Origin of the sequence: Pseudobacteriovorax antillogorgiicola (assembly GCF_900177345.1) — a bacterium.
In the GTDB taxonomy this organism is placed as follows: Bacteria; Bdellovibrionota_B; Oligoflexia; order Oligoflexales; family Oligoflexaceae; genus Pseudobacteriovorax; species Pseudobacteriovorax antillogorgiicola.
In genome coordinates this window covers 230,686-288,356 of record NZ_FWZT01000002.1, presented here as the reverse complement: position 1 = coordinate 288,356, position 57,671 = coordinate 230,686, and the positions used below count along the sequence as shown (strand labels likewise).

The 57,671-nt window shown below is 47.0% G+C and carries 57 protein-coding genes (2 of these 57 only partly in view); 31 read left to right on the top strand and 26 right to left on the bottom strand.

What is annotated here, in order from left to right; genetic code table 11:
• Together purH and B9N89_RS03670 are read left to right on the top strand one after the other, a co-directional pair.
• Positions 1–821: the 3' portion of a bifunctional phosphoribosylaminoimidazolecarboxamide formyltransferase/IMP cyclohydrolase gene (purH, locus tag B9N89_RS03675; RefSeq protein WP_132315244.1), read on the top strand. Its footprint begins 754 nt before the window's first position; the window shows 821 of its 1,575 coding nt (coding positions 755–1,575); its start codon lies off the left edge, out of view; the stop codon is at positions 819–821.
• Between the two features lie 169 nt (positions 822–990).
• Positions 991–1,311 (top strand): hypothetical protein, encoded by a 321-nt coding sequence (locus B9N89_RS03670; protein WP_132315246.1) that lies wholly within the window; start codon positions 991–993, stop codon positions 1,309–1,311.
• A 3-nt stretch (positions 1,312–1,314) separates the two neighbouring features.
• Here the strand turns inward: B9N89_RS03670 and B9N89_RS03665 are convergent, their stop codons facing one another.
• Positions 1,315–2,646: a PhoH family protein gene (locus tag B9N89_RS03665; RefSeq protein ID WP_132315248.1), complete on the bottom strand. Its 1,332-nt coding sequence runs from the start codon at positions 2,644–2,646 to the stop codon at positions 1,315–1,317.
• 343 nt (positions 2,647–2,989) lie between these two features.
• Here B9N89_RS03665 and B9N89_RS03660 point away from each other — a divergent pair, with 343 nt between their 5' ends.
• A complete protein-coding gene (locus tag B9N89_RS03660) occupies positions 2,990–5,239 on the top strand; it encodes a hypothetical protein (protein WP_132315250.1) in 2,250 nt (749 codons plus the stop codon).
• A 29-nt stretch (positions 5,240–5,268) separates the two neighbouring features.
• On the opposite strand, the gene B9N89_RS03655 is transcribed toward B9N89_RS03660, so the two are convergent.
• Complete coding sequence (locus tag B9N89_RS03655) at positions 5,269–6,501, bottom strand: hypothetical protein (protein WP_132315252.1); 1,233 nt, start codon at positions 6,499–6,501, stop codon at positions 5,269–5,271.
• A 91-nt stretch (positions 6,502–6,592) separates the two neighbouring features.
• On the opposite strand from B9N89_RS03655, the gene B9N89_RS03650 reads away from it, so the two are divergent.
• The 11 genes from B9N89_RS03650 (at position 6,593) to B9N89_RS03600 (ending at position 14,084) form a co-directional block, all read left to right on the top strand.
• Entirely contained in the window at positions 6,593–6,877 is a 285-nt protein-coding gene (locus tag B9N89_RS03650; RefSeq protein ID WP_132315254.1) for a hypothetical protein, read from the top strand.
• 150 nt (positions 6,878–7,027) lie between these two features.
• Complete coding sequence (gene infC / locus B9N89_RS03645) at positions 7,028–7,513, top strand: translation initiation factor IF-3 (protein WP_132315256.1); 486 nt, start codon at positions 7,028–7,030, stop codon at positions 7,511–7,513.
• Between the two features lie 317 nt (positions 7,514–7,830).
• Entirely contained in the window at positions 7,831–8,226 is a 396-nt protein-coding gene (locus B9N89_RS03640) for a hypothetical protein (protein ID WP_132315258.1), read from the top strand.
• A 28-nt stretch (positions 8,227–8,254) separates the two neighbouring features.
• A complete protein-coding gene (locus tag B9N89_RS03635; RefSeq protein WP_132315260.1) occupies positions 8,255–8,800 on the top strand; it encodes a hypothetical protein in 546 nt (181 codons plus the stop codon).
• Positions 8,801–8,808: 8 nt separating this feature from the next.
• Positions 8,809–9,759: a ribose-phosphate diphosphokinase gene (locus tag B9N89_RS03630; RefSeq protein ID WP_132315262.1), complete on the top strand. Its 951-nt coding sequence runs from the start codon at positions 8,809–8,811 to the stop codon at positions 9,757–9,759.
• A 185-nt stretch (positions 9,760–9,944) separates the two neighbouring features.
• Positions 9,945–10,727: an SDR family oxidoreductase gene (locus B9N89_RS03625; RefSeq protein ID WP_132315264.1), complete on the top strand. Its 783-nt coding sequence runs from the start codon at positions 9,945–9,947 to the stop codon at positions 10,725–10,727.
• Positions 10,728–10,735: 8 nt separating this feature from the next.
• Complete coding sequence (locus tag B9N89_RS03620; protein WP_132315266.1) at positions 10,736–11,197, top strand: 3-hydroxyacyl-ACP dehydratase FabZ family protein; 462 nt, start codon at positions 10,736–10,738, stop codon at positions 11,195–11,197.
• 1 nt (position 11,198) lies between these two features.
• Positions 11,199–12,476, top strand: a complete 1,278-nt coding sequence (locus B9N89_RS03615) for a beta-ketoacyl-[acyl-carrier-protein] synthase family protein (protein ID WP_132315268.1) — start codon at positions 11,199–11,201, stop codon at positions 12,474–12,476.
• A gap of 2 nt (positions 12,477–12,478) precedes the next feature.
• Entirely contained in the window at positions 12,479–12,727 is a 249-nt protein-coding gene (locus B9N89_RS03610; protein ID WP_132315270.1) for a phosphopantetheine-binding protein, read from the top strand.
• A gap of 87 nt (positions 12,728–12,814) precedes the next feature.
• The gene (locus tag B9N89_RS03605; protein WP_132315272.1) at positions 12,815–13,567 is read left to right on the top strand and encodes a lysophospholipid acyltransferase family protein; all 753 of its coding nucleotides are present in this window, start codon (positions 12,815–12,817) and stop codon (positions 13,565–13,567) included.
• On the top strand, positions 13,551–14,084 hold the full coding sequence (locus B9N89_RS03600) for a 4'-phosphopantetheinyl transferase family protein (RefSeq protein WP_159455124.1): 534 nt from the start codon (positions 13,551–13,553) through the stop codon (positions 14,082–14,084). The genes B9N89_RS03605 and B9N89_RS03600 overlap by 17 nt, the downstream gene beginning before the upstream one ends.
• Here B9N89_RS03600 and B9N89_RS03595 read toward each other — a convergent pair.
• Complete coding sequence (locus tag B9N89_RS03595; protein ID WP_132315276.1) at positions 13,996–14,943, bottom strand: ChaN family lipoprotein; 948 nt, start codon at positions 14,941–14,943, stop codon at positions 13,996–13,998. The genes B9N89_RS03600 and B9N89_RS03595 overlap by 89 nt on opposite strands.
• 167 nt (positions 14,944–15,110) lie before the next feature.
• Between B9N89_RS03595 and B9N89_RS03590 the strand changes: the two genes are divergently transcribed.
• On the top strand, positions 15,111–15,866 hold the full coding sequence (locus B9N89_RS03590) for a DUF481 domain-containing protein (RefSeq protein WP_132315278.1): 756 nt from the start codon (positions 15,111–15,113) through the stop codon (positions 15,864–15,866).
• A gap of 70 nt (positions 15,867–15,936) precedes the next feature.
• Here B9N89_RS03590 and B9N89_RS03585 read toward each other — a convergent pair whose 3' ends face one another.
• Positions 15,937–17,712, bottom strand: coding sequence for a S8 family peptidase (locus tag B9N89_RS03585; protein WP_132315280.1), 1,776 nt, complete (start codon positions 17,710–17,712; stop codon positions 15,937–15,939).
• 237 nt (positions 17,713–17,949) lie between these two features.
• On the opposite strand from B9N89_RS03585, the gene B9N89_RS03580 reads away from it, so the two are divergent.
• From B9N89_RS03580 to B9N89_RS03530, 12 genes are all read left to right on the top strand, one after another.
• Entirely contained in the window at positions 17,950–19,422 is a 1,473-nt protein-coding gene (locus B9N89_RS03580) for a TolC family protein (RefSeq protein WP_143478109.1), read from the top strand.
• An 82-nt stretch (positions 19,423–19,504) separates the two neighbouring features.
• Entirely contained in the window at positions 19,505–21,832 is a 2,328-nt protein-coding gene (locus B9N89_RS03575; protein WP_132315284.1) for a UvrD-helicase domain-containing protein, read from the top strand.
• A complete protein-coding gene (locus B9N89_RS03570) occupies positions 21,804–22,460 on the top strand; it encodes a DUF3047 domain-containing protein (RefSeq protein WP_159455122.1) in 657 nt (218 codons plus the stop codon). The genes B9N89_RS03575 and B9N89_RS03570 overlap by 29 nt, the downstream gene beginning before the upstream one ends.
• 377 nt (positions 22,461–22,837) lie before the next feature.
• Complete coding sequence (locus tag B9N89_RS03565) at positions 22,838–23,593, top strand: DUF3047 domain-containing protein (RefSeq protein ID WP_159455121.1); 756 nt, start codon at positions 22,838–22,840, stop codon at positions 23,591–23,593.
• 200 nt (positions 23,594–23,793) lie between these two features.
• Entirely contained in the window at positions 23,794–24,969 is a 1,176-nt protein-coding gene (locus tag B9N89_RS03560) for a hypothetical protein (RefSeq protein WP_132315290.1), read from the top strand.
• Positions 24,970–25,022: 53 nt separating this feature from the next.
• On the top strand, positions 25,023–25,820 hold the full coding sequence (locus tag B9N89_RS03555) for a DUF2797 domain-containing protein (protein WP_132315292.1): 798 nt from the start codon (positions 25,023–25,025) through the stop codon (positions 25,818–25,820).
• Positions 25,821–25,848: 28 nt separating this feature from the next.
• Complete coding sequence (locus B9N89_RS03550) at positions 25,849–27,420, top strand: 7TM-DISM domain-containing protein (RefSeq protein WP_234996061.1); 1,572 nt, start codon at positions 25,849–25,851, stop codon at positions 27,418–27,420.
• Positions 27,398–27,715 (top strand): hypothetical protein, encoded by a 318-nt coding sequence (locus tag B9N89_RS03545; RefSeq protein WP_132315296.1) that lies wholly within the window; start codon positions 27,398–27,400, stop codon positions 27,713–27,715. The genes B9N89_RS03550 and B9N89_RS03545 overlap by 23 nt, the downstream gene beginning before the upstream one ends.
• On the top strand, positions 27,712–27,846 hold the full coding sequence (locus B9N89_RS32120; RefSeq protein WP_268808663.1) for a hypothetical protein: 135 nt from the start codon (positions 27,712–27,714) through the stop codon (positions 27,844–27,846). The genes B9N89_RS03545 and B9N89_RS32120 overlap by 4 nt, the downstream gene beginning before the upstream one ends.
• Positions 27,847–28,081: 235 nt before the next feature.
• Complete coding sequence (locus B9N89_RS03540) at positions 28,082–28,999, top strand: SGNH/GDSL hydrolase family protein (protein ID WP_132315298.1); 918 nt, start codon at positions 28,082–28,084, stop codon at positions 28,997–28,999.
• 54 nt (positions 29,000–29,053) lie between these two features.
• Positions 29,054–29,698, top strand: a complete 645-nt coding sequence (locus B9N89_RS03535; RefSeq protein ID WP_132315300.1) for a hypothetical protein — start codon at positions 29,054–29,056, stop codon at positions 29,696–29,698.
• A 93-nt stretch (positions 29,699–29,791) separates the two neighbouring features.
• A complete protein-coding gene (locus tag B9N89_RS03530) occupies positions 29,792–29,956 on the top strand; it encodes a DUF1328 domain-containing protein (protein ID WP_132315302.1) in 165 nt (54 codons plus the stop codon).
• A 55-nt stretch (positions 29,957–30,011) separates the two neighbouring features.
• Here the strand turns inward: B9N89_RS03530 and B9N89_RS03525 are convergent, their stop codons facing one another.
• Both B9N89_RS03525 and B9N89_RS03520 read right to left on the bottom strand, forming a co-directional pair.
• The gene (locus B9N89_RS03525; RefSeq protein ID WP_132315304.1) at positions 30,012–30,527 is read right to left on the bottom strand and encodes a response regulator; all 516 of its coding nucleotides are present in this window, start codon (positions 30,525–30,527) and stop codon (positions 30,012–30,014) included.
• A gap of 232 nt (positions 30,528–30,759) precedes the next feature.
• Positions 30,760–32,133: a hypothetical protein gene (locus tag B9N89_RS03520; protein ID WP_132315306.1), complete on the bottom strand. Its 1,374-nt coding sequence runs from the start codon at positions 32,131–32,133 to the stop codon at positions 30,760–30,762.
• Between the two features lie 306 nt (positions 32,134–32,439).
• Here B9N89_RS03520 and fusA point away from each other — a divergent pair, with 306 nt between their 5' ends.
• The gene (fusA, locus tag B9N89_RS03515; protein ID WP_132315308.1) at positions 32,440–34,569 is read left to right on the top strand and encodes an elongation factor G; all 2,130 of its coding nucleotides are present in this window, start codon (positions 32,440–32,442) and stop codon (positions 34,567–34,569) included.
• An 85-nt stretch (positions 34,570–34,654) separates the two neighbouring features.
• Here fusA and B9N89_RS03510 read toward each other — a convergent pair whose 3' ends face one another.
• On the bottom strand, positions 34,655–35,065 hold the full coding sequence (locus tag B9N89_RS03510) for a response regulator (protein WP_132315310.1): 411 nt from the start codon (positions 35,063–35,065) through the stop codon (positions 34,655–34,657).
• Between the two features lie 234 nt (positions 35,066–35,299).
• On the opposite strand from B9N89_RS03510, the gene B9N89_RS03505 reads away from it, so the two are divergent.
• Positions 35,300–35,986, top strand: coding sequence for a helix-turn-helix domain-containing protein (locus B9N89_RS03505; protein WP_132315312.1), 687 nt, complete (start codon positions 35,300–35,302; stop codon positions 35,984–35,986).
• A 96-nt stretch (positions 35,987–36,082) separates the two neighbouring features.
• Positions 36,083–36,262 (top strand): hypothetical protein, encoded by a 180-nt coding sequence (locus B9N89_RS03500; protein ID WP_132315314.1) that lies wholly within the window; start codon positions 36,083–36,085, stop codon positions 36,260–36,262.
• A gap of 62 nt (positions 36,263–36,324) precedes the next feature.
• Here B9N89_RS03500 and B9N89_RS03495 read toward each other — a convergent pair whose 3' ends face one another.
• The 17 genes from B9N89_RS03495 to B9N89_RS03415 all read right to left on the bottom strand — a co-directional run bounded on the left by B9N89_RS03495 (position 36,325) and on the right by B9N89_RS03415 (position 55,084).
• Positions 36,325–36,975, bottom strand: coding sequence for a hypothetical protein (locus B9N89_RS03495; RefSeq protein WP_132315316.1), 651 nt, complete (start codon positions 36,973–36,975; stop codon positions 36,325–36,327).
• A 14-nt stretch (positions 36,976–36,989) separates the two neighbouring features.
• Entirely contained in the window at positions 36,990–38,840 is a 1,851-nt protein-coding gene (locus tag B9N89_RS03490) for a tetratricopeptide repeat protein (protein ID WP_132315318.1), read from the bottom strand.
• A 23-nt stretch (positions 38,841–38,863) separates the two neighbouring features.
• The gene (locus B9N89_RS03485) at positions 38,864–39,271 is read right to left on the bottom strand and encodes a hypothetical protein (protein ID WP_132315320.1); all 408 of its coding nucleotides are present in this window, start codon (positions 39,269–39,271) and stop codon (positions 38,864–38,866) included.
• Positions 39,272–39,322: 51 nt separating this feature from the next.
• On the bottom strand, positions 39,323–40,249 hold the full coding sequence (gene gspN / locus B9N89_RS03480) for a type II secretion system protein GspN (protein WP_159455120.1): 927 nt from the start codon (positions 40,247–40,249) through the stop codon (positions 39,323–39,325).
• A 5-nt stretch (positions 40,250–40,254) separates the two neighbouring features.
• Positions 40,255–40,911 (bottom strand): hypothetical protein, encoded by a 657-nt coding sequence (locus tag B9N89_RS03475; protein WP_132315324.1) that lies wholly within the window; start codon positions 40,909–40,911, stop codon positions 40,255–40,257.
• Complete coding sequence (pilM, locus tag B9N89_RS03470; protein WP_132315326.1) at positions 40,911–42,560, bottom strand: pilus assembly protein PilM; 1,650 nt, start codon at positions 42,558–42,560, stop codon at positions 40,911–40,913. Before pilM ends, B9N89_RS03475 begins: the two co-directional genes overlap by 1 nt.
• A 91-nt stretch (positions 42,561–42,651) precedes the next feature.
• A complete protein-coding gene (locus tag B9N89_RS03465; RefSeq protein WP_132315328.1) occupies positions 42,652–43,872 on the bottom strand; it encodes a type II secretion system minor pseudopilin in 1,221 nt (406 codons plus the stop codon).
• A gap of 10 nt (positions 43,873–43,882) precedes the next feature.
• The gene (locus tag B9N89_RS03460) at positions 43,883–44,647 is read right to left on the bottom strand and encodes a type II secretion system protein GspJ (RefSeq protein ID WP_132315330.1); all 765 of its coding nucleotides are present in this window, start codon (positions 44,645–44,647) and stop codon (positions 43,883–43,885) included.
• A gap of 24 nt (positions 44,648–44,671) precedes the next feature.
• Positions 44,672–45,430: a hypothetical protein gene (locus B9N89_RS03455; protein WP_159455119.1), complete on the bottom strand. Its 759-nt coding sequence runs from the start codon at positions 45,428–45,430 to the stop codon at positions 44,672–44,674.
• 28 nt (positions 45,431–45,458) lie between these two features.
• Complete coding sequence (locus B9N89_RS03450; RefSeq protein ID WP_159455118.1) at positions 45,459–46,250, bottom strand: pilus assembly FimT family protein; 792 nt, start codon at positions 46,248–46,250, stop codon at positions 45,459–45,461.
• Positions 46,251–46,359: 109 nt separating this feature from the next.
• Positions 46,360–46,839 (bottom strand): type II secretion system major pseudopilin GspG, encoded by a 480-nt coding sequence (gspG, locus tag B9N89_RS03445; protein WP_132315336.1) that lies wholly within the window; start codon positions 46,837–46,839, stop codon positions 46,360–46,362.
• 28 nt (positions 46,840–46,867) lie between these two features.
• Positions 46,868–48,106, bottom strand: a complete 1,239-nt coding sequence (locus B9N89_RS03440) for a type II secretion system F family protein (protein WP_132315338.1) — start codon at positions 48,104–48,106, stop codon at positions 46,868–46,870.
• Positions 48,107–48,109: 3 nt separating this feature from the next.
• On the bottom strand, positions 48,110–49,942 hold the full coding sequence (gene gspE, locus B9N89_RS03435; protein ID WP_132315340.1) for a type II secretion system ATPase GspE: 1,833 nt from the start codon (positions 49,940–49,942) through the stop codon (positions 48,110–48,112).
• Positions 49,943–49,954: 12 nt separating this feature from the next.
• Entirely contained in the window at positions 49,955–52,285 is a 2,331-nt protein-coding gene (gene gspD, locus B9N89_RS03430) for a type II secretion system secretin GspD (protein ID WP_159455116.1), read from the bottom strand.
• A gap of 71 nt (positions 52,286–52,356) precedes the next feature.
• Positions 52,357–53,340 (bottom strand): type II secretion system protein N, encoded by a 984-nt coding sequence (locus B9N89_RS03425; RefSeq protein WP_132315344.1) that lies wholly within the window; start codon positions 53,338–53,340, stop codon positions 52,357–52,359.
• Between the two features lie 7 nt (positions 53,341–53,347).
• Positions 53,348–54,295, bottom strand: a complete 948-nt coding sequence (gene gspC, locus B9N89_RS03420; RefSeq protein ID WP_132315346.1) for a type II secretion system protein GspC — start codon at positions 54,293–54,295, stop codon at positions 53,348–53,350.
• A gap of 156 nt (positions 54,296–54,451) precedes the next feature.
• A complete protein-coding gene (locus tag B9N89_RS03415) occupies positions 54,452–55,084 on the bottom strand; it encodes a shikimate kinase (protein WP_132315348.1) in 633 nt (210 codons plus the stop codon).
• Between the two features lie 153 nt (positions 55,085–55,237).
• Between B9N89_RS03415 and B9N89_RS03410 the strand changes: the two genes are divergently transcribed.
• On the top strand, positions 55,238–56,023 hold the full coding sequence (locus tag B9N89_RS03410) for an enoyl-CoA hydratase/isomerase family protein (protein ID WP_159455115.1): 786 nt from the start codon (positions 55,238–55,240) through the stop codon (positions 56,021–56,023).
• Here B9N89_RS03410 and B9N89_RS03405 read toward each other — a convergent pair.
• Positions 56,001–56,798 carry a hypothetical protein gene (locus B9N89_RS03405; protein ID WP_132315352.1) on the bottom strand — a complete coding sequence of 266 codons (798 nt, stop codon included), beginning with the start codon at positions 56,796–56,798 and terminating at the stop codon, positions 56,001–56,003. The genes B9N89_RS03410 and B9N89_RS03405 overlap by 23 nt on opposite strands.
• On the bottom strand, positions 56,791–57,671 hold the 3' portion of the coding sequence (ychF, locus tag B9N89_RS03400) for a redox-regulated ATPase YchF (RefSeq protein ID WP_132315354.1). Its footprint extends 238 nt past the window's final position; only the last 881 of its 1,119 coding nucleotides appear in the window; its start codon lies beyond the right edge, outside the window; its stop codon occupies positions 56,791–56,793. Before ychF ends, B9N89_RS03405 begins: the two co-directional genes overlap by 8 nt.

Here is a 57,671-nt window from a genome sequence, read left to right as displayed (position 1 = left end):
CCTTTAATAATCTTGTTGATGTGGATGCCGCCGTTGCGATGGTTGCCGACCTTCAAGACTACACAGCAGTGACCGTTATCAAACATACTAACCCATGCGGCGCTGCAGCCAGTCGCAGCCTTTCGGTGAAAGAGGTATTTCAAAAGGCCTTTGACGCCGACTCAAAGTCAGCCTTCGGTGGGATCGTTGCTTGCAACCGCGAGATCGATGGCGCAACCGCCGAAGTGATGTCGGGAATTTTCTTAGAATGTATCGCTGCACCATCATTCAGCTCTGCTGCTAAGGAAATTTTTGCCAGGAAGAAAAATCTGAGGCTGCTAGAAGTTCCTCTCCTGAAGCGCCACACCCAAGATAAGGCCCTACAGATAAAATCTGTTCAGGGAGGAATTTTAGTTCAAGATCTCGACCAAGTTTTACCCAGCAACCGTGATGCCTGGACCACAGTAAGCAAAACTTCAGCAGAGGGCCAAGGCGATGATCTAGCCTTCGCCATGACAATCTGTAAGCATGTGAAATCCAACGCAATTGTTTACGTTAAAGACTTGACAACTGTTGCTGTCGGAGCAGGCCAGATGTCGCGAATCGATGCCGCTCAGTTTGCAGCACAAAAAGCTCAGGAAGAAGGCAGAACCTTACAAGGCTCCGTTTTAGCGAGCGATGCATTTTTTCCGTTCCGAGACACCGTTGATTTTGCTGCTAGCCAGGGCGTCAAGGCCATCATCCAGCCTGGAGGATCGAAACGAGACCAAGAATCCATCGATGCTTGCGATGAGCATGATATCGCTATGGTTTTCACGGGAAAACGGCACTTCAAGCACTAAGCGAAGAAACTTACCAAGCCGAAGCTTTGGGCAGCCACGATCGGAGGCCCAAAGCTTTTTTAGAATCTAAGCCCCCAAGAATCGTACGTAAAATACTAATTTATTGATATTCTCAGGACATTGCCGAAGAGGTTTTTAGGTGTGGAAGTAAACCTTAAAGGCTTACGTTATGATAAGACTCATGGCAATTTTAGGCTTCTTAGCCACGGCTCCCACGGGCCCCAAGGCGATGGCCGACGAGTACTTCCCCAATGCATCTGACACGGATCAGCCCATATTTTCCTACGGAATGTCGTGCTCTCGATTGGTAGACCTGACTCAAAGTGAAGTTTACGCAGTCGTTCATCCGAACCACCGCGAAGACTTCGAGGGGTTTTGTGTGCCCGAAGATGTTTATAACTGCTCCGACTACAACGGACTGTTATACCAGCTAGGGACACTTGAGCGGCATGATGGAATTCTATGCCGCTTCATTCCCCGTGACGAATAGGCCCTACAATAACTTAGCAGCCTTCGAGGCGAGTTGACTTCGTTCACCTCGCTTCAAAGTAATATGTCCTGCTATGGCCTCAGTTCGAAACCTTTCAATAACATACGTCAGACCATTGCTTTGTGAATCAATGTAAGGATTATCAATCTGATAAGGATCTCCCGTGAGAACGATCTTAGTGCCTTCTCCCGCTCGTGTGAGAATCGTCTTGATTTCGTGAGGGGTCAAGTTCTGAGCCTCATCCACAACAAAGTACTGGGAGGGCAAGGATCGACCGCGGATATAGGTGAGTGGCTCGATCGCGAGCATCCCCTGATTGATCAGCTCCTCGTAGCTTTTTGACAAACGCTTCGATCGACTGGACGACCCTCCACCAAGGAGAAGCTCAAGATTGTCGAATATAGGTTGCATCCACGGATTCAGCTTTTCATCTAAATCCCCTGGCAAATAGCCAATATCGCGCCCAAGAGGGAAGATTGGACGGGATACCAATAGCTTCTGATACTGGTCTTCATCGGTAGTTTTGGTCAGACCAGCCGCGATAGCCATCAGTGTTTTACCGGTTCCTGCTTCGCCGCTGATAGTGACCAAGCGAATCTTGTCATCAAGCAACACTTCTAAGGCCATGGCTTGTTCCAGATTGCGCGAATAGATGCCCCACACACCTTCGGTACGCGGTTCGATCATCTTCACAACTTTCTGATCACCATCAAAGATACCAAAGACTTTCTGACTTGTATCGGACTCATCCTCAAGAACCACAAACTGGTTCGGATACAAGTTGTACTCATCCAAGCGCACTTCCCGCTGGGCGTAGAAATTATTGATCACCTCGGGCGTGACCGTGATATAAGTAACGCCGGTGTAAAAGTGAGAAATATCGACTTTATCTGCAGCAAAGTCCTCGGCCACTAGCCCAAATGCATCTGCCTTGATTCTAAGGTTGGTGTCTTTTGTAATCACAGACACCCGGCGGCTGTCCCCAAATTGTTTTTGTAATGTGAGTGCTATAGCCAGAATGTGATTATCCGTGCTATCGGCTAGCAGCTCTGGAAGGATTTCCATATTATGACCCAAGTAGACAAAGAGCTGCCCGGAGTCATCGCGATCTTCAAAAATAGAAATTCCAGAAGATAGAGTTCCACGATCACGGAGCTTGTCGAGAATCCTTGAGACTTCACGTGCATTTCTGCCGATATCACTCATGTCCTTTTTAAAGGTATCTACTTCTTCGATCACCGATATAGGAATCACCACATCGTTATCATCAAATTTGTAGATACATAGGGGATTGCTCAAAAGGACATTAGTATCCAGAATGAAGACCTTTTTCATGCCTCATCTACCCCGCATAAAATATAATTTTTTAGATTATTCGTAATTTGTAACATATCTTAACCAAATCCAAAAGCCATGAATGGATGAGTAGTGAAAATATCTCACTTACCTCATGACCTTCTAACCTTATCTTTTTATGAGTTTCATTAATATGAATACCTGACAATTCCAGACTAGGAGGGTAATCTTAACTAAGGTCTGCCCGGAAATAGCTTATTTTGCGCTACATCAAAACAAGGGACGTCACCCGCTTCATGGAAGTGAGTCGCTTTTTCAGGCGCTTGTCTAAGCCATTCCCGGACAGACCCAAACGAAAACCAGAGCCAATGGGAGAATAGTGATGACTGAATCCGCAGAGTTTTTGCAAAATCTCAACCAGGAAACCCGGAGCCTATTCCAAGAACGCCAGGTCATACTTAGCTTTGGAGACTTTCTACAACGCCTCACAGAGCGGCCAAGTGTGTTTATCCGCAATGCTAGCCAGTACCTTTTTGACGTCTTTCAGCATTATGGACCATCGGAAGTGACGACCGACAACCACTACACCCGCTGGAAAATATTTGATATGGGCACGGAGCGAAACATCCCAATTATTGGCTCCGAATCCGTTCAAGACGAGATCCATAAAGTCATCTCGTCCTTCACAAGGCAGGGTTATTCGAACAAACTTATCGTCCTTCACGGCCCAAATGGATCTGCAAAGTCTTCCATTCTCGATTCATTGTCCGATGCTATGAAGTCTTACAGTGAAACTGAAGAAGGTGCTGTTTATCGCTTTAACTGGATCTTTCCCACGGATAAGTCCTTGACTAGCAAGCGCATGGGGACCAGTGGCCCTATTGGGTTCGGCGGCGAGGAGGACAATATCAATCACTCCGAATCTTTCGCTTACCTTGAAGAAGCAAAAATTGCTTCAAAGATTCATTCCGAATTCAAGGAAAATCCGATTTTTCTTATCCCTATGCCACAACGAGAAGCATACCTACGGAAGTGGCTTGCCAAAGAGCAAGAGATTTCTGAAGATCAAGTGGAACTGCCACCACACATTCTCCTACCTGGCTTATCCAAGCGAAACCAGCTTATCATGGAAAATCTCCTTTCCGCTTATGATGGAGATCTAGGCAAAGTCCTTCGCCATGTGCAGGTGGAACGGTTCTTCTTTTCCAAACAGTACCGTGTCGGAGTTGGGACTGTGGAACCTCAGATGTCAATTGATGCTTTGGAAAAACAACTCACTATGGATCGGAATATTGCCAACCTCCCACCAGTATTGCACAATATAAGTTTCCACGAAGTAAGCGGTCCTCTGGTGGAAGCGAATCGTGGCATCCTCGAATTTTCGGATATGCTCAAGCGCCCCATTGAAGCATTCAAGTACCTTCTTTCGACGGTGGAAAAAGGCACTTTGAATTTACCCTCATCAACGGCAAATCTTGATATCATTTTCTTCGCGACAACCAATGAAAAGCACCTCGATGCTTTCAAAACGATACCAGACTTTGCCTCATTCAAATCCCGCTTTGAACTAATCACAGCTCCTTATCTGCTTAAGCCTAGTCAGGAAGTCTTGATTTATACACGAGACTTAGAAGCTATTCGCAAGACCAAGCCCGTTTGCCCACATACCTTAGATTTGCTTTGCCTTTGGGCTGTGATGACAAGGCTCAAGCAGCCAAACCCCGAATACTACGAAAGCAAGTATCGCTCGCTGATATCGAGGCTGGACCCCCGCAGCAAAGTCCGACTCTACGAGAAGAAGGGATTGACAGAAGTGTTCAAACCCCAAGAAGAAACCATGCTGCTTGAACTATTTACTAAGATTCGCGAAGAGTTTGAAAATGTTGTCTCTTACGAAGGCCGATTCGGAGCCTCACCCCGGGAGGTCCGCAGCATCCTTTTCAGAGCGGCTCAAAATAAAAAACACCAAACCCTTACACCGATGACCATCTTCATCGAACTAGAGCGCTTGGTTAAGGACCGAACTGTCTATGAATTTCTACAGTTAGAGCCCCGCGGCAAGTATCACCAGCCTGCCGAGTTCATCAAGTACCTCAAAGAAGATTTCATCAGTCTTTTCGAACAAGAAATTTCTGCCGCCATGACTCTTGTGGATGAGCTTGAGTACACGACCTTGCTCCAAAGGTACATCAGTCATGTGGTAGCCCAGGTGAAGAAAGAGAAAATTTATAACCCCATCACCAAGGCTCATGAGGAGCCATCCGATAAAATAATGAAGGATATCGAGAAGATCATCAAAGTCACTGGAGCTGTTGAGCGCCATAGGGAATCGATCCTCGGTAAGATTGCAGCCTATAAAATCGACAATCCAGCCAAAGATATCGTGGTGGCTGAAATCTTTCACGACTATTTGAAAGCCTTAAAAGATTATTACTTCAAGGAGCGCCAAATCGCAGTGGAAAGCAACTACAAGGTGATGCTTGACCTAGACACCGACAATGCAAAAAACCATAAACCTGATGAAATCGAGCTAGCAAAAACCACATATCAAAACTTAGATGAACGCTTTGGTTATGATCATGTATCAGCCCGAGAAAGCCTTAAATTTCTTCTGTCCCAAAGCAAAAGCTAGAAAAGGGGGCGATCGCCCCTGACAGGTCCTTAAGCTCTTACTAGAATTTTTTGCGCGATCATTTCCAAGATGAACTCCTGGGGGCTCTTCAAGCGACGAAAGCTAGGTGATGACAGAAGCTTCCACGACACGAGCCGTTCATCCTTGAAGGTCTTGAGAACCTCGTATTGATCTGCAGTGATAAAAAGCCGCCAATCGACATTCTTACCTTTGATGCGAGCGATCACATAGTCTTTATCGGGATAAGTTTTTTCCATCTCATCCTGCCGAGGGTTTTCCATAAGCTCGATCTTCTTGTGAAGCTTGAAGACCCCCGCGGGAGCTTTCCAAATCTTGCGGTAAGCTTTTAAAGTAACATCCCAAAGCTCTTCGGGAGCGATCGTTTCACCGTCTTCATCCAAGTCAGTGGGATCGACTTGCTCTTCCAGCTCTTTAGGAACGCTTTTGACCATGGCTCGATCGAACTTACTGGCTTCAAAAATTTCGGTATCGTTTGCAATCTGCCAGAGGAAGTCACGATGGTCGGACACCAGCTTGCCACAAGCCTCGAAAAACTCTAGCTCTTGACCACGCCAATCTCCCCAGAGTACGTCTAAGGCATCCTCATGCCAGCCATGCTCGTCTTTACTAGAGGTTTTGCTAATCTTCTTAGCTAAGCCATTGAGTCTTTTCACATACTGAGCCACATCGAAACCAAGCTGGTCCATGGCCCATTGTGCAATTGCCATCTCTGCCTGTGAGCCCATGGTCTGCACGGCAGTCCAGAAATTTTCACTTTTACCGCCGTGGTCTTTCAAACAAAAGAAAGTGGAGCAAACCGAATTGCGGAACGCATGCACCGTACAAAAACCAGTTTCCTTTTCGAGCATCGGACAAAGTACTTTTTCACTTTTACCAAAGCGATCGTGTTCTAGGTCATCAAGATAATTCACCCATTGCTTCGGCGTTGAGTTCATACCCTCTGGGGTTATCATCCCCTGATCTATAATCGACTTGAGCCGTTCGAGACCTTTCTCAGTTTGTGCCGCTAGGCCGAGCAAGAAGTTTGGAATTCTAGGGTGATAGGTGCAGCAGCGATAGTCGGGTCGATAGCCCTCATACGATGCCTTCGGGCAAGACATACATGTAGCGCGACGCTCTTCCGGGAACTGAAGGCCAAGAAACTCCTTCGGCAGCATGTAGCGCCACACCCCAGGAAAGGTGTGATTACCAAGGAGAAGTGGTTTGCCAATGGGGTCTTCTTCATGAAAAATTTTAGACATGATCACCTATTCACGACATTTGGACATGATAAAAAAAATACTGTAATCTGGTAACGGCTTTTTATCGATTGCGCAATGAAAATGGAGTCCTATGGCAGATAAACTTGACCAAGCCCTCCGCGATATTCAAGCTGAGCTCCCCAGCCCTCGCTTACATCTTAGCAGGGCAGAAAAGGTTGAGCTTATTAAAAAATGGGGCCCCAAAAGAGTTCGTGACATACTGAAGGCAAAAGACACCCTGCCTTACCGGCGCTTGCCATTTATCTTCAATAACGTCGACAGCCAAGATTTGATTGATATTTTAAATAATAATTTCGATGAAGTCTTAAGTGCTTCCGGGAACTTAAAGTGTGATCATCCTAAGGGATTAAAATAGTTAAGGTTAGTTAATCGAGGGAAATATTTAAACTGAAAAGTTAAAAAAATCATAGTTAAGCTTGCGGTCCGTGGGCCGTTGCGGCTATATTTTGGAGAAAATTTCGCTGCTCACAGTGGCGAACGTCAATAGTTTAGGAGAATCATTTTTTTGAAGGTACTAGAACGAGCCGATTTACGATCTATGAGAGACGTCAGATTAGTTGGAGAAGGTTTAAATGACATAGTTCCGGCAATGGACGCATGGCGTAAAGCGGAAGACGAAGGCCTTGACCTTGTGTTAGTGAGCGATCCAGACGCGACTCCTCCTGTGGTTCGCATCCAAGACTTTAAGAAGCTTCAATACGAGAAAAAGAAAAAGCAACGCCAGAACAAGCACAAAGTCGAACTTAAAGAGATCCAACTGAAGGCTAATATCTCCGATCACGACCTCCAGACGAAAGTCAATAACATCGATCGCTTTCTACAACGTGGCGATAAGGTAAAAGTGATTGTCCGTCTAAAGGGTCGCGAGAGAGATAATCCACAGCGTGCTCATGACCTCATTGCTAAGGTGACGGAAACAGTCACGGTAAGCTGCAAAGTGAATAAGCTACCCGGTCCTATTGCGACCGCCATCCTTGAGCCTGCTAAATAACTGCAAATGCCCCTTGCTTCAAAGGGGCTAAATAACTAATATCACTTATTAAAACCCCCTTATTTTTGGTATTTTCTAAAAAAGACGACCTTTCATCTTTGATCTCAAGTCGTTGTAATGTCACTATAGCTTAGTCGGCAAAATGCAAGCATAATGGCCCTAATTCGTCCGTGATACGAGATTACGAGAGCGCACCGAAGTTGAGATAGAACTCGGGTGCATCGCAACACATGGAGTCTTTTTCAATGTGCTTGGTCGCAATCTCGTGATTCTCCAGCAACGGGCAAAATCAATGCACTTTCTAAGGAGGCCACGACATGCAAAACGATGAGAATAAGGCCATCAACGCGATTTGGATGACGGAGTTGAAAGACGCTAATGAAAAGCTGGTACTATATCAGCTTGCCACCAAGCATGACCTAGGAGAACGATACTCCTCCTCATGGAAGAGCTTGGAGCAGTTCATCAGCGACTTCGAAACCAAATGGTGTAGCTTTAAGGAAATCATCGACGGCACTCGCCTCAGTCATGTGAAGGCTGAAAGAACCCTCAATGCTCTGAAATCGCGAAATCTTGTCGAGTCCAAGGAGATTCCTGTTAAACTAAAGAAAAACGACGTTCAGGAAGAGTATCAAACTGTTTATGGAATCACGGCAAAGATTTTCATCGACTTCCAGGATTCGAAGCTGGCTGGTAAAGTCGCATCGGCCTGATGTTCTGCAACGCCTAGCAATCATCCTGTTGCTAGGTCTCCTCATTCCAACTCCTGCCAGGGCATTCTCTAACTTTTTCTCTACTATGATCGGCGGCGGCTTTACCTTCGCGGATAAAAAGGGTCGGGATTTGGAAACCCTGCACAACTACGGAATGCTACGGCTGGCCTTCGATCTGGATCTTGACGTCCCCTTCTTCTGGGCTGTAGACATTGAAAGCTTCCGCATTCAAAGGCGTCAGGATGTACTTCAAGACCACCACCACGGCGAGGGTGGCGGCCTCACTTTGGGGGCAAGACATCGCCCCTATGCCTTTTGGATACAGTATGGTTTAGGGCGGCTCCGCAACTTAAAAAAGCCGGTAGAGAACTTTGAAGACAAAGCCCAGCGCTTCCGTTACCATAGTGCCGCCTTTGGCGTGAGCTATGCAATCTACGAGCGCGAGTACTCCGCCATTGACGTCCAGGCAATGAGCAAGTTGGTGATCACGGAGCGAGGCTGGAAACAAGCCTACGGCTTAAAAAATCTCCGCTTAGCCTCACTTGTGATTTCATTTACCCTACTCGATTTATGAGAACACCTATGAATCCAGATCTACCCATCAAAGTGATAGTGGGAACCTCGAACCCAGGGCTAGGTAAAAAGCTCTGCGAAACTATGAATATCGACCCATGCAAAAGCGAAGTGATTGAATTTAGCGAAGGCAACACCTTCGTTCGAATCCTTGAAAACGTTCGGGGTCGTGATGTCTATATTGTCCAGGGGGTATCCTACCCAGTTGATCGAAACTTTATGGAACTGCTCTTTTGGGTCGACGCTGCCAAGCTCGCATCAGCAGCCCAAGTCACAGCTGTCATACCCTTCTTTAGCTATGCAAAAGCCGATAAGAAAGATGAGCCACGAGTCTCCATTCGAGCCAGAGTCTGTGCCGACGCTCTAGAAGCGGCTGGCGTCGATCGGGTGCTCACCATGGACTTGCATTCGCCACAGATCCAAGGTTTTTTTAAGAGGCCCGTGGACCACATGAACGCTCGCTCGATTATCTGCGAATACATCCAGACTAAAAACCTAGACAACCTAGTGGTAGCTTCCGCAGATGTCGGTTACGGAAAAAATGCCTTTAAATTTTCAGATCGCCTCAAGGTACCCACTGTGATCGGCAACAAGATTCGCGTCGATCACAGTGAAACCGCTCAAGTATGGAATGTGGTGGGGGATGTGAAAGACAAAAATGTACTGATTGTCGATGATATAGTCTTTACTGGCGGATCGTTGATTTCTATGACCGAGGCAGTCAAGGCCATGGGTGCTAAAAAAGTCTATGCAGCAGTCACCCATGGAGTCCTAACTCCCGGTGCTACCAAAAAGATTGATGAAAGCTCCCTGGAAGAGCTTGTGATCACTGACACGGTGGAGTATCGATTCCAAGACTTAAGCCCCAAAGTAAAAGTTTTATCTGTGGCTGGATCTTTTGCAAATGCGATCAAGAGCATTCATGAGTATAAATCGATAAGTAAACTCTTCCCTGAGTAAGTAGGCCTAGCAAGTATTTTGCAAACATTAGTTTTACATAGGCCACTCAAGTACCCATAACTCCGTTTCCCACATTCTTGTTTTGTAAAAGTGTTTTCACAGTCTAGAAAAAATCTAGACTGTGAAGCAATCCCCGTTATATCCCAGAGCCTTGACAATCATCTTTGGACTGAGGGGAAACATAGATGAAACATGATAAATGGACTTTGATTCTCGGTGGATCAAGTGGAATGGGCTTGGCCACTGCAAAGAAACTTGCCAACGATAAAACACCCATTATATTGATCCATCGCGATCGTAAAAGCGCTATGAAGAAGATCCAAGAAGAGTTCGATGCCCTTGCATCGAAGACTTCGTTGATCACCATCAATGCCAATGCCCTAACGGCCGATGGTCGCCAAGGAATTCTCACGAGGATCGCCGATGACATCGGTGATGGTCAGATTCATTGCCTTCTGCACTCGATTGCTCTTGGCAACTTAAGATCTCTGGTACCTTCCGAGGACGAACCACGCCCATTGTCTGATGAAGACTTTGGCCAAACCATCGCCTACATGGGTTATGACATTCTACTATGGGTACAAGATCTCTATTCCCGGGGTATGTTCGCTCCACAAGCCAGCGTTATCGGGCTTAGTTCTGAAGGAAATCAAAAAGCCTGGGCTGGGTACGCAGCAGTATCAGCCGCAAAATGCACGTTAGAGTCGGTATCGCGATCAATCGCCGTGGAGTTTGGTCGGTTTGGAATTCGCAGCAATATTATTCAAGCAGGTATTACCGAAACACCAGCATTGGCATTGATCCCATCCCATCAAGAAATGTTGGAGGATGCACGACAACGGAATCCTCTTGGACGCTTGACTAGACCCGAAGACGTAGCGAATGCAGTCTATTTATTGACAAGGCCGGAAGCTTCTTGGATCAACGGTGCGCTGCTTCATGTTGATGGCGGCGAACATCTTTGCTAGGAGGCCTTATGGAACTACCCAACTCACTACCCGAACTATCAGAAAAAATCCTGAGTCACTTGCCTCAGCAAGAGCCTTTTCGCTTTGTCGATCAATTGACACATATTGATGAAGATGAGATCCACGGTCAGTATCGCTTCAAAAACGACGAATACTTCTATCGTGGCCACTTTCCACATCACCCTGTAACTCCTGGCGTCATTCTCACAGAAGCTATGGCTCAGATTGGTGTTTGCAGTCTATCGATCTACCTGATGCTTCGCAAAGGCAACGATCTGAGCCAAGCCCTGACGACCCTGTTTACGGAATCGAATGTTGAATTTCTTGCAGCTGTAGAACCCGGCGAGTTGATTACTGTGAAGGCTAAAAAAGTCTTTTGGCGTCGCGGTAAGCTGAAGTGCCAATGCGATCTATTTAAAGAGAATGGTCAACTCGCTGCTCAGGGAACCCTAGCCGGAATAGGAGTCTAAGATGGAAGCAAGGCAAGTCGTAGTAACAGGAATGGGTGTGATCACAAGCAACGCCCAAAACACAGTTGAATTTGCTCAGGCTCTGCGTCACGGAACATCAGGCATTCGTCACTTTTCTGAGCTTGAGGAACTCAAGTTTGCCTGCCAGGTGGGAGGACAATGCAATATTCCAGCGGAGCGTCTCCAGGCAGCTATTTCTGAGGCTGATATTAACTCGATGTCACAGGGGATGAAGCTCGCAGCGCTCGCCAGCTTAGAAGCTTTTCAGCAAGCTGGTCTAAGCCCCAAGCCCGAGGACTCTGATGACGTCTACGAGGATACCGGAGCCATGATTGGTACCGGCATTGGAGGGTTGGATGTTTTCGCTGAAGATGTCTACCCAAAGGTCGTCGCAGGCAAAGTGAAGCGCTTAGGCAGTTCCGTAGTTGAACGTATTATGTTTAGTGGTCCTAGCGCGAAAGTCGCAGGCTTACTAGGTTTAGGCAATCAAGTCAGCGCCAATAGTTCGGCCTGCTCCACAGGTACTGAAGCCATCATCATGGGCGCTGAGCGTATTCGCTCTGGTTTGGCTAAAAGAATGCTCGTCGGAGGTGTGGAGGCCGCTCACCCTCAAATCTGGGCTGGCTTCGACAGCATGCGCGTCCTATCGAGAAAGTTTAATGATACTCCAGAACAGGCATCGCGCCCTATGAGCGCTAGCGCCGCAGGCTTTGTTCCAGGCAGTGGTGCTGGGATCTTAGTCATCGAGGATCGAGAGAGTGCTGAGCAGCGTGGTGCAAAAATTTACGGAGAGATACTTGGAACGAGTATCAACTGCGGTGGCATGCGTGCTGGTGGATCAATGACAGCTCCTAGCACAGCGTCGGTGATTCGCTGTATTCGCAGTGCGATGATGGATGCGAACCTAAAGGCCCACGATATCGACTACATTAATGGTCATCTCACGGCGACCATGGCAGATCCATTGGAGCTAGGCAACTGGCAAAAGGCCTTGGAAATCGATCCAGGGCAAATGCCTTGGATCAATAGTACGAAATCTTTGATTGGTCACTGCCTAGGAGCTGCTGGCGCCATTGAATCCGTAGCCACCCTACTCCAACTCAATCAAGGCTTTATTCATGGCTCGATCAACTGCGAGGATATTCACCCAGATATCGCTCCTTTTGCAGAGCGTATTGTTCAATCCACTCAAGATAAAACCATTACGACAGCCGCCAAAGCTAGTTTCGGCTTTGGCGATGTCAACAGCTGTATTATTTTCAAGCATGGGAGATGCTAAACATGGAAAACCAAAAGATCTATGACGACGTTGTTAAAATTATCAGCAAGCACGCTAAGAACCAGGAAGCTCTCGCCAGCCTGAATCAAGACACTCACATCTTAAACGACCTTCAGGTGAACTCCGCTCGCCTTGTCGACATCATTCTTGACTTCGAAGATGCCTTCGACCTAGAGATCGAAGATGACGATGCAGATGAAATCAACACCATTGGCGATGCTGTTCAACTTGTACAAAAGCTTGTTCATTAATTTTCTTACTGCTTAATAGGCCTAGGTGATTCCCCTTCTTAATCTGTCTCTGATTGAGTGATCACCTAGGCTTTCTTTGGAGTTGGCATGGTTTTAATCTCCCCTCTGACTCGCTGGTCTATACGCTTGCAACAGGTTCTCAGTTTCCTCTGCATGATTTGGCTTGCTCCTATCGTAATATTTTACCTCAAGTTTTACCGTAAACATCGCATCCGAGACCTAAATGAATTCAGGAAAGATGTTCGAGACAAGATAAAAGCCGCCGCGAACCGTCCGATTATTATCGCAGCCAATCACCTGACAGCTATTGACTCCTTCATTATCAACTGGGCATTAATGCCGTGGCCTCACTACCTCTGGTACTTTCATCGCTTTCCATGGAACGTCCCCGAGTACGCAAACTTCGGCCATAATCCCTTCCTTCGCCTACTCTGCTATCTGGGGAAGTGCTGCTTTATCAAACGCAATGGCAGCAAACGGCACAAGGCTCGGGTGATGTCTCGGCTTCAATTTCTCGGTATGGAAGGTGAAAGCATCTGTATCTTCCCCGAAGGTGGACGATCACGAACTGGCCGAGTGGATCGGGATGCAGCGACCTACGGCGTTGGTGAGATTTTAGAAGAAATTGGTAATGCCGTAGTATGGTGTATCTACTTGCGCGGAGACTCTCAAGAAAGCTACTCTTGGCTGCCAAAGAAACAAGAGACCTTCACGATTAAACTTAAGGCCTTGGAGCCTCATTCACAGCATCGAGGCAGGCGAGCAGCCCGAGATAAGACTCTGCAGATATTCGATCAACTTACAAAGTTAGAGCAGGATTATTTTGATCATCGGCAATGACATCATCGACTTAACTGAGCCACCTCCTCATCCAAGGTTCTTTCAGAGAATTACTAGTGAGAGAGAAAAGCGATACTTTTCAGATTCAGTTCTGATGTGTCATCAGCTTTGGGCGGCAAAAGAAGCAGCTTTTAAGGCTATCCGACAGCAAAGGACCATTAATTTTATCCCTGCCGCCTTCCAGGTGAACTCAAAGTTGAACAAGATTCGTTTTGAAGATATTGAGCTTGGCTTGCACTACGAGCAAGATCAAAACTTTCTGCATTGCCTTGCCATGCCCGCCTCATGCGCAGGCACCTATCGTATTTCGTCAAGCTCTCCATCCCCAGCAGCGGCCGTCCGCCAAACTCTGATCGACTTATGGAGCGACCTTGGAAACAAACCAATCACAGTCGAGCAGATCCAAAAGAAGAACGGCGTGCCACAGATCATTGCCGGGGGGTCTTCCCGTGGGATTTCCCTAACCCATCATGGCTCTTATGTTGCAGCGGCGATTTTGGCTTTGCCCCCTTCTTAAACGATTTTTCCAGACTCTTTTTAAACTTCATACAGGGGTCCTCGTGATCCACAGCTTCAGTCACTAGGATACGATCAAAATTTGGCTCTTGACCCAATCCTTGCCCTCGCTCCTGCAATTGAATCGAGAGAATGCGAAGCTTGGGGTCGCGATACTTCAAGTAATAGGGGACACCAAAGTCACGACGGCCATGGCCTGCCCCGATAATATAAACAGCAACCTTCCCTGCTTGGCGATGCTCAAAATACCTTTTAGCCATAAAGGCATCTTTATATCGTTGCAATGGCATCATAAAGCCCGCTGATTTCTCGTCCAAGTAACCACAGTGGGCCTTGACAATAGTCCTGAGTAGATCTTGGTGGGCTTGATCAGGTAGCGGAACGGTGAGTCCTACTGATTTTTTTTCATCTTCGTTGAGATAGCCCGGATCCTGCTTCTTATAAAACGCTTTCAACTGATGCCTTGGAATCCCTACTCCATAAACAGGGGGCTTTTCAGCTGCAATCACATCGAATAATGATTGAAAAACGCTATACGAGGGCCAACCACTGGTTTTCCAATTCAGTTTCTCAGGCCAAACTTCGGCTGACTCTTTAACTAGAATCATCTCTTGGGAAGGAAACAGGTGCTCCATATACACCCCCTGCAAGCGACCCTGCCGACTCAGCTCTTTGATAAACTGGGCCTGGATGCGGTGATGCTCAGGGTTGTCATGCTTTTCTCCTAAGATCACAACATCAGTCAAAAGAGCTTCCTTAAGAAGTCTCTCGATATCTTCACCTTGGGAAAGGGAACTGTGCTGGCAGGCGCTCATCAACACCAGAAGAAGAGCAAATATTGGTGCAATAAAATACATCATGACCTCGCTGTTTACATCAAAGGAACGGTACGCTAGTCTATGCCACTTTCAGAGTATTCCATAGGGAGCTACACGGATATAACTTTTTCGGCGCTATTCGAAATGGGATATGAAGATCGTCAGAACATGACAAAACATAAACTTTCGAATTTCAATCAGGATAGACCATGCTACGATTTCTTACTCTATTTTGGGGACTCCTCACCTTAACACCCTGCTATGGAAAAATTGTCGATGTCTCCGTAGAGACAACGAAAAAAACCAGTCAAGGGCTCAACCTTGTCGCTAAGGCCAGCTTTGAATCAACCAGCGGCAACACGGATCGAGAAGCCCAAGAAGGCAGTCTATCAGCTCGTTACGGATGGCAAGATCACGAAGTCCTCGCCATGTACAGTTCGGAATGGGGTGTTCTCGATGGCAAGAAATACGAGGACAATAAATTTTATCACCTTCGCTATCGCTATCACATTCTTCCATGGCTCGACTGGGAACTGTTTGCTCAAACTGATAGCGATGAGTTTCGCGGTTTGTCACAAAGAAGACTTTATGGCACAGGCCCCCGCTTCGGCTATGAAGGCGATATGTACCAAGCCTATTTTGGGCTCCTTTATATGAAAGAGAGTGAGGAATACTTGGATCGGGTTGAGATCGATCGTGATCAAGATAATGATCGCCTTTCAAGCTACCTATCTTTGAAGGCGAAGTGGGACGATAGGCTAACGTTTTTCTCGACAACCTACTATCAGCCACTGATTGAAGATCAGGACGACTATCGCCTAGCATCCAACAATGGCATCAATATAGCTATTTCAGATATGCTGAGCTATGAGGTCACGTTAAAGATTCTTTTCGATTCTAATCCACCATCAGGGATTGAACGCCAGGACCGCACCTTGAAGAACGGCCTTACCTTTCAATTCTAAATTCCGCAATCGCAAAAAAAGGGCGCCCCTAGTGGAGCGCCCTCGTTACTGATTAGCAGTTCTTGAGTCGTTATCGATCAAGTCCTTTAAGTAGTACTTGTTGGGTTCCTAAGCGACGTCCGTAAGAGTCCTTTGCCTCAGCAACCAAATACTTGGTTCCATATAGGACGTAAGTAGACTCAGTGGTAACAACATCACCAGAGTTACCTAGGTTTTCCCGACCAAGGCTTGTGAAACTGCGCGGGAACCACTCATTACCGGTAATCCAGTAAAGGTAGATACGAGCTGTATTTTCAGGCCAGCCAGCGACCTGAATCCGCAACCCACTGGCACTGATCGTCTGGCCATCTTGCAAACCAACAAATCGGAAACCTTCCCCTGGAGTGGGGGCTGGCTCTTCAGGATCACTACCATTGTCATCTCCTGAACCAGGTTCCATTGGGTTTGTCGGTGCCGGAGTACCAGTGTCATCGCTAGGGAAACGCTCTTGAAGGGCTGCAACCAAAGCATTGGCATCCACAAGACCAGCAGTCGCAATTTCACTGCTACCAAAAGTGCCGCGCTTGTTGGCTGTCTTGGCCAAAATCGGCATCAATTCGCTGTGGAATAGATACTCACTACCTTTTGATCGCACTTCAGAAAGCGCTAGGGCGTAGGCACCAACAGCAATCGGCGTCGCCATTGACGTTCCACTCAAGTACTTGTAGCTCGATCCTGGGTAAGTTGAGAGAGTCTGCTCACCAGGAGCCGCGATATCGATCAAATCCCCGTATACGGAAAAGTTTGTCAAGCGATCACGTTGGTTGGTTGCACCGACCGCAATCACGTTGTCATAACTCGCAGGGTAACTGTAAATGTAACCGTTGCGCGTCGAGCTACCGTTACGGAAACCATCGTTACCTGCAGCGGCAAATACGATCACCCCTTGCTCAGCTAAGTTTTCGTAAAGGCTTTTCTTATGGCTAGACTTGGATCGGTACGCGTATGAGTTGCTACCAAGTGAAAGGTTGATAATGTCAGCGCCTTTGGCAGCAGCCCACTGAATGCCCCGATCGATTTCAATGGAGCTACCTGTACCGTTGCTACCCATAACTCGGATAGGCATGATCAAGACATTTTTACAGCTAGCCACCCCTGTGATGCCTTTGCCGTTGTTACCAGTGGCAGCAATCAATCCAGCCACGTGAGTTCCGTGACCATTGCTATCATCCCAGTTGTTATCTGGATTTCGGTACGAACCCTTGCCAACAAAGTTAGCACCAATCACTTGACCATCGCCATCACGATAGAAACGATCCACGAGATCGGGGTGGTTGAACTGAACACCGGAGTCAACGACCGCAACAACAACGGGTTTTCCTTGCTTGGAACTGACATCACAAGCTTCGTTACGTCTGATATTTGTATGATAATATTGACGAGACTTGTACGGATCGTTTTCCGAAAGGCTCGCTTTGAGAACCGCTTCAGCTTCCGCCGTTTGGACTTCATCAAGGCTGAGCATCTGAGTTAGCAGCTGATCCGTTTGCTCTTGACTTAGATTACAGTCGTTAAATTTAATATGAAACGAGTTGTTGAGTGTGATGGGTAGCGCCCTTTCTTGGTGCTCCCAAAGAATCTCTGTAGGACCTTCAAGGCTACAGCCCATACTCGATGCTATCGGTGTAAGAGCAGCTTTCAGCGCTTCTTTTTTATCACCTTCGACAGTATCAATAGACTCTACCATGAAGCTTCCTGAAACAACCTCTTCAGGAATCACCCTTTCATCAATTTTCTCTTCTTGTTGGCAAGCTAAGCCTGAGAGGAGCCCCAGACTAAGGACGAGATACCTTTTTCGCAAATTCATAACAATCTCCACAATTTCCACAGTTATCAACTACCACGCCATATAGGCAGTTGGATCCTAGCCAAAATCTTACAGGGATGACAGTGCTATTTCAAAATGGCATAATTTACGGTCATTTGTGGGCCCATTCTCAGCTTTAGCAGATGCTTGCTTTGTAGTGGAGAGGGAAGCCACTTAACGATAGACTAGTTCCTTAGATTTCTGTTTCATCGTGGTGCGCTCCAGAGGGAATTCTCATTGAAATACCTTATTTTATTCATGTTATTGGTATGGGGCGATTTCGCTCTTTCTGTCACCCTAAGTCTACAAGAGGCTCTCAAACTTGCCCGAGAGCATTCGTCGCTGCCGGAAAAGTACCTGAGCCAGCGACAGGCATTCATCGCCCAAGGCAATCGAGCCAACCAAGCCTTTGATACAAGATTGTCATTCACTTATCAGCAGATTGAAGATGACGGCGAACTTAGCTCTCCTAGCAATGGTGAATCACGCACACGATTCAGCCGTGAGTTCAAAGCATCGAAACTGCTACCAACTGGCACCTATATCGAGCTTGGAACCCAATGGGATCAGCAAAAGGTTCGCTACAGTGTCGATCCCGCAAGTATTAATCCGATCTTTGCACCTACCTACAATCCTGAGCATCAGGTTCTTTATGGAGTCACCATCCGGCAAAGCCTTTGGAAAAATCTATGGAGTCGACTTGTTAAACTACAACAGCAGGTGGGTATCGACCAATCAATCACACCAAGCTATCGCCTAGAGATTGAACAACAATCTCGTCAGGGCTTAGTTGAAAGCTACTACTGGCAGTTGGTTGCTCTCAATCAGCAAAAAAGTGTGGCTGAGAAGCTTGTCAAAGAATCTCGGAAATTTGTCCGAGCGATGAAACGAAGAAAAACGATCGGTCGAGCGGATGAGGTGGACGTCGCATCTGCCGAGGCGGCCTTTGTCAATCATGAAGGTCTGTTACTGAATATCGATATCCATCAAACTCAGATTCAATCTCACCTTGCTCACCTCCTTTATGGAGTCGGACACAGGGGTCAACGAATAAGAGTACCCGCGCGATTACCTTCCAACCCCAGGAATCAACTTCCTTATAGAAGTGCCAGCCAAGCCTTAAAACAGCTTGCTGAGCATCGCCTGGATATAAAAATGGTACGTCGGCTTCAAGATGCCAGTCATGCTAAAATCGATCTTGCTGAAGAATCCCTAAAACCGGAGTTGGACTTATTTGCCTCGTACCATAAGCGTGGAATTGCAGGAGAGGGTGACAAGGCACTTGAGGATGCGGACAACGGTGATATTGCCATCGTTGGCCTAAGCGTAACTTGGAACATCGAAAATAAAGGGGCCGAACAAGATCGCGTGGCCGCAGATTACGAGCGCCGCCAATGGCAAGCGGAAGAACAGGTTATTTACAACGGGGTCGCTCGGGAGCTTGAGGTGGCCTATAAGGCTCTCGCTGGAACAGCTCGGCAACTAAGACTGAAATCCAACCAAATTCAGAGCCTCACGCGACAAAGAAATGCCGAACAGGAAAAGCTAAGCCAGGCACGCAGTGATGATGTGGCTGTGTTCCGCTACCAGATAGAGATCCAGATGGCTGAGCTTGAAAAGATTGACGCTCTCGCAAGTAAGATGACATACCTATCACAGATCCGTACGCTCCTGCATAGTTACCCAATAACTGCACTGGTTTTGAAATAACGGCCAGCTATTGTATTTTACAAGCGGGTCCGGTAGGTTGGCCTGCTTAGTTTTGGTCTAAATTGTCGCAAGGGGCGAAATCGTGGAAGGCTCAGGAAAACTATCAGAAAAAGATCATGCCATTATTGCTGAGGAAGAATCTCTGCTTCAGCAAGTCCAAGATGGGATTAAAACAACGATCGAAAAGCGTAAGATCAACATGAACCTGATCGCCAAGCGACTGGAAGCCTTGCGAGATGAGGCTTCGACTGCGAAAACAGCAGACTTACCAGCTCTTTTCGATCAGATGAATACCCAAAGAGCCCTGATTGAACGAAGCCCCGATGATGCACTACCGGAGCGCTTGTCCCCATACTTTGCCCATATGCAGCTAGAGGAACAGGGTCGCAAGCGAGATGTCTTGCTTGGCCATATTACATTCCTTGATACCGCCAAAGCTCCAGTGATTGATTGGCGTCACGCCCCGGTTTCAAGAATCTTTTTTAACTACCGCGAAGGTGAAGAGTATGAAGAAGAGCTACCCGGCCGCCTCGCTGAAGGTGTCGTAACAGCCCGCCGCATTGTGACTGTAGAGCGGGGTGAGCTTGTTCATATTATTACCCCAGAGCGCAGCTATACCAAGGACGACCAGAACAATTGGATTGTTGACAATCGCCATGCCTTGCCAAGCCTTATGGGCGGTGCGGGAACTGCCAGTCGCAGCACATCGATTGGCACAGGGCAGTCTGGGTCACCAAGCCCAGATATCGCGGCCCTTCTCGATCCAGAACAATATCGCCTCCTCAACTCCGCCGTGGATGATCCTCTCTTGATTCTAGGAGGTGCCGGTTGCGGTAAGACCACGGTCGCCCTTCATCGGATGGCTTACCTAAATTACTTGGATAAAAAACGCTTTGCCCAGAACCGCATGATCGTGATTGTGCCAGAACCAGGACTCGTTCATCTATCCGGCAAACTTCTCCGAAGCCTTCACCTGAATCAAGTCCAGATCACAACCTTCGAACAATGGATATCTCAGCAGGCGCGACAGCTGATCAAGAGCTTGCCCAAGCGGGTTTATAAGTGGACACCGGGCAATGTGATCCGGTTCAAAAGGCATCCAGCAGTACGAGTAGCCTTTGAGGAGCTGGTAAGGCAACAAGTCGATGAGTTGGTGAAGACCTTCGAGAAAAAGCTGCCTGGTAGCGATGCTGCTGCAAAGCTCCTGCAAAAGCGCACGGATCTAGCACTTCTTGAGCGGCTTGAGCTTGCGGAAAAAGAATACATCCAGTCGCTTCCTGGCCAGGATAGCAAGTCCAAGCAGCAACGAATCGCTGTGGTGAAGAAGTTTTTCCAGGAAACTCGCAAGAACTTATTAAACGTCGCCAATGATCGTATCGACCTGTTTTCTAATCGAGAGATGCTTGAATGGATCGTCAAACATTCTGATGGTCAGCTCAGCGAGGGGATGATCGATCAGGTGTTGAGCCACTCCCTTGAACAGTTCAACAAATCGAGCCAGCAGCGATACAGCAACATTGATGCAAGCAAGCTGGAAACCATCGACGGCAAGTCTCTTGCCGAAGAAGATGCCGATGAACTCGCTGGTACTATCGATAGCGAGGATTTTGCGGTTCTTCTTGAGCTGCACTTTTTTAAAGCTGGCCGAGCAAGCACGGGCAAAGGCCGCTTGAAACAATATACCCATATGGTCATTGATGAAGCTCAGGATCTGGCGCCTATGGAGCGCAATGTATTAGGTCGCACCCTGCACCCCGATGCAGCTATCACCATTGCCGGGGACTCCGCCCAGCAAATTGATCCATCAACGTCTTTTGACTCCTGGGAAACCGTACTCGATGAGTTAGGGGTCACCCGGGTTTCAGCAAACCATCTGACAACCACATATCGTTCCAGTGCTCCCATTGCAGCATTCGCCCATAAGGTGCTCGGCCCCATTGCACCACGTACCGCACCAACTGCGATCAAAGACGGAGCTCCAGTATCGTTTTCCAACTTCAAAAACGATGGCCAGATGTCTCTCATGCTCAATGAGGCTCTCACAGATCTTATACTCAACGAACCCCATGCCAGTGTTGCAATTATTGCCAAAGAGATTGAAACAGCGAAAAAGCTCTACGATGTGCTCAGGGATGTGCCAAAAGTTCGGTTTGTTCCCGACGGTGATTTTGAATTCCGCCCAGGGATCGAGATTACCGATGCTAGCCAAGTCAAGGGCCTCGAATTTGATTATGTAATTGTTCCCGATGCTAGCTATAATGTCTATCGCGACAAGCCAGAAGATCGCCGCCTGCTGCATGTAGCCGCGACTCGCGCGATTCACCAGCTTTGGGTGATCTCTCAGGTGAAACCCTCACCAATTATCGAAGGAGATGAATTCCATGATCAACCGGCTTCTGCTCCTGGCTAAGCTAAGCCTCTGTATCTTGCCAGGCTCCGCCCTGGCAAGTACCCCAACTATGACACTCTCCCCAAGTGAATTCGAGCATATTACCTTCGACGATATACCCCCTACAAAGTATCGACTTGAAAAGCCTGATACTTTGGTGGCAGAGGTCAAACAGTCGTCATCGATCTTACTGAAGCCCTTTGCGAAGGTGCAATCCATTCAGAAAGTGCAAGTTCTTTGGCAGAGTTCAGGTCAACTTAAACTTAAAGATACATCTCACGAGAAAAAGAAATCAGGCGATGACGCTCTATTTCGTATCGGCTTGATTCTTTCTGGTGAGGCACCCATGGTGCCTTTTTTCGCTCCAGCATGGGTGAAGAAGTCCCGCGATGTCCTAAAACTAGCTTCCGATCGAATGCTATATCTGGTGGTCGGCTCCCCGTCTGCTCCTGGCAGCCGTTGGGAAAGCCCTTATTCATCTAGCATCGAATCGTTGGTAATGGAGTCTAAGCCCAGTGCCGAAGGCTGGCAAGCTGCCGAGGTAAGTTTCGAAAAACCCCTAAAGGTAGTCGGCCTGTGGCTGTTCGCCGACGGAGATGATACCAAAAGTGAGTTTACAAGTAGATTGAAGGATCTCAAGCTTCACTAGAGACACGAGTTTAGTCAGCGGTGTGAGTGCCTTGTCTTGGTCAGGTGGGTTGTGACTCACTGTAGTTTGGCGTCGTCACCAAGTGGGAGGTACTATCAGGAAGTAACCCTAACCAAGACAAGAAACCCACGAGCTATAATTGATAGCCTATGGGGGAAGCCTGCAAGGCTCTTACCAGAGGTAAGATTTGATAAACAACTAAAATAATTAATAAGTTCCTGCCCAAATCAGGCCCCCGAACGCCCAAGTATTCATTTGTGTCTCAAAACTAAACAATTTTCTTAGATTTGCCACTGTTATGGACTGTTGAGCTTTTCAGCGAGGCCCATAGCTGTCAGAATATAGGTTTAGGAATCATGAGTGTTTTGGGAGTCGCCATGAAGCGTTTTTGCTGGTTCGGTACGTGCGCCATTGCTTTGCTTCTTTTGCAAACCGCCTGTGCAACATATTTTCAACATCAGCGACAGAACGTTCTTAGGCCCCAGAACGAGCCTCAATTTACTCTCATGGATTTTTCACGGCCGATCCGTATGAACCCCATGGAAGCGGGATGGTATCAGTATAAGTTTAATCGTGAGCAAAGGCTTCAGCAGGAAATCACATTCATCCAGCAAGACGGCCGTGCCATGGCTCAGATTGAATCCGAGGCATCCATAGCTCGTTTGTTTCGGGAAGTTGATATTGATATAGGTAAATACCCACTGATAGCCTGGTCATGGAAGATTCAAACCACTTTCGATGGCAACCAACAGCCTGAGACGACCCAAGGTGGAGATGACCATCCCGCGAGAATCATCTTAATCATGGAGTCTGCTACTGGGGATCAGCGGGAACTAGAACTAGTCTGGGGCAATCGACTTCCCATAGCTGAGCTTTTCATGATCGATACCGCAGCTCACTATGTGGTTCGGAGTGGAGTGCAAGTCGGCCAATGGTTTGATGAGCAGATCGATATCTGGCAAATCTATCAACGAGTTTGGCCCGATGATGGCTTAGCCCGAATCACTGATATCGGGATCGCTGGGGACTCCGATCAAAGCCAGCAGAAGACTCTCGCCTTCATTGCTAATTTGCGCATGATTAGACAGCCCATTAGGAGCAATCGGTCGATCTCACGCTACCGATCCCCGTAAATCCATGACGGCAAGGAAGAAAACCTTTGTCAAAATATTGGTCACAGCCCACCCCTTGCAAGCCCTTTTCAATTCTCTAAAGCACTGTAATATCTTCTATTATTAGCAATGTTTCCTGGTCTCCATCTTGCACCTATTGCAGCATCCTCATGACGAGGGCCTATTCTGTTGCCGTTGTTGTTTAGCTGTTGGAGCGGATTATGAAGACCTTACTAGCCCTATTGCTGTTGTCAGCCACACCTTTGGCTGCTGCCGACCTTACGATGTCGGGCCAATTGTCCGAACAACATAAATCACGGACGGTTTCCGCCCAGTCTTTACCAAAAGGGCAATGGACGATCCTTTCGGGGCTAGAATTTTATAAAAGTATAGAACTCCTAAACCATGGAGCATTTGGCCAAGGATCTCGCTTTAACCTTGGCTTGCAACGTGGTATCAAGCCTTATCTTAGTGCCGGTGTAAATTTCAACCTCGTCACAGAGGATGAGGCCAATCAAGATTTGGGATACAGCCTTCCTATCAGCCAAGGGCAAGCCTCATTTGACCTAAAAGTCCGTCTGTTCGATGCCTACGGAGTTCAAGCTGCCGTCGTTCCTTTTATCCAAACTGGACTAGGCCCCAAGCATCATTTTCTAATCAAATCTAAGAGCCAAGTAGGGGCTATTTTTGCAATTCAAGCCGGCCCCGAATGGCTGCAATTAATCGCCAATACTTACGCCCGCTATCGTCCCCTTGATGTTCACAATAATTATCGAGTATCCGGTGATTGGGGAAGCTCCGCCATGTTACGCTCTGACTGGGGTGTTTGGGGACTTTATGCAGAGATCGCCGAACAGAACACCGAAATTCTCGACCTTAATCTTGTGCGTCACGGTTATCAACTACTCGTCGCCCAACAACACACTGTTGGTCTTGATTTTAACCTTGGCGACAGCCAGATCGCTCTATTTGCAAAGCGGGCCATCAAGGATAAGACAATCGGTATTGCTGCACAGACTTTCGGGATGCAATTCTCGATCAAGGTTCAAGATGATCTTCCAGATCCGCTTCCGCTGCAAGACGAGCCAAAGCCACAGGAACCAGGACTATCCCCTGGAGAAAAAATCTACCAGCTAGACCAAATCAGACAAGAGATGGTAGACCGCAATAAGGGTGTCGGTTCTGAAACCGAGCACCTCCAGATTCTTGAAGAGGGTCGCGTTCCATCACCACCGGAGCCTTCTCGGCAAGAGCTTATTCAAGAGGCAGACGAGGAGCTAGAAAAAATGGCTGATGTCGAAAAGCGCATCGAAACGAAGTACGGCCCAATTGCCGAGCCGGAACCAGAACCATTGAACGTCAGCCCCCTACAACCACAGCCTTCCATCAGCCACTAGCATTCTTAATTTCTTCTGTTTCCTACCGGAGGGTTTTCCGGTAGGTTCGATTCATGAAGAGTGAATTGAATCTACAAAAACTAAAAACAGAGTTCCGGGACGGCCAAGAAATCCTTTACTTCATGGCGAACGAGTCCTCATTCATTAACCTTAACGAGTTTCTTGATCAATCTCTAAGCCTTGAGTTTACTGGTCAGATCAATTGTATTCACTGTGATCGCACGACCAAGAAAAGCTTCGGCCAAGGCTTTTGCTTTCCATGCTTTCGTTCACTTGCACGTTGTGACATGTGTCTCGTCCGACCAGAAACCTGCCATTTCCAGCAGGGCACCTGCCGTGAACCAGAATGGGGCATAGAGAACTGCATGCAAGCTCACACCGTCTATCTGGCCAACTCATCAGGGCTTAAAGTAGGCATCACCCGTGGTGAAAACCCCCTCGGCCGCTGGATGGACCAAGGCGCGGTCGCAGCCATTCCCCTAGCGACAGTTAATCGCCGTATTGACGCTGGCAGAGTGGAGGTGGCACTTAAGCAAATCGTTTCTGACAAAACGAATTGGCGAAAAATGCTCAAAGGTGATGTTGATGAGGTCGATCTATGCCAAGAGCGAGAAAAAATGCGCCAGTACATGCCGGACGATGTTACCTATCAATGGAGCAAGGCTCCTGCCGTCAACATCCGCTATCCTATTGTTGAGCATCCCAAAAAGGTGACTTCCTTCAACTTCGACAAAAACCCATTGGTTGAAGGTACTCTGAAAGGGATCAAGGGCCAGTACCTCATATTCGATACGGGAGTTATCAATATTAGAAAATTCGCTGGCTATCGTATTTCTTTCAGACAAAACTAGTGGCTAGAGACTTCTGCCTACTTCAGTGGTGTATTTTAAAAGAGGACCCGCAAACTCTTTCGAGCACGACTTGGCAGGAATCACATCTCACATTCTTGGTCAGATCTTGGTGGTCTTTATACTCTGCCTCCCTCGATCTGCAACCTCTGCAATTAGCGACCTTCCGATCAATCATGCCCATTTTAACGATAAAAATGAGGTTATCCTCGATGGAGCCTGGCAGGTTTTTGAAAATTACAACCTTATTGAGCAAGGTGAGGCAGTCCCAACATTTCTCACTAGAACAGAGCTCGACTGGCAAGCCTTGGGCATTGTCCAAAAGTATCCAAAAGGAACACACATTTCCCTTCGTTACTTCCTCAAAGGGCTTCCATCTAGAAAACACGGTTATGCACTTTTTGCAAGATTTCACCTGCCATCATTGATTAGAATTTACCCTTTAGGGGGGAAAAGGCGCTCCCTACAGGCACGAGTCGGTTTTCCAGCGAGAGACTTTCAATCGGAGGGCTATGGCTATGGCATCAAGATGGTGCCCTTTGTCTCTGAAGGTCCCGATCAAGTTTGGGTGTTCGAAATCTTTCAGAGCAACTATCGCCCTCTTTACGGTGGCTCCCCAGAGTTCAAAGTCCTTCCCGGTGAACTGCTAGAACGAGAACTCACAAGCCCTGTGTTTTCGGATATCATCTGCCTCGGATCACTGCTGATCCTCGGTCTCTATAATTTTATGATTTATGTTAACTTCCGCCGCGACATCACCGCTCTTACCCTAGGCTTAACATGTTTTGCATCAAGCTTAAGAGTTGTTGGTTCTAGTTATTGGCTCAGACAAACCTATCTGTACAAAGAGTCCTGGGAGCAAGTTGCAGGTGTCTTGGAGTACCTATCCATTTTTATAGCTCCACTGTTTTTTGTTCTTTATGTGGCCAACCTTTTTCCGAAAACCTTACCGAAAAACCTCCGAAATGGAATCGTAGGGCTATTTTTACTTGCGTGCACAACCATTCTCATCTACTTCGATCGCCCCTTTCAGTACTTGACTTACTACCAGCTCATCTTGGTTGTTGGCATCATTTTTGGCGTTTTGATCCCACTTGTCAGAGCGTCTCTCCTAAAAATACCAGGAGCTCGGTTTATCCTAATATCTTCGGCCCTACCCCTGTTCACCATCGGCACCGATATTTTGATTAGCCAAGGGGTCCTGAACTGGTCATATCTTACAGGCTATAGCATGACACTATTTTTTCTTCTGCAAAGCCACCTCGTAGGAAGCCGGCTTTCAGAATCATACAATCGGGTGTATGCACTAAACAGCGAGCTAACAGAAGGAAACAATAAGAACCTCGCCCTTATTGGCGAACTAAAAAAGCTGATCTACCCCCATCAAGTCACCATGATTACGGAAAACAAATCACGACTCGAAGAAACGATGCCGACAGGCAAACATCTTGCAGCTTGTATCTCTTTCGATATTCAATCATCGAGCACTCTGGGTCACTCTGAGAATTACCCGTTTTTTGAATCTGTGCTGAAGCGTTGTCACCGAGTTATGATGAGAAACTACGATCCTCATAGTCTCAATGCTCACGCAAGAGATGGGTGATGGCTTCCTTTGTTCAGTGGGCTTTCCTTTTACCTGCGATGGTGACGTTGGTAAGGTTACAATGGATCTTTGCAAACAATTTATTCAGGTATTTAAAGAAGCTGCTGAAGTTCATTTTAAGAATCGCCCGGTTTACTGTGCCGTAGGAGCTGCCTATGGCCAAGTCAATGGCTACTTTCAAAGAACTGGTCTACACAACTACGAGCTGTACGGCGATGCTATCGTCAAAGCCACTCGCTATGAAAGTTTCAAAAGGTACTATTTGAACAAGGGGTACCGAAAACAAATATCTTGATTGCACAACAACAGCTTGTTGAGCTTCTCCCTCAAGACGAGCAAGAAAGCCTCGAACGCTTCTCATTGACTCGTTACAAAGTCCGTGATGATTCTCAGGCTGAGATCGCTTTTTACAAAACCTTCCCCTAGCAAACGGCGTCGTATTATCTCATTAACACCTCATGACACGCCGAATGAACTTTATTAGGCCATATGTGCACCACTGAGTCCCTTAGCCCTACACCACATGTAGGCGGCAACCTTCAATCTTCAACCGACTCCGCTAGAAACCAAGGTTTTTTTCTTGGCACGAGCATTGCTTTGTCTCAGATGTCGCGGAAACATATCGTGTGAAACTCACATCGGTCGAAGAAAGGAAAACGTCATGAATCATATCGTAAAGGGAAGTGTAGTACTTGGACTCACAGCTCTGATGGGAGCGTGTGGAGATTCGAACGATGACGATTCGAATCCACCTCAGGAACAACAAAGCTTTGATCAGAACAAGGAAGTTGTTCTTACTGTATATGGCGATAGTATTTCTACTGGTGTTTTAGCATCTACCGAACTAGGCGAACAACCTGGCCTAGAGCTGTTTGAAAACTTTACTGACGTGATCTCATCAGAAGGCTTCACCCAATTAGACCTCCAAAAATCATTCGCTCGCTCTGATGTGGCAGCATCCACAAGCACGGAAAGCTACGGAATCCCTGCATTGGTCGCGGAACGAGAGGGTTTAAGTTCCAGCGACGTGGGTGTTGTCTCCGCCGCTAAATTTGGAGGGCGGCTCAAGGACGTTGATCAGATGGTTGAAAAGGTTAGTCAGGAATTGGGTGATAAGAAATCTAACTATGTTTTCTTTATGTTGGGAGGCAATGATTTCTGTGCTGACCTCACCCAGGATGAGTTCCGCACCCAGTACTCTGAGAAGCTAAAGCTTGTAAAAAGCAATCACAGTTCTGATAGCCAATACCTTGTAGGCTATGTACCACCAGTCTATAAAATTCTTTCCTATACTTACGAATACGGCCCCGAAATCGGCGGCGTGGACACAGACTTAGCTAGCTGTGAAGATTTCCGTAAAAATACCTGTGAACCGCTATTCCGTGACGATGCTCAAAGCCGAGTCGAGGGATTCAATCAAACTATTGCAGAATTGGTTCCGGAAATTCTAGGAGATAGCGTGACTCTCGCCGAAGGAATACGAACTTGGGGCATTGCAGAGACTGAGCTAGCCTTCGACTGCTTTCATCCCAACAAAAATGGCCAGGAAACTCTCGGCTCGTTTTTTAGAAATCAATAATCTATCTGATTTGAAGATATTTTGATGTTTTATAACTTTGAAAGGATTATTCACATGAAGAATTTAAGAACAACTTTAGGTGCCTCACTTGCGACTGCTCTTGTTATGTCAACACCATCATTAGCAGCAGATTATAGCAACCCATCATCCACAGTAGAGAAAGCCGAACATATGACTCGAACGGCGATCTACGATGTTTTCGATAAGCAGACTGTGGTGCTAAGCTTTACAGATTCTCAATACAGGCTTGGTGAAGATGCAGTGGAGAAGTTACGGGCCCAGCTTGAGGCGACACGTGGTGAGAAAGTGATTAAGCGTATTCACATTGCGACCTGGGCTGATAGTAATGTTCCTCTTTTCAACGAATCTTCAAGTTTCTCAGATGATAGACTCGATCGTCTCGAAGACCTGGCTGACAATCGAGCCGATGCCGTTGAGAACGAAATTACCGCCATCGGAGGCGAGTTCGATATTTCAGTTTATAATATGGCTGAGCGCCCCAACTGGTTTAATAGAACACTAGAAACCGATGATGCTGTTGTGAAGGCAGCTATGAGTGATCGCTCACAAATGGATCAACTTTTTAAAGATGATGAAACCTATCGTCTTGCTAGCTTGGGAAAGATTTTTTCTGAAAAGGGTAACAAAGGTCATGCGGTTGTAGTTCTTGAGACTAGCGATGCTAAGATTAGTCACTAATAATAGAGCTCCAACATGAACTGTTGGAGCTTATCTAGAGGCAAGTGGATTCGATAATCATATCTCATTTAACACCTTGAAAAGGAGATCAACATGTTTTCTTGGGCTTTAGGATTTTTACTACTCGCAATTGTTGCCGGTGTCTTTGGCTTTGGCGGCATTGCCGGAACCGCAGCTGGTTTTGCTAAGATTTTATTTGTCGTAGGCCTTGCCCTATTCGCATTAACAACAGTCGTTCATGCCATCCGAGGTCGCTGATATGCGCACGGTATTTGGCTCAATAGCCGCTTAGTAGATCGCAGATAGCGATGTACTAAGCGCGGTACTTTTCATGGGGCACTTCCTGCTGAAAATGATCTCGCAGATGTTCCAACTGTTCATCGTCGTTGTTGACCCAATCTTTGCTATGTACGTCTTCTGAAGAATGAAAATGACCGAGGGAGCTCTCTAAGATATCATGCCTAATTTCTTCATCACTCAGCTCCCACTTGCTTAAGATTCCCTTGATATTTTTTAACTCTTTCATGTCGTCAGTGAACACTCGGTTGCTGCTACTGATCATCACAACAGGAACTGTCGGGTGATTTTCGTTTAACTCTTCTGCGACCGCAAGCCCTGTGGTTTCAAGTAGATCGTAATCGATCCAAATGGCATCGAAATACTCAAGATCTGGTACATTCTCAATCTCATCGGCGTGAGTAATATACTCTAACTGGACGTCCTGCTTACCGGCAATTGCTTGAACCAGCTTACAAAAGGACTCGTCGTCGTCGAGGACCAGGATTTTCCGGTTTTGTTTGCTTGTTTTCAATTCGACTGATGCTTCCATCGTATCCTCCAAACAGTGTCTTTGCACAGCATCGAGCCGATCGGCTAACGTCTTGATAAAAATCCGCAACCGTGTTGATTACTGAGTAGAAACAGTCACTTGAGAACAGAGGAACCTTTTTATATAGGAGTGCTTGCTGTAATGAAGTTCTTACTTGAGGTGATTTTTAAAGTCGTCAGGCTGGTTTTAGAAAGGTACCACTCATGCCGTTTAGGTAAGGAATCTTGTAAGGTCACTCATCGCCGAGAATATCCTCGAAGCCGTCGGTCTTCAGATCTTCCGGTTCGAGAATTTCTTCTTCCTGCTCATCGATCATATCCTGAAAGAAAGTGACCTCCTCGACGATATCTTCATCGGAAAGCTCTTCCACCACAAGTTCTTGAATTTCGGGTTCTACCCCTTCGGGCATAAGCTGGCCTCGTTTATAGTCATCAATAATTTTCTGATATTCTGCGATGCGATAGCTTGGCACCGGTTGCGTCATCAGCCTGCTTTGGGCCCATGAAATGACTTGAGGGGCAGGATCCACTCGCGCTGCCGCGAGATAAAGATCGTTGGGATCGCCTCGGTAGCGAGCAAGGCTTTCCAAGATGACAAGGCGAGTCGGTGCATCAACAATCCGAATAGCCTGTCGCATTATGTAGAATTCAGCAACTTCGGGATCGGTACTCAAGCGCCGAAAGTAGTTGGTGATCAAGCCAGGCCTTGCGGCGCCTAGGGCTTGTTCCACGGTGTCCACGTCTACTTCAAGCCCAAGCTCAACCAAGGCTCTCAGAGCTTCCATACGGGTCCAAAACTTAGGTTGTTCTAAAGCATCGAACAGCAGGTATTCAGAGCCCCGACGCCTCTCCCGACGAATCTCTTGAACCGTCCCATAGCGCCGGGCAGGATAGCGATGATTTAGCCCAAAGCGCCATCGCTGTTCAAGACTACTATTAATCGACTGGCCTTGGACCCGAGGGATACTGGCTTCATTGGGCAAGGGCCAATAGGGGTTCTTGACATTGACTTGTGCAACCTGCTTACGCGGCTTAGGCTTGGGTTGTCGAACAAGCTTAGGCTTCGGTGGCGTCTGCTGGGCAATGGGATCGGGCGCTTCGAGAGACGCAAAGTCATCACTTTCATTCGACTCCATCCCGACGAACTCTAGAATATTAGTGAAAAAATCGTCTGAGGAGCCCAACGAGTGAATCATGGCCGAAAAACTGACGATCATAATGACAGCCGCACCGACCATCTTCAGCTTGTCCTTCGATGGCCCTCCCCCACCTTTAACCAAACCCGACATATGCGTGGTAGAAAATCCAGTGGACTGGCTTGTGTCTTCGTTACCTGAATAGTCGTTTTGACCCCCTGAACCAATTTTTTGGCTTGTATCCTGCACCACATCCGCAAGAGGATTCGTCTTGTCAAAGATGCTAAGGCCAACACCAATGGATGGAATGTGTTCGTATTGCTGAGGGCTATCAAGGGTTTGATTTGGGTCGCTGAGCGGGGGCGACGATGGTTGGGCTGGGGATACCTCAGTGGGCCCTATGGGTGTCTCGGCCTTTTTACGGTTGTCGTCTAAGCCGACGTCGAGGCTCGAAAGATCGATGGACTTCATAGGTCTCCAGAGAAAGCAGGTTGCTCTTCTTGTCTTTTCGTAATTTTTTCAAAAAAGTTTAGCCCTTAGCATCAGAGTCAAAAGAGCGCACAACTTTCTTGCGCTTAAGGGCGGAAAACCCTTTGTTTAATCCACGTATTTTATGTAATTAGACGTGTTCAGTAGAAGGAGGAAACCGCCTCGATGGTCCCCTCCGTGAGGTGTCGATAAGGAAAATTGTCTTGAATTTTCAAGGCCGTATGTTAGTTAGTTTCCTTTAAAGCGCTTTGTTTTAGTCAATTTCTATCCGTAAAAGGTCCATGAGCAATGAAGCTAGAAAAGCTACAAAAACTTAGAAACATCGGTATTTCCGCTCATATCGATTCAGGGAAAACCACCCTTACAGAACGAATCCTCTACTACGCAGGTCGTATTCACAAAATCGAAGAAGTTCGTGGGGGCGGCGATGGCGCCACTATGGACCATATGGAGTTGGAAAAAGAACGAGGCATCACAATCACCTCAGCTGCAACTTCTGTTGAGTGGAATGATCACCCCATTAACATCATTGACACCCCAGGTCACGTTGACTTCACAGTTGAAGTTGAACGTTCCCTTCGTGTTCTCGATGGTGCTGTACTGGTTCTATGTGGTGTTGCTGGCGTTCAGTCTCAGTCCATCACTGTTGACCGACAAATGAAGCGCTACAAAGTTCCTTGCTTGGCTTTCATCAACAAGCTTGATCGCGCTGGTTCTAACCCACATCGCGTGATTCAACTTCTTCGTGAGAAGCTCAGCCACAACGCAGTTGCGATGCAACTTCCGATCGGCCTTGAAGCTGATCACGACGGTGTTGTTGACCTTATTACTCGTAAAGCAGTTCGTTTCCGTGGCCCTAAGGGTGACGAAATCGTATACGAAGATATCCCAGCTGAAATGGTGGACGACGTTGAGATCTACCGCGCTGACCTTCTCGACAAGATTTCCATGTTCAATGATGAAATGATGGAATTGATGCTTGAAGAGAAAGAAATTCCTGAAGATATGATCCACGACACATTGACTAAGGCAGTTCGTGCTCGTGAAATCACTCCAGTCTTCATGGGATCAGCCTTCAAAAACAAGGGTGTTCAGCTCCTTCTTGACGCTGTTTGTCGTTACCTACCTTCTCCACTTGAGCGTGAGTACGTTGGTATGGATAATGATAAGGGTGGCGAAAAGATCGAAATCAAGCCTGACAAGAGCCTTTTCCCTTGTGCCATGGCATTCAAGATTACTGAAGAAACCTTCGGTCAGCTAACTTATACGCGAATCTATCAGGGCACGATCAAAAAGGGTGACTCGTACTACAACCCACGCCTTGGTAAAAGACAGCGTATCGGCCGTATCGTGCGAATGCACTCCAACGACCGCGAAGACCTTACTGAAGCAACAGCTGGTGACATTATCGCCCTTGTAGGTGTCGACTGTGCATCTGGTGACACCTTCTGTGACGAAGGTCATAACGTAACAATGGAAAGCATGTTCGTTCCTGAGCCTGTTATCGAGCTCGCGATCAAGCCAGCGAAACAAGACGATCTAGTTAAGATGTCTAAGGCTCTCAACCGCTTCATGAAAGAAGATCCTACGTTCCGCGTTTTCGTTGATAAAGAGTCTAACGAAACTCGTATCGCAGGTATGGGTGAGCTTCACCTTGAAATCTACGTCGAGCGTATCCAGCGTGAGTACAAAGCAAACGTTATTGTTGGTCAGCCTAAGGTAAACTACCGTGAGGCCCCAACGATGCCTGCTAACTTTGACTACAAGCACAAGAAGCAGTCTGGTGGTTCAGGACAGTTCGCTCACATCGTTGGTAACCTAGCTCCTCTTCATGACAATGTTGAAGATGCAGCTGCTGATGGTGGCGAAGAAGGATCTTTCGAATTCGAAAACAAGACTGTTGGTGGATCTGTTCCAAAAGAATTCATTCCAGGTGTTGAAAAGGGTCTTAAAGAGTCTTTGGTTAAGGGACCACTTGCTGGTTGCGCTGTAATCAATACTCGTGTTGAGCTTACTGATGGTACTCATCACCCCGTTGACTCCTCTGAAATGGCATTTAAGATCGCTGCTCGTTCTGCCTTCAAACAAGCCTTCTTGGAATCAAAGCCGGTAATTCTTGAGCCGATCATGAAAGTTGAAGTTGAAACTCCAACTGAATTCCAAGGTACAGTTCAAGGTGATCTTTCATCTCGTCGCGGTATCCTTATGGGATCTGATATGCGTGATGACTACACTGTGATCATGGCTGAAGTTCCTCTTTCTGAGATGTTCGGTTACTCAACTGACTTACGTTCATCGACACAAGGTAAAGCTGGCTTCTCCATGGAGTTCGGTAGCTATAAGCCTGTACCTTCTTCCATCCAGCAGCAGCTGATGAAGAAGTACCAAGAAGATCAAGCCAAAGGCAACAAGGGCTAAGATCCTCGTTCTATAAAAGCTTTTAAGGGTCGCGAGAGCGGCCCTTTTTATTTTTGCTTTTATGAAGACTCGACATCAGCTCGATTTACTTCATAAAAGCCTTGGTTATAGAGCAAGCTACCTGCTCTCTCGAAACGTCCCTTTGCAAATAGGTTTTCACAACCTCAACCAAGCGATCAATACATGTTGGCTTTCGAAAAACCATAACACCCCCTATTGTGATGAGGTAGGAGTCTGGATACTGAGTTTGAGCGGTATGAAAGAAAAATTTACAATCATAGCTTTGCTTTTGAACCTTTTGAAAAACTTCCACACCTGATAAACCTGGCATCTGGACATCACAAATCACTAGCGATGGTCTATGTCTTCTGATGAGCTCCAGTCCTAGCAGCGAATCATCTGACCAAGTACAAGAGATTCCTTCAAGATTCATAATGTCGGCAATGATTTTAGCAAGCTCAGTTTCATCATCCAGGACTATAACTTGTATATCCAATCGTTCCCCTTCCTCTGCTCAAGAACCAATGGGATACTGGCTAGAGTCTGCACATAGCAAATATAAACTAATATTAATGTAGTGCTTTCGAATAAGTGACAACACGGTATCGAAACACCGTATACCTCGCAATCTTAGGAGATTAGTATAGGCTGCGAACCTAACTGGTAAGTATCAGGCACTAGGCACTAATTATGCATTGCTAGAGCATGAAATTCTAGCTTGAAGGGTACGATGGATCAGATCTCGACATTGATTCGCTTCTTACGCCACACTAGAAACCTCACTCAAGAAGCCTTATCTGAAACAGTAGGTATAGACTATAGGCACTATCAACGAATTGAGTCTGGAAATGTTTCGATTCGCCTTGAAACCATCGATCGAATCGTTACTGGCCTAAATATGAGTTTGAGCGAGTTCTTCAAAGTTCACGACCACATCGAGCACGTAAAAGAGATTCCACCACCCTCTCATGAAGTTGCCTTAACCCTTCTGGCCCTTTTTTTGCGTGCTCAGAACAAAAATTTACCAAAGCAGTTGTACGATCATGTCCTTGCATATGATGATGCTTTGCGACGGGGACGCCCTCAAGAGCTAAACTTCCTGCCTATCCCCATCTTTAAGACATCAATCGATGGTCGGATTCTTTATCTAAACGAGGCGGCAAAAGAGGTTTACCCCCGGAAATGCAGCGTGATCCGGCCACATTTTCTCGCACAGCAATGCAATAGCTGTAGTTGGAGCTGTGAACCCTACAGGGAAGCCGTTCCTGAGCCCGAAACCATATTTCAAAGCGATATCGCTTGCCTGGAGCCAAAGTGGACTCGCCTGTTTTTTTGGGGACACCGGCAATCACCAGGGAATCACTACTATCTAACCTGCATTTGTGAAGACCTCTCCGCCGCCTCGGAAGACTCCTAGGCAATCATTTCCCAGGTTTTCCCATGAAACTCCCTTAAGTCCCGTGCTGGCGTTACGATAATGATCTTGTAAAGTCTAGTGTAGGAGGATTTAGATATGGCAAGGAATGCCGATCAACAGCCAGGGTCAGGACGCCCCCATCTACGTCTAATACAATCAGATGAATCGCCAAAAAAGACAGGTCATAAGCCTATGTTCAAGAGCAAGCTTGCTGCTGAACTGGATGCCTTTGCCGATGCTTTAGATCTGGAAATTGAGATTATTAAGAATAGCTAGAAATTTGCTCTTTTCAAGTTCTGATGAGATGCAATAGAGTCGAGAGTCTACTTCAGGATTTTTCAACCTAGTTTAGTTTGATGGCCCTTATGTTCCGCAAAATTTTCAAAAATCGAGTTCTGTAACATCGATAGCTCGTGGTTTAACTCACCAAGAGAGGGCTCAATCTTTTGCAGAAGAACTTTTGCAACGACCTTCCAGCTTTGTTGCTCCACCGAGCGTCGAAACATCTCAAATTCATGCTGAAGCTGGGTATTGATCAATTGTATGTTCCGTATTGAAACTCGCTCTCTGACTAGGATTTCCACGTGAGATATCAGATCCAAGATAAGGTCTAGATCTTCCTCTACAGTGCTTACACCAGTTGGCTTTTCCTTGTCACCCTCTGACTGCCAACACTTAACAGCCAAAGGCTTAAGGCTACGTTCCATTACGACACACAGGTTTCTAACAGCATCAATGGTTTGGATCGAGATTTCTTGGACCGAATCGATTTGAATATCAAGTCGACTACTTTTGCTGAGCTTGATAGCGCACAATTTAGACTCTGGTTCATCGAGAAAGTCAATGAGATTACCGTCAAGCTCGATTCGCGTGATCGACTGGGTATCGCGAAGAAGGTGCTTCTCGATCCAAATTATGGCCTCATAAAGGGTCTTGATTGGAATCGGCACCGGAACCTTTTTCTGATTGAGATACACAGTCTTCAACATCGCTGAACTCCCATCTAGCCATTGGAGGGAACTTTTGCTTGCTCCATCTCAGTTTCAGCTTGCTTTAGCAAAGATGCAGCCTTTTGATCTCTTGGATCAATATCAACAATCTTCTTCATGAGCTGAATTACTTCTTCATAGCGGCCTTGCTTGAAGATCACGCCACCTAGAGTATAGATAAAGTTGTAGTCGTTGGGGTGACGCTTTAGATACCGTGTTAGCAAACGTTCTGCATCAGCGAAGTCCTCTGTTTCGTTGGCAAGCTTTACCAAGGAGAAAAGCGCAGCGGTATTTTCTGAATTAATCTCTAAACTCTTGGAAATCCAACGCATCGCTTCTTTTCGCTCTTCCATCCCTTGGAAGGCGAGGCCAAGGCCTAGATTCGCCATCTCGTCATCGGGAGCTAGGCTGATAGCCTTTTGAAAGTGAAGCACAGCAATATCATAGCTATTTTTCATAAGTCCGATGGTACCGAGCCCGATATAAATCTTGGCCGAATAAGGATCTAGCTCGGCAGCCGCAATATAGGAGTTTTTTGAACTTTCAAAATCACCGAGCTTCACAAAGCAGTCTCCGACCAAGCGATAAAGGTTGGCCTTGTGATGGACCGGAATATTCTTCGTTTTGAATATTGCTTCGATGAGGTCAATTGCATCCACATACTGCTTGCTCTTGATCTTCGCCTCAACTTCCAGGACCTGATGATCCAAGCTTGAGGTATCAACCTTGATCTCTGTAGTGATAAAGTCACTGAATATTGCTTTCATATTCATGCGAACTTTATCTTCACTATATTGGTTGTCAACAGCGCGACGATTCTTCTCCACAATGTCGTTTACCAACTGAGGAGCATCTTTAAGCTTTATCAAGGCTTTCATGATACTCATGGGTGAGCCAGGACAAAAGTCTAAGCGATGCTTACCCACTAGACTCTCAACGATCGGGCTGCGAGCAGCGATCAGTGGAATTTTATGAGTCATAGCCGCCAGGATTCTATAAGGATCGCCATCGATTCTATCCCTGGATGCTAGGTTACACATGTAAATGGCATCAGCTGCTTCGTAGATTGCTTTGATCGACTCACGGCTTGGAGCATAGTATGCAACGCAGTAGTCAGTATTAAAGTTAATCGATGCATCTTTGAGATCATGGGCGAATGATCCGATTCCACAGACTGCGATTTTAATCTTGTCTTTCATACCAGGACGATTTTTTACCATCAATCGTGCTGCGGCCATCAAATCGTGGAGCCCCTCTTCCCACTCAACAGGACCTAGGCAGGCTATAATGGTATCGCTTTCTGCAAAACCAAGCTTGTCCCGCGCCTCAGCCCGTGACTTAGGGCTTCTTGTAACAATCTTATCCAGCCAAGGACTCATTTCATAGATCCTGGAATCCTCGACTCCTTCCAACTCTAAAGCGATCCGAGCCGCTTTGGTTTGAATGATAAAACCATCGGCAGCGTTGGAAACTTCCATTCGAATGGTGCGCATCTGATCAATATCATGAGCTGGAAATGGAACGAGGTTATCAACCCACACAAGCATTCTAAACTGGTAGCGCCACTTAGCCTTGAGAACTTGGTAAGCATACAAGCCAATGCGCTCCTTCACGACAACCACATCGTAGTTGCTCAAAACTTTTTCCAAGCCTGGGATGAAGGTAGGATTTTCATCATGGTCCTTCAGTACAATGCAGGTAAGGTCTTGAAAGTAGCTGTTTTGTGTAATGTAAGCTGCAATCGACTCAGATGTTATGATTTGGATATCATAATCCCGAGTCATCAGCCGGAATTGATCGATTTCTTCGACACTGGGCAGGCATCCGATGACCAATGCCAGTTTACTCTTGTCCTGATCCACCATCACTGATTCCCCTTTTATTCGCCCTAGACTTCCCTTTGAAATCTTTGAGTTCTATCATGAATCGACTTGAACTTATTTATTTTGGTTCGTTGATTTTGAAGCTTTGAAAGCTGCTGTCCCAAGGATTCACAGTGGACACTCACTAAGCTTTCAAGGGTTTGGCTCGACTCGCGAATCAAATGCCACAGGCTAGAAAATACATCACCACTGAAATAGCCGGGCTGAGACCGAACGGCCTGGTCATCGAGCACCAATAGGTTATGATAGGCGGCCTTGCGCCAAGTCAGGTGTTCGATAGCCTCATCAAGCTCTCCCTTTTGAAAGGCTTCGATGGCTTTCTCCCCGCGATGAAGATAAACGCGAAGAGTCTTCTCAATCTGTTGAAGAATCTGTTCCACCAAATCAACCCAAACAAAAAGGCCTATCTTCATTGTAAAAGATAGGCCTTTTCTATGTCAATGTGCTCAAGTATTCTGATAGAATTACTGGGTTCTGAAGCTTGGTCGCCCTAGAGTGCCGGAAAGCTTATAGGTAACTGTTCCGTTTTTGCCACCTGCCATATTTAAGAAGAAGTCAAAGTTTTCCTTCAGTTTTCCATCGAGCTTCACATCAACGCCAACATTTAGCCTAGAGTTAGGCAGCGGATTCCTAAATGTTGTGTTGCCATTCAGATCGACAGTGAGTTCCTGAGTATGAAACCCCGATTTTTTATTGATTCGCAGTGCACCCTTTTCCAAACTAGCTTGTACAACAGCCTTTTTAAACTTTTGTTTGGCAACTCCTAAATTCTCATCATTAAGATCGAGCATTCCCTTGTTGATACGCAAATCGACTGTTCCTGAAGAAGCGGTGGGGTCGTCAACTGCCAGATCCAACTCGACGGTGCCTTCAAGGTTACCATCAATACGAAGCTTGTTCAGGGTACCCTTGATCATATCATTCGCTGACTTTGCGTAGCTTTGTATACCGAAGCTAGCGAGTGAACCAATATCAAATTCGTCTGCCTCAAGCTCCACATAGTTGGGAATGAAGTTCTGATCGACAGCTAACTGCAATATTCCCCAGCTGCTGCCGATACTCATTTCCCCGCCTCCCTTGCTCACCAAGTCGGCATCCACGGATACACGGCCAATCAGCAACGCAAACACACTCAAGGAAACATCCACCTCTTCGATTTCTATTCTCTGGGTTCCATCCCGAGAGGTCACCTGAACACCTTCACACTCAAAGCCCAGAGGCAAAGAGGGACCAAACTCCTTAACACGGATCGAGTAGCCTGTTGCCTTGGAAATCTCGACGACGATCGCTTCCTTCAATACTCCATACGGAAACGTCAGGTAGAGAAAGAATACGAAGCTGAAAACGAATAAGAAAATGTAGAGTAAGGGTCTTCCCTTTTTCTCAGTCACTAGGCCTATCTCCCTACCTTATAGCCGATGACTTTGGCCGAAGTTTCAAAATACAAGCGATCTCCGTACCGCGTGCGCACAGTTAAATTATGAATGTTCATATTCTTGCCAGACTTCTCGATCTCGCTCATAAACTTAAGTAGCCTCGGCACAGAAACCTTCGGCAACTTAAATTCCACAGTGATATGCTTGAATTGAGCCGACAAAGGACTTTCTACTGGGATCTCTTCCTCATTTGAGCGAAGGTCTGTGATCGCAATCCCCGCTTGGTTCGCCTTACTTTCAAAGAACGGCTTGGGTCTAAAGCCCCTGCCGCCTCGATTAATGATCTGAACCAACTCTTTGAAACGCTTATCTTCATAATCGTACTTCTGACTCAAGGCTCTCATTTCCTGCAAGGCATCAAAACTATCATCCAAACTGCGTTCCAAAGAACTTACTTGAGCGAAGTAGAAAGCAAAAAATCCGAAAACAAGAACGATAACCCCACCAAAACCACCAACTAGCACAGCGGTTTGATGGGTTGGGGACAGCTTGTAGAAACTGTCCATAATAAAGTCTAGGCGCTCATTATTCGAGCCCAAGAGGCGACGTTTCAACAAATCAACGACACGAGTCACCCCTGAAACGATTTGATCATTTACATTACTTAAAGTGCTCACTAGATCGCCTCATAGTTTGCATGAACGGTAAACTCTATTATTTCGGTAGACCCCGGTTTTCGGCCAGATTGCTTTTCCTCAACGTTGCTCAGAACATTCACTTTATTAAGCGCTTCCAAAATCGAAGACTGGGAGGAGAAATTATCCGTCTCGGCTTTCAGGATGAGTTTACCGCTACCGGGGCTAACCGTTTTAAATTCAAAACTAGTGACATCAATCTTCACATCTTTAGGGATGGCATTGGAGATATCACGTAGCACTCGCAACGCTCCACTTTCGCTGTTTGCCAAGCGGAACTCAGAGATCGCTTGCTGCTTTTCCATGATGCTGTCGTTAAGCTTTCGCTCTGCGTCTTTTCTGAGCTTGGCAAATGTGGTCTTGCTGTTATTAAAACGGCGCTTTTGATCTGGGAATTTAGTGGTAAACTCTTTCTTATACTGTTCCGTGATCTCGTTGATCTGACTCTGATAGAAGTAGTACTTCAAAGCGTAAGAAACAATCAAAACACAGAACAGGGCCACCAAAACCTTGAAGGCCATGGTCGCTCCGCGAAGCATGGACTCGTAGTTCTGCACATAGGCAAACTCACCGCGGCGAAGGTTAATCTGCGAGTGTTTCTTCATATTCGTCACAGCACGCAGACCAATGGCCAAACTCTGCAGCAATGATTCCTGATCGCTCTCTAGCTCAGGATTGACGATAAGATCGGTGTTCGCCAGGTTAAATCGCTCCACAGGCACTTCGAGTTGCTCCGATAAAAACTTATCAAAGTTCTGTAGTTTCGATGTGCCCCCTGAAACGATGATCCGCGACAAAGGATGCTTATCCCAAGTTTTAAAGGCGTAGAATGTTCGTCCAAGCTCCTTGACAATGGCATTGGCTGCAAGTGTCGTTCGTTCAGCAACCATCCGTTCGTGGCCATCAAGCTGATCCCCCATATCACCAGAGTACATCACTCGGCTGACCCGATGCTTGATTCGTTGGGCCTCGTGGAAGTTGGTTTCCAGATCACGAGCCAGGAAGTCAGTGATGTAGCGACCACCCAAGTTGATAGAACGGAACATCTTTAGAACGTTGTTTTGGATAATGCAGACAGACGTCTTCTCGTTGCCAACATCAACCAGAGCATAGCATTCCTCATCTTCCATATTGAGATTGGAGCTAAGATTGTAGAAGGCTAGCGAATCTACGTCGATCAATTTAGGATCGATATTGATACGGCTTAGAAGATCCAGAAAGTTTTTAAGAAACGCCTTTCTGGTCATAACCGCGAGAGCCATTGTTTGACCACCGTGAGCGCCCAGAATTTGGTGATCCAGAACCATATCATCCATGTTAAATGGCACGTGGTCTTCTAGCTCGACAGCAATGCTCGCTTCAATCTTGCGCGGATCTGAGAAATTAAATGGCAAGACCCTCGACGAGATGAATTGCCCTGGCATAGCCGTGATAATGCGGTCTGCTTGGAGGTGATGCTCTTTAAAAAGCTGCTCCATACACACCGGAACGACGGCATCGAGCGGAACCCCTTCAAGATTGGGGATCACGGTCTCGTAAAAATTCGTGATTTCGTAAGACTTAAAGGTATTAACAATTTCGACTGCTTTGATCGAATAGCTACCAATATCAAGTCCAATTACTTTTTGCATGGAGAACCAATCCCCTTCATATACCTAGTGATCCTAAAGTTTTATCTCGACCCTTGGCAGCACCAAGCAAAGCCTGACGAACTCTACGCTATTATAGCATTTTCCAGTAAAGAAACTTATAAGCGCCCCGAAAGCCCTTCTTTTCGTCAAACTCATCTGGCACACCGCGTTGCATAACAACCTCCAGGGTGCGAGCTTGGTCTTCCACCTGACCCGTGACTTTAATGCGATAGACATCAGAACGATAGCCAAATCTTTTGACATCGTCGGTCGAACTTGTACAAAACTGCTGATTCAGGGTCGACTTCAGGGCCTGGGCCCCGGAAACACTACCAAACTCGTCGCGTTTGTTCACATAACGCGCCGAAGTTTCAGCACACTCCTGATTCGCTTTCGGCAGTAAACATCCCAAAAAGGCTCGATCAGCCGTGTTGAAATTGATTCGCCACTTATCTTTAATGGTATCTGTAGGAATAGGATAAACAGTCAAAAAGGGTGAGAATATCTTGTGCATTTCGTCATCCCACCCTGGGATCAACTTCAGTTCCTCAAGGGAGTCAAAACGAGCATTTTTCGGAAACTGATCCCCCCCTCGTTCCGCATAGGGATCGTCTTCGGAACTGTAGAACGCATTTTCATCGGGACGATCGTTGTCGTCGACCCAGTCACGGATCAAAGAAATAATTTCTTGGGGATTTACTTTCTTTCGTTCTAAGTACTCCCTTTCAGCAGGACAGCTCATCAGCTTTCGCAGAAGATCCATGCACTTGTCTCCACGACCGATACCACAGGTGTTGACATTGATCTTTGAAGTCTCGTCATGAACTTCAAGTACAAAGGCACCATCGAATAATTTCAACTGATCCAAAACATCACTGTCGTTGATCGCTGAAAGATCGAAGCTCTCTTGCATGGAACTCACCATCTCCAAGGTTTCACCGCCAATTGGCAAACCATTGAGCATGGCCCACATATCCTCGGGGCCATCTGCTGGGGTGAAATTCTTGCCCTGCACCTCGCGAAGGCTCAGGTCGATGGCTAAGTCTGCTGTAAGCAGCATCTTAGCTAGATTGACACCACTTTTGGCGATGTATTCACCCTTAACATTTAGATGATGGCCTAAAGACAGCTGATTGGATACGGACGAACTTAGCTTCATTTCAGCCAAAAACAGCATGGCCATGGCAGTAACAAACATCGCTATGAGCAGAGCCACACCGCGGTTAGTGAGCGGCTTACCGGTACTACCATCCTCGGTTTCCACTGGAAACCCGAGAACAAATTTGACTTTCTTATGGCTTGGCTTTTTCATCCTCGCACCTTCACTGATACTTTGGGGGTTGGGATGACGGTTGCTTCTTCTGACTTGAGCCCCATGAACGAGGTATATATACCACTGTCCTCATGGTAGAGTAAGGCTGATCAGCCTCTTCAAAACGCTCTCCCTCAAGTGGATCGACTTCGTAGGCTTCGATCTCGATCTGCACCATGTAAGGCAAGAGATCGCGCCACTCAGATTTGCTGCTATTCCACTCATCTTTCCAATCGGTTCCATCCCAGGGACGAACTCTGAGCGATCGTACGTTCTTCGCTAAAACTTCCATCGGCACATCATTCTCGCGAAAGTCTTCGGGAATGTACTTTGTTTGGCCACGATATAAGTTGCTCATGCCAGTGTCTGTGTCCTGTTCAATCTTATAGACCACGAAGGTTTGATCCGCTTCGGGAGAGTTTGCCACCATCGGTTTGTTGTTCATAGTGGTCAGCATCACCGTTGCATTATTGCCCCTTGTCTTCACTTCAAAGTGGGTCTTCATCTTTCTTGTGGTGTAGAGGTATTCAGGTCGCTGACGCTCTATCATATAGGCATGCTGCAGGTCGTTGGTGAGTCTTTTCATAGCTACCGCCAGCCGATGAGATACCCGTGCCTGCTCAGATAAGGACAGTTGAAGATCAACTCCTGTACGCATCAAGGTGGCTGCCGTAATGGATAAGACGAGAAGAATCATTATGGCAAAGATCACCTCTAGGAAGGTCATACCTTCCTCAGATCGATAGCGTATCCTTTTTAGTTCAATGTTTATCACGTTCGTCTCAGCTGCAGCTCTTAGCTATTCCGAATTGGTAGAACCTTGAGAGCCTGAATTATTGTTACCAGAGTTATTATTCGAATTATTGTTATTGCTATTATTATTGTTGTTATTTTTAGGTGGCGGATCGATGGAGTTTTCAACATCATCTAGCATCTGCTTCATCACCTTCTTCTTACTCACAACATAAGCATCCAACGCTTTCTGGTTCGTAAGCAACATGGTGAGATTGATGCTATCGCGCCGCGCTCCCTCAGGCCAAAACACCTCAACATTGGCAATTTTCAAGATATGACCATCGAAAAGAGAATCGATCACCTGCTGAATGCCAGGAATCCCTGCGAGGGCTCCCCCCGAAGGTTCACTTGGGGCTGTCACGTCCGTCTCTTCCTCGGGGTTTTTCGGCCCGCCTTGCAAAAGAAGGTCGAAGAGCGGCAGCTTCCACTCTTGGATACTAACCTTAAAGGTATAGTCGAATTCAGACTCCTCTGGGTCGAGCTTAAACTCACCCTCGTAGTCACCGTCAATATCCTTAAACTCATAGACCTGATAGTTATACTCGACCTGCGACATGATGCGCTTCGCCAACCAGGTCGCTTCAGTCATTCTCCGCATGTATAGATTGTTATTGATGATACTGCCTTGGGTCGAAACCGTTTCAATGACCACAGGTAGCAAAATGGCAAGAGCAGCGAGAGTCTCGATGATAGTAAAGCTTCGCTCGGTGTCTTTGCCCGGAATTTTTTTATCGCTGGGAAAGAACGATCGTCTTTGAAACATGTCTCGATATTTTCGCTTCCAAAGCATCTTAGCGACGTTCCCGATCTTCAAAAATGTTGACTTCAATATAGCCTGACTGAACATCGGCCAAGCCCTCGTACGGACGAGTTGTCACAGTATAGGGAATTTCCTCTGGATCAATTTCATAGTCATCCAGTTTGGCACCAATATGAATGACGGCACGCTCCACATAACCATGGGGGAAAAAGTAAAGATAAGCCACAGCTTGGTCTTCGTACTCCTGCAAGCGTATTAAGCGAGCGTGGTGCTCAGTCTGCATATCTTGGATCGCGTAATATGGGCCCAGGGACCGACCGATCCACTCGATATCGTTCACTCTCGTCCACTTGGGGGGCTTAAGCTGATCGAAGGCCTTCAGAACTGGCGATGTGGGAGGAATCATCGTTTCGCCTTCTTCATCTTCCACTTCCTTGCCAGCCAGCTCCTTATACTCCTCGTAAAGCTCATTGAACTCTTCTTCTCGCTGCCGAAGGTCGTCCTCGGTAAGCTCGCGTTCAAGAGATTCCGGCATGATTTTAAAGTCAGTTCGATCGGTTGTTTCTAAGTAATAATCGCCTGAGTTAAACTCAAATACCATACGATAGGGCTTACGATTGAGCACGGCCAAATCAAACGCCGAACGAATGTCTCCAGACAGGGTACTTAACTTACCTGCAGCTTCCGTGGTACCGATCACACCAAGGTTCGGTAGGACCATAACAAATACCGAGCCTACAACAGCAATCACGAGTATCACTTCGATCAAACTGAAACCGGCACTCCCCCTAAGAGTGCGCCGATCTAAAGGCTGCTGTCGCAATGAATCCTCCTTAAGACCTTTCTCTGACTGAGTTTGACAAAGGGAACATGAGATCCCATTAAGGTCGAGGGGAAGGGAGAACAAGGGGGCGAGCCTGCGAGAGGAGGGATTAACCCTCACCCGTATCACCGCCTGCCTCTTCAGGATAAACAATGTCATCTTCACTGCCGACAACGCCATCGATCCCAGGTGAGATAATCTTAAACGAGCGGCCATCAGACTCATACTGATACTCGTTATCCCAGGGGTCGTTCATCTTATTGGCGTCCATATAGGGCCCCCGCCAACGCTTAGCATTGGAAGGCTTTTCCACCAGCGCCCGCAAGCCTTGCTCGGTTGTCGGATAGCGGAAATTATGAACCTTGTAGAGCTGCAGATTGGTTTCTATCTGTCCCATTCCAAGACGCGCGGCATCTTTAAGTGCCTCTTCCTGCTGTCCTGTAAGGTTGGTCACCAAGATCGCCATAACAGTACCCATAAGGGCAATCACGATGAGGATTTCAATGATACTCATACCTATTTCTGAGCGTCTCTCCTCATCACCAAAGGGTCTCAACATCAAATTTTTAATCGTCTTGAACGTCATCATGCACCTCGTCACTAGTCATAAGAATATTCTATCGCACTTGCTTCATCACATCCATCATTGGCATAACCATGGCCCCAATTACAACCACTGCGATTACCAGCAAAAATAACATCATAATCGGTTCGATCAAGGTAATCATCTTGGCAATCTTCTGCTCAACTTCCGCATCGTAAGCCTTCGCTACGTGGGCCAACATCTGTTCTAGCTCGCCAGTTTTCTCGCCGGTTGCGATCATATGGGTCACTAGACCTGGGAAAACCCCACTGCGGTTGATACAGCTTGCCAGGCTGTTGCCTTCTTGAACTTCAATCTTGGCCTGCTCAATCACTTCAGATAGCACCTTATTGTTTACGACATTTTTGGTGATATCCAAAGCTTGAATAATGGGAACCCCTGACGACAGAAGGGTCGATAATGTTTTCGTAAAGCGAGACACGGCGACCATCAGGATCACAGAGCCCACCACCGGGGCTTTGATCTGAACCACGTCCCACTGTCGCGCACCCTTCTCACTGCTTTTCCAGCCACGAAACGTGAAGAATATCACCAGTGCCATAGCTGGGATGGTATACCAGTAGAGCTGCATGAACTCTGAGAAATCCATCAGAGCTTGGGTATACCACGGCACTGCAACCTTCATATTGCTAAAGACCTTGGCAAGCTTGGGAACAATAAACACTACCAAGAAGCCAACAATCGCAAGTGAGGCAATGATCATAATTGTAGGATACATCATGGCCTGCATGATTTTACCCCGGATCGTGACTTGGTATTCTAAAAAGTCAGCCAAACGCAAAAGCACAGTAGATAAGGTTCCGGATGTTTCACCGGCTCTAACCATGTTTACATATAGGTTGTTGAAGATTCCTGGGTAGGCTGCCGAGGAGTCGGCTAGGGACTTACCTTCGGACACACTGTCCTTCACCGCCGCAAGAGTACTCCGAAGAGTGGGATTTTCCATCTGAGATACAAGGGCCTTTAAGCTCTCATCGAGAGGCACATGAGCACCTTGGAGCGTCGCAAACTGCCGGACCATAACTGAAAGTTCTGCAAGACTAACCCGAGGAGTAAAAAGACTGAAGCTTGCGCTCCCGCCTGAGCTTTTGGTAGAGCTGCTTGCAGGGCCTTCTTCTTTTATATCAGCGACAATGATCTTCTGCTTCTGTCGCAGATGTTGCCTCGCGGCCCTTTCCGACTCAGCATCCACTTTACCCTTGCGATTGGCACCGGTGCCCGCATCGTATCCTTTGTAAGAGTAAATTGGCATGAGTTAGGACCCCTTTTCTGCGCCGACATCCATCTCAATATCGTCCACTTGAGTTTTCCGAATCGCTTCTTCCAACGAGGTTTCTCCATTAACCACCTTTTGCAAAGCGGAATCACGGAGAGTTACCATCCCCTTTTCTACAGCAAGCTTCTTAATTGACTTGGAATCTTGTGTCTTAAGGATCAAATTTCGAATTTCATCATCGAACTGTAGCAGCTCGTAAACACCTACTCGGCCAAAATAACCAATGCCGAAGCACTTTTCGCAACCAGGTCCGGCTCGGTAGATGGTTTTACCTTCAATACTTTCACGGGTGACCCCAAGGATATGAAGTTCTTCATCACTGGGGGTGTATGCTTCGTGGCAATGAGCACATAGTTTTCTAAGAAGCCTGGTCGCGACGATCCCAAGCACCGCCGAAGACAGCTGGAAGGGTTGAACACCGAAGTCCAAGAATCTTGTTACTGTGGAAGCCGTATCATTGGTATGGACGGTAGACAAAACTAAGTGACCAGTGATCGAGGCTTGTACCGCGATCTTCGCCGTTTCACTGTCTCGAATCTCACCAATCATGATCACATCGGGGTCTTGTCGAAGGATAGACCGCAGACCGCTAGCAAAGGTCATCCCGATCTTTTCTTTTACCTCGATCTGACCAATTCCAGAAACCTGGTATTCCACCGGGTCTTCGATTGTAAGAATGTTGATGTCTGTGGTGTTGATGTGCATTAGCGATGCATAGAGCAAGGTACTCTTACCAGAACCAGTAGGCCCTGTAACAAGAACGATACCGTGTTTCTGTTCAACCAAGTCACACAACTGATTGTACATCTGGTTTTCGAGGCCCATCTGATCGAGTCGCTTACCACCAGCAGACTTATCGAGAAGACGCATCACGACCCGCTCGCCGAATGATACCGGCAGTACTGAAAGACGAACGTCGATATCCTTACCAGCGACTTTAATAGGAATCCGGCCATCCTGAGGAACCCGTTTCTCAGCAATATTAAGCTTACCAATGATCTTAATACGGGAAGCCAAGGAGCCCGCATGACGCTTTGGAATGGACGTTTTATCCTGCAACATGCCGTCAATTCTAAAACGAACCAAAACTTCATTTTCCAACGGCTCAATGTGAATATCTGAAGCTCGTTCTTTCACAGCTCGGGCAAGGATACTATTCACCAAGCGGATGATCGGCTTTTCATCATCGGTAGATTCAAGCAAGTCACGGGTTTCTTCAAGATCCTCGTCCGCCCCCATCTCTCCGACATTTAGTTCGTCCAACACTTTTTGCGAGGCATCGTTCGCTCGCTCAAAAACACGGTTGATACTATTCTCGATAACACCCGGAGGGCTAACGATCATATTAATATTGGTTGATAGGATCAGGCGTAGATCATCCAGGGGATAAATATTCAGTGGGTCTGACACCACAACCGTGACATTGAAGTCGTCACGAGCAATGGGCAGAATCTTATTATCCCGGCAAAACTGAATTGGAATACTATCAACGAGTGCAGGGTCGATATCATTGATCGGAAGTCGGTCGTAATATGGGAGGTCAAGCTGTAGCGCCAATGCCTTAAGCATCTCCTCTTCGCTCACATACTCCTTCTCTACAAGCACTTCCCCGAGCTTCCGGTAGTTATTCTCTTCTTGCTGGTGATTTAGCGCTTCGACCAACTGCTTTTCATTGATCCGATCGGTTTCGATGAGAATCTGGCCAAGCGTCTTATGCTGAAGACTACGAAAGTCTACTGTTGGTAGACTTGTCCACTTCGGCACCGAAAGACCCTCTGACTTTTCGTTTTCTTCGTTATGATCGTCGGACATGAGTCCCTCTCGTTAATCTTGATCGTCTGGAATTATTGGGTCTTCAGGAGGATCAACCGGCTCTGGAGGATCGATCTCAGCCGGCGATAAGCGAGCCTCACCACCATCGCCGCCATCGCTATCAAGAGGCACAGGCACAGGAGTTGGTGTCTCTAGCTCTTCTCTGGTAGGAGCATCGTCCTGCCGCTCGTCACCACCTTCGCCAACACCCATTTCTTCTTGAAGGTCTTTTAAAAACTGGCGTCTCTGCTCTTCTTCCATCGCATCCTGGGCATCCGCCTGGTAAACGCCATCTTTTTTCGTGGGCAGAGCCCGATAGAAGGCATCGTCCTCATCAAAGCCAAATGCTGAGCGGAGGAGCTCATCCCGTTGCTCGACTTTCTTCTCGTAGATTGCTGCGAGGTCGTTCGCACCGAAAACCACATGAGGAGTCAAAAAGATCATCAAGCTCGTAGTCGCTTTGCTGATTGTAGAATTTCTAAATAACCAGCCTAGGATGGGAATATCTCCAAGCAGAGGAATCTTCTGGAAGCTTTCCTCTTCCCTTCGCTTAACGAGACCAGAAATAACGGCCGTCTGGCCATTTTTAACTGTGACCAGCTGCGATGTTTGCCTTTTGCTGATATTTGGCAAATTGGTATTGGCATCGATGCTGCCCTCGTTGGCCTCCAGATCAAGTTTCAAGGTCACATAGTTGCCGGAGTGGGCGACGTTGGGCTTCATTTCAAGGCTAAGATCAGCATCTACATCCTTAACATCTTCAATCGCTCCTGCACCTATGGTCGCGCTGGTTTTTGCTGTCTTATAAAAGATTTTACTACCGACAACGATTTTAGCTGTCTCATTATTTGAGGTTAGGAGGTGAGGTGACGCGAGAACTCTCGTGTTACCATCTGCCTTTAGCATCGAGATTAGGCCACCAGGTCGAACGTCACCAATCCCTGGAATTTCCACCGTTTGCGCCGCTAAGACTCCAATGGTGAAGTCTCGACCCAAGGCTTCAGCAATCCCCTGCTTCGCTGCGATATCTAAGGAGGTATTTTCGCCATCCCCTGCTGCGATGATGGGGGCCATATTCTTACCTTGCCAACCGTAGGATTGCACCGTGCCATCGCTCGCTTTACCGAATAAGATCGAGGTACCAAAGTTTAGATTGTTTGAGAGATTGACATCTAGAATATCAGCTTCCACGTAAACCTGGGCTCGACGACGATCCAGTTTACGAACGATAGAGTTGATAGTCTCGTATGCCGCACGGCTACCAGTAATCAATAGAGAGTTCGAGCTTTCGTCTGCGGTAATCTTCACGTTATCGCCAAGATCCGCGACAGGGGCCGAGGAGTTATCTTCGTTTTTGGTATTGGTGCTTCTCGTGGTTCGACGCACGCGGCCAATGGTTCGACTGCGGCTACGGTCATTAGCTCCTTGAGCTAAGGATGACAAGGTTGTCGCCAACTTCTTTGCGTCCGCATAATCTAGGAATCTTACGCGTATGGCCGCTTGGTTCGAAGGATCATCGATGGGGAAGTCAAATTTTCGAACCAAATCTTTCACGTCTTGGATGGTTCTAGGCGGCCCAAATATAACCACTGAGTTCGAGCGTTCATCAACAGTGATTTTATAGGTACGGAATTGAGCCTTACCCTTCTTACTACCCGAACCCGCTGACGCTTTCAAAATCTCTGATACCTTCGATGAAATGCTCTTAGCATCACCATAGCGAATAGGTACAAGAGCGACCTTAGGCTGCTGACCAGCAACATCGAGAAGCTCTACAATTTGCAAAATCCGTCGCACTTTGTAGCCAGTGTCACTAATGATCAGGGTATTGGTCGGCTGGTAAGCGATCATCGAGTTGGTCGAAACGATGCGCGATAGGGTCGTTTGTATCTGCTTGGCATCAATGTATTTCAAGGGCACAATCTGCGTGATGAGCTTATCGGTGCGAGGTGCCCACGACGTACCTTGATAGATTCTAAGGTTACCCTTGAGGGCATTGCGAGTTGGCAAAATTTTGATGACCTTGCCAGTTTCTACTGTGGTCAAGCCAAGGACGTTCAATGCGGAAAGAAATGCTTGATAGGCTTCCTCTTTGGTCACCTTCCGCGGCGAAATCATCTGAACCTTGCCATTGACACCCTTGCCAAGTATGACATTCTTTCCTGTCCACAGGGCCACAGCCCGGATAATATCCTTAATGTCCGTTGGCTCTGGAAAGTCGATGCTCACCAGTTCCTGCCCTTCGGGCACGCCATCGGCTCCCGGTCTATCTTGTCCTTGAGCGAAAACCTGAAAGCCAAGACTCAACGTAAAAATCAAAACAGCGATTTTTATAACGCTCACTTCCCCGAATCCCCTCAATGTCTTTGCCCTTCTCATAATCTTCCTTGCCGGATCGAAACCTATCGTCAACCCTACTTTATTTCAATGCTAATATTTGAAGGAGACTTACCCTTCTTCAAATATTCAACCCGAATCTCTCGCTCGTTTTGCAGGGCTGTATAAAACTCAAAGCCCTTATCAGGCTGCGCCATACTAACCCCGTTCACTGAAGTGATGACATCACCACTATTCAAACCCGCCTTTTTCCACAAGGACTTTGCTTTTACCCCTATCAACTTAAAGCCGATCATACTTCCATCTCGATTATAAGGAACTAAGCGACCCGACTCTAAAATCTTGGCAAACCCGGGCCCCAAGGATTCTTCAACAAATGAGCTTTCGAGTTGGACCGTGGCTAAGTCATCGGAGGGAGGTGGGTCGGACTTAACTGGTTCAGTGGTCGTTCGCGTTGGGCTACTTGAAAAGGAACGCCCCTTTTGGCTTTTAATTTCCAGACATTCCTTGACGCCATTATTATTAATCACAAGCCGAGATGGTTGTACCGCGTAAACATTGGCTGCTTCATGGCCCAGAATGGGATCACCTGCCCTGTAGATATCAGCGATGTTGTAACCTTTTTCCTTGACGCTCGCCAATGCACTGGCTGGATTGGCACTGTATATAATACCTACTAACTCCAGAGGCAGAGAGGACTTATTACACTTGTCGTTGACGTTAAACTCCGCCATGGGGCGTTCTTGATTCGCCGATGGGTCTGATTCATCTGGAAGCTCCCCAGTGGAATTGAAAATGTTGCGTTTTACAACATCCTTTCGTACTTGGCGATAATTCAATGTCTTACGAACATCAGGGCGGTCGGCCTGTAGACCGACTGAACGAATGGGCTGAATCGCGGGCCCTGAAATAAAGCCAATAAGGAATGATGACACCGTAGATGCAGCCATATAAGAGAGGAATAGAACGACCCCTGACCGTGCCCCAACCTCAGCCAAGCGACGACCGAGGTCTTCATTATTCTTCCAGTAAACTAAGATTTTTTCTTTTAGCTCAACCACGGCCTTCCTACTGAATCGTGATATTCATGTCTTCGATCGCACCACCGCGATTGATACGAACATCAATCTCCTTGGCGTTCTTCAGCTGCTGAAGCATTCGAATGGCACCGGCAGCATCACGAAGAGGGATACCATTGATTTCCTCTACAATGTCATTGTTTTGAAAGCCAGCCTTCTCGTAGACCGAATTTTCTCGAATTCTGGTCAGGCGAAACCCCTTAAGCTCACCGTTCACCATATTGGGTTCTGCTTTGGCATCTTGAAGAATCTTAGCCATGTTATCGGGAGTTAGAAGGTTACGTTTGAACTCTTCGCTCAGTTTGATCTCGGTTCCCTTTCGCTCGAAGCCATCTTCCTTGTAAGCTTCCGCTGGTGGTCGGGTGGCAATCCGAGACACACGACGAGACGTTCCACCACGGCTGCTAGCTTTTCGTCGGGACCTAACAATTTCAAAAGGATCGACTTCGAGATATTCCCGCTGCCCACCACGATCAAAAATTACACGGTCTTCGTAAATCTCGACGAGTTTGGCATTATTGACGACCGTGTCACCAACAACATAGGATTTTGTACGTCGCCTTTGAGTATCCTCAAGCAGGGCTAAGCCATTGTATGGATCACCAGCGAAAATCAAGCCTCTCACTTTCAGTGGTAGATCCGACTTCACCAGAGTTCCCGTTGGTCTTCGTTTTGAGTCCGTCGTTGGCGCAACCTCATCGCCGAGGGTGCCCTCGCTATTAAAAATATTTCTTTCGAGAATGATTTTCTGATCTTCCTTGCTGAGCCCACGGTTTTCAGGAGCCACGGAACCACGCGGCACCTTAACCCGGCGAGGCTTCATGTCAGTGGGCATCAAGACATAGGCAATCCCCATAGAGAGAATCGTAGACAAGATAAATGTAATGGCAAAAATTGTCGCCAGAGTCTTAAGAGACAGACTCTGAATAAAGGGCAAGATTTTTTTTTCTAGCTCTATCTGCACCAACTACCTCTTTGGCACTCACATGGGACCTGGCCGATCGCCATCCTAAGGTCAAGAAGATTAAGCTTGTCTAAGCCGAAGAAACCCGGAAAGATGGCTCGCTTGGGCTGTTGACGGCGCAATTGACACCTAGCGGGCTTTATCGTCATTCAATTTATTATCTAGCAACATCGACTTAATAAACTGGGCACAAGTTTCCGCGGTGACATAGCTACAGCTAAGTGTGAGTTCTGCACCCTCGTAGCGATGACGACGGCGCTCCATCATTTCATCAAGCTTGGCTGTCAGATACTTTTCCCGCTCAACACGATCTTCGATCCGTACGGCTTCCGCTAAGAGAGGACGCTTTGACAGTTCATCGTGTTTCATGACAAGCCGGCGAGCCACCTCGGCCGCCGGAGTGGCAAGCCATACGATAGGCCCGAGTCGACCTAGGGTCTCCCAGTTCTCATCACGCTCGATAGCTCCTGCGCCGGTGATAATCACGTGATTTCGGATGGGCGTGAGTGACTTTATTATAGCCGATTCCTGGTCGCGAAAGCCAACCTCCCCTTCATCTCGGAAGATCTCATGAATGGGCTTCGCAGCCACGCGCTCAATCTCGTCGTCAATATCTACGACTCCAAGTTCAAGCACCTTGGCTAGTTGATAACCCACTGTAGACTTACCGGATGCTGTACCCCCAACGATGATAACGTTAGGAACGGAGAGACGATTTAAAACCTTAGATCGGACTTTGTTTTTACTTTTCTTGCTTTCCAAACTTCAAAAACCACTTGCTTTCCACATTTAGGCACCGCTAAAACAGCAAAACATTCGACGTAATGTATCCTAATTCCAAAGGCTTGGATACGAAAATGTCCGGGAAAAGCCTTTTTAATCCTGTCTATCCCGACAAGAAGAGGGTGTTTCGGCGTGCATGTTATCAAATCATCTCATGACTATTATATAAAATGGCGCATTCAAAGACCAGAGCGTTTCAATGCACTAGGTCCCAGTCTTGGCAAAGAGCTTCTAAGCCTACTTGAAGACCTGAAAAATCAACTGCGACTTGATAAGCAAGTTCGCGCCTTAGTCGTCACAGCAGAAACAGTGGAAACGAGTCGTGGACCGATCTGGATTGCCGGTGGTGACCTTAAGGAATTAGCAGCACTGGATAGCAAGTCGGCAGCCTTTGCCTATGGAGAGATGTTTCAAAATTTAGCCCAAGGCTTTCGAAAACTCCCCATCCCTGTGATCATGGCTGTCGATGGTCAAGCCATTGGCGGTGGCATCGAGTTTACCCTAGGCGCTGACATTAGAATCGCCACATCTCGATCTAGCCTGCATTTTAAACAAACCCAAGTCGGCCTCGCTACCGGCTATGGCGGTAGCACCTTGCTGAAAGAGTTGGTCGGCCTCAGTCGTGCTACCGGATGGCTACTTTTGAACCAAACAGTATCTGCAGACGATGCGCAGATTGCAGGGCTGTTTCACCAAGTCGTTCCTGACCATAATCAGCTTGAGAGCACTTGCGTTGAATGGGCCCATCACTTTGCAAGGCAATCACCCGAAGGTTTGGCAGGGCAAAAGAAAATGCTTTACCCGGAGCACGAACATCACGATTCATTGAAACGGGAGCTAAACGTCTTTGCCGAGATTTGGAGGAACCCAAGTCACAGCACATTCCTAGAACGTTTCACGAACAAGACCAAAGCTTGACTAAGGTCTCAGGAATCGCGGCTTGAACCGATGAAAGATGACTCAGATCTGCGGGGAAGAAGTCTGACGATAGCCTCTTGGCATCGAGGGGCACTGCCTCTCGATCAACCCATCGCGAGGCCTTGCCGCAACGAACCCCAAGATTCTGACAAAGCCTTTTCCAGTAAACAAGATAAGATTTATCTTGAGGAAGCTCTTTTAATTCAAAGTAGGCATCGGGATAAGCCATTCGAAGGTATATTAACAAAGATCCTTCAAACATTGAAAACTCCCGGCACTCAATGATATTACGGTCATCGTCATCGAGAGAAAAGACTTGCCGAATGAAAGCCACTCCCATTGGGCGAGGGTCCCAAATATTGGTAATGCTAGCTCCTTCACTCGATTCCGAAAGAGCTAAGATGGATGATTGCAGTGAAGCCGGACCTAGACTCACCGCACCTAGAATACGTTTCCCGTGACCAAAAAAAGCAGGCCCTTCAAGAGTAACTCCATGACAAGTACTTCTACCTAGGTAGACCCATAGTCCTTCGCTAGGAAAACTTGGTTTCTGCCACCAGGCTTTGGTTTGAAACATAGTTTTAATATTTGTTTTAGAGTCGCTCAGCATCCCACCAGTAAAGTTCCAAGCTTCGGGAAGCTTGTTGCCTTTGTGAGAAAGATAGAACTTACTTTGCGCTGGAGACCAGGATATATAAAACAAATCACCCTGACCTTCAAAAGAAAGATTTAAGGCAAGCGGCGCTGCGAGCAGGCCGCCTTTTGGATCAAACATTGAACCGGAACTCGATCACATCGCCATCGACCACGACATAGTCACGACCTTCCTGACGAATCAAGCCATTCTCCTTCAACTTCGATCGTTGGCCGACAGACTCTAGATCTGGAATCGCATAAACTTCGGCACAGATAAAGCCACGTTCAAAGTCAGAGTGGATCTTACCTGCGGCAACGGGAGCCTTATCCCCTTTACGGATAGTCCAGGCTCGAATTTCCTTTTCGCCAGCAGTAAAGTAAGTTTGAAGCCCTAGTAATTCGTAGCCAGAGCGAATCAAGCGATTCAATCCCGCTTCGGACATACCTAGATCTTGAATCATTTCTTGTTTATCTTCAGGCTCAAGCTGGCTCAACTCTTCTTCGATCTTACCACAGATCAAAGTTGCAGCAGCTCCTTCACTGGCTGCTCGCTCCTTCACACGCTTTGTGTGCTCGTTGTCAACAGAGCCATCTGCCATATCCTCATCGACATTACAAACATAGAGTACCTTCTTACCTGTAATCAGGTGGAGGTCTCTGTATGCATCCGCAACCAATACCTCATCACCAACAAAAGGCTCGACATCAAACGATCGCGCAGGAACTGATTGCTGAAGGTGAGCATTAAGCGCGTCGAGCATCTCAAGAATCAGAGGGATCTCTTTCTTGTTTGTTTTCTTAAGCTTTTCGTACCGCGTCTGAGCGTTCTCGACAGTTTGCAAATCCGCCAAGACCAACTCGGTTTCAATAATTTCGATATCACGGATTGGATCGACACTACCTTCTACGTGGGTGATATCACCAGAGTCAAAGCATCGAACCACATGAGCAATAGCATCGGTTTGACGAATGTGGCCCAAAAATTGATTGCCCAGACCTTCGCCACTGGCAG

Bases quoted from the DNA above. Each gene is read 5' to 3' on its own strand.
- B9N89_RS03670 (WP_132315246.1), top strand. From the start codon at position 991: ATGATAAGACTCATGGCAATTTTAGGCTTCTTAGCCACGGCTCCCACG.
- B9N89_RS03665 (WP_132315248.1), bottom strand. From the start codon at position 2,646: ATGAAAAAGGTCTTCATTCTGGATACTAATGTCCTTTTGAGCAATCCC.
- B9N89_RS03660 (WP_132315250.1), top strand. From the start codon at position 2,990: ATGACTGAATCCGCAGAGTTTTTGCAAAATCTCAACCAGGAAACCCGG.
- B9N89_RS03655 (WP_132315252.1), bottom strand. From the start codon at position 6,501: ATGTCTAAAATTTTTCATGAAGAAGACCCCATTGGCAAACCACTTCTC.
- B9N89_RS03650 (WP_132315254.1), top strand. From the start codon at position 6,593: ATGGCAGATAAACTTGACCAAGCCCTCCGCGATATTCAAGCTGAGCTC.
- B9N89_RS03640 (WP_132315258.1), top strand. From the start codon at position 7,831: ATGCAAAACGATGAGAATAAGGCCATCAACGCGATTTGGATGACGGAG.
- B9N89_RS03630 (WP_132315262.1), top strand. From the start codon at position 8,809: ATGAATCCAGATCTACCCATCAAAGTGATAGTGGGAACCTCGAACCCA.
- B9N89_RS03625 (WP_132315264.1), top strand. From the start codon at position 9,945: ATGAAACATGATAAATGGACTTTGATTCTCGGTGGATCAAGTGGAATG.
- B9N89_RS03620 (WP_132315266.1), top strand. From the start codon at position 10,736: ATGGAACTACCCAACTCACTACCCGAACTATCAGAAAAAATCCTGAGT.
- B9N89_RS03615 (WP_132315268.1), top strand. From the start codon at position 11,199: ATGGAAGCAAGGCAAGTCGTAGTAACAGGAATGGGTGTGATCACAAGC.
- B9N89_RS03610 (WP_132315270.1), top strand. From the start codon at position 12,479: ATGGAAAACCAAAAGATCTATGACGACGTTGTTAAAATTATCAGCAAG.
- B9N89_RS03605 (WP_132315272.1), top strand. From the start codon at position 12,815: ATGGTTTTAATCTCCCCTCTGACTCGCTGGTCTATACGCTTGCAACAG.
- B9N89_RS03595 (WP_132315276.1), bottom strand. From the start codon at position 14,943: ATGATGTATTTTATTGCACCAATATTTGCTCTTCTTCTGGTGTTGATG.
- B9N89_RS03590 (WP_132315278.1), top strand. From the start codon at position 15,111: ATGCTACGATTTCTTACTCTATTTTGGGGACTCCTCACCTTAACACCC.
- B9N89_RS03585 (WP_132315280.1), bottom strand. From the start codon at position 17,712: ATGAATTTGCGAAAAAGGTATCTCGTCCTTAGTCTGGGGCTCCTCTCA.
- B9N89_RS03570 (WP_159455122.1), top strand. From the start codon at position 21,804: ATGATCAACCGGCTTCTGCTCCTGGCTAAGCTAAGCCTCTGTATCTTG.
- B9N89_RS03565 (WP_159455121.1), top strand. From the start codon at position 22,838: ATGAAGCGTTTTTGCTGGTTCGGTACGTGCGCCATTGCTTTGCTTCTT.
- B9N89_RS03560 (WP_132315290.1), top strand. From the start codon at position 23,794: ATGAAGACCTTACTAGCCCTATTGCTGTTGTCAGCCACACCTTTGGCT.
- B9N89_RS03555 (WP_132315292.1), top strand. From the start codon at position 25,023: ATGAAGAGTGAATTGAATCTACAAAAACTAAAAACAGAGTTCCGGGAC.
- B9N89_RS03545 (WP_132315296.1), top strand. From the start codon at position 27,398: ATGCTCACGCAAGAGATGGGTGATGGCTTCCTTTGTTCAGTGGGCTTT.
- B9N89_RS03540 (WP_132315298.1), top strand. From the start codon at position 28,082: ATGAATCATATCGTAAAGGGAAGTGTAGTACTTGGACTCACAGCTCTG.
- B9N89_RS03535 (WP_132315300.1), top strand. From the start codon at position 29,054: ATGAAGAATTTAAGAACAACTTTAGGTGCCTCACTTGCGACTGCTCTT.
- B9N89_RS03530 (WP_132315302.1), top strand. From the start codon at position 29,792: ATGTTTTCTTGGGCTTTAGGATTTTTACTACTCGCAATTGTTGCCGGT.
- B9N89_RS03525 (WP_132315304.1), bottom strand. From the start codon at position 30,527: ATGGAAGCATCAGTCGAATTGAAAACAAGCAAACAAAACCGGAAAATC.
- B9N89_RS03520 (WP_132315306.1), bottom strand. From the start codon at position 32,133: ATGAAGTCCATCGATCTTTCGAGCCTCGACGTCGGCTTAGACGACAAC.
- fusA (WP_132315308.1), top strand. From the start codon at position 32,440: ATGAAGCTAGAAAAGCTACAAAAACTTAGAAACATCGGTATTTCCGCT.
- B9N89_RS03505 (WP_132315312.1), top strand. From the start codon at position 35,300: ATGGATCAGATCTCGACATTGATTCGCTTCTTACGCCACACTAGAAAC.
- B9N89_RS03500 (WP_132315314.1), top strand. From the start codon at position 36,083: ATGGCAAGGAATGCCGATCAACAGCCAGGGTCAGGACGCCCCCATCTA.
- B9N89_RS03495 (WP_132315316.1), bottom strand. From the start codon at position 36,975: ATGTTGAAGACTGTGTATCTCAATCAGAAAAAGGTTCCGGTGCCGATT.
- B9N89_RS03490 (WP_132315318.1), bottom strand. From the start codon at position 38,840: ATGGTGGATCAGGACAAGAGTAAACTGGCATTGGTCATCGGATGCCTG.
- B9N89_RS03485 (WP_132315320.1), bottom strand. From the start codon at position 39,271: ATGAAGATAGGCCTTTTTGTTTGGGTTGATTTGGTGGAACAGATTCTT.
- pilM (WP_132315326.1), bottom strand. From the start codon at position 42,560: ATGCAAAAAGTAATTGGACTTGATATTGGTAGCTATTCGATCAAAGCA.
- B9N89_RS03465 (WP_132315328.1), bottom strand. From the start codon at position 43,872: ATGAAAAAGCCAAGCCATAAGAAAGTCAAATTTGTTCTCGGGTTTCCA.
- B9N89_RS03455 (WP_159455119.1), bottom strand. From the start codon at position 45,430: ATGTTTCAAAGACGATCGTTCTTTCCCAGCGATAAAAAAATTCCGGGC.
- gspG (WP_132315336.1), bottom strand. From the start codon at position 46,839: ATGATGACGTTCAAGACGATTAAAAATTTGATGTTGAGACCCTTTGGT.
- B9N89_RS03440 (WP_132315338.1), bottom strand. From the start codon at position 48,106: ATGCCAATTTACTCTTACAAAGGATACGATGCGGGCACCGGTGCCAAT.
- gspE (WP_132315340.1), bottom strand. From the start codon at position 49,942: ATGTCCGACGATCATAACGAAGAAAACGAAAAGTCAGAGGGTCTTTCG.
- B9N89_RS03405 (WP_132315352.1), bottom strand. From the start codon at position 56,798: ATGTTTGATCCAAAAGGCGGCCTGCTCGCAGCGCCGCTTGCCTTAAAT.